The following is a 55420-nucleotide window of genomic DNA, read 5'->3' as shown; positions in this document are numbered from 1 at the left end:
ACCGACGGCACCACCCGGCTGGACCTGACGCTGGACGGCACCGAGACCTTCGACATCCTCGGCATCGCCGACGGGCTGAAGCCGCGGCAGCAGATGGTGCTGACCATCACCCGCGCCGACGGCAGCCGCCAGGACGTGCCCCTGCTCTGCCGCATCGATACGCTGGACGAGCTGGAGTACTTCAAGAACGGCGGCATCCTGCAGTATGTGCTGCGCAGCATGGTGAAGCAGGCGGCGTAAGCCGTTTCACTGCCTGACTCTTTGCGAAAGCCCGGCGCGAGCCGGGCTTTTCCGTTTCCGGGCCCCGCACGCCGGCAACAGCGACGATCCGGCGCACCTCCGCCAAAGGAGGGAACCGATAGGCCTCTCGATCCTTGATGGCGGTGGCGACGGCGCGGCCGGAATTCGTTTTCCGGCGGAATAGGCGTCGCCGCCCGGACGTCCTTGGAAGGTCACCGGATAGAGCAACAGCAACGAGGGGGCCGGATGCCCATCGATGAGATCGGCGCGGCGCTGGCGACGCCGAACCAGGTTCTCGAAGTCACTGCGGCGATCGTGGCCGCGCATCTGCGCGGGACCGAGACCAAGGCCGCGCATGTGCCGGAGATCATCCGGCAGGTCTATGACGCCCTGACCGAACTGGTCGAGGGCTCGGGGGCGGAGGAGGCGCCCCGTCCCGTGGTCGGTGCGGCGGCCCGGCGCCAGATCGCCGAACCGCCGGCGGACGCCGCGCTGCCCTGGCGCGAGACCACGGCCTTGCGCGGGCTGCGCGCCGGCACCCGGATCGGCGAGACCCCGCGCGAGCGCTTCCGTTCACGATACCGCTGACGCGGATCGCCGCGACGCTTCGAGCAAAAAGGGCGGCATCCCTCGGGGATGCCGCCCTTTTGATCTAGCCGTCGATGCGGACCGTCAGGAAACCTGCAGGTTCGCCGCCGACTCCCGGCCGTCGCGGCCTCGCGCCAGCTCGAACGTGACCTGCTGCCCCTCGTTGAGGGACCGCAGCCCGGCCGCTTCCACAGCCGAGATGTGCACGAACACGTCCTTGCCGCCGTTGTCCGGCTGAATAAACCCGAAGCCCTTGGTGGTGTTGAACCACTTCACGGTACCAGTCGCCATACGTCTTCACTCCATAGGCGGCCAAGGCCGCCGTCGTTCACGGCCGAATGAGGTCCCGGCCGGTCGGCCAAGTGAGCCGAAGCCAGTCACATAGGCAGCCTTTCGACCATCGCCTAGTCACCCGATGCGGATTCGACCGAAACTTGCGCGTGCGGGCCGCGCAACGGCGCAAGCCTTAACCGGCCGGAATATTCGGATATGGCCCGCAGACCCGCCATCGTTATATCTGATTGAATATATCGAGACATACCGCTAGCGTCCGGCGGCGGAAAGCGATGGAGGAAGGCCATGCGCCGGCTGGCGGCTGTTGTCATCGGATGTGCGCTGCTGGCGACGCCCGCCGCAGCGGCGGATCCGGCCCTGACCCTGTACGGCGCCGGCAGCCTGCGCGGCGCGATGCTGCGGATCACCGGGGCCTTCCGGCAGTCGGGCGGGGCGGAGGTGAACGCGCGCTTCGGCCCTTCCGGCGCGATGCGGGAGCGGATCGAGGCCGGCGACAAGGTCGACATCTTCACCTCGGCCGACACCGGCCATCCCGAGAGGCTCGCCAGGGAGGGCCTGGGCGGGCCGCTGGTCGTGTTCGCCCGCAACCGGCTCTGCGCCATTGCCGCGCCGAAGGTCGGGCTGACGGCGGACAACATGCTCGATCGCGCGCTCGACCCGGCGGTCAGGCTCGGCACCTCGACGCCCGGCAGCGACCCGTCCGGCGACTACACCTGGGCGATGTTCCGCAAGGCCGAGGCGATCCGCCCCGGCGCCTATGCGATGCTGGACGGAAAGGCGCTGCAGCTGGTCGGGGGCCCCGACAGCGCCCGGAAGCTGGGCCTGCCCGAGGACGCCAATGCCGCCGCCTGGCTGATCGGCCACGACAGGGCCGACATGTTCCTCGGCTATTGCACCAGCGGCAGGGCGGCGCAGGCGGAGCGGCCCGACCTCGTGGTCGTGCCGCTGCCCAAGGCACTTGCCGTCGGCGCCGCCTATGGCCTGACCGTGCTGAAGGACGCGCCGCCGGAGGCCTATCGCCTGGCGCTGTACATCCTGTCCCCGGCCGGCCAGGCAATCCTGACGGAAGCAGGTTTCGACGCGCCGACGACGCCCTGATCTTCCTTGCTCCAGCATCCGATTCTGATTTCGATTCGCCACCACAGATATCTGGCGATGCGGCCTGGGTTTCGAATGCGACCCGAATAGATTTCATGAAACCCATTTCAGATATCACATTCCGCAAACCGTTCCCGATTCGGATCTCCCGATGCCAGAGTTGCGGCCGAACACGGCGTTTTAAACAATTATTCGAAAAATAAATTGGGCATTGGCCAAAAGTTTCACGCCGAACTCTTCGTGTAGACACAAGGGAAATCTTGTGATGAGTCATGAAGCCGTCACGAATATGCGTATTATGCCTATGGGCATAAGGGCTTACATCATAGGGGAGTATTCGCCATGCCAAATCCGATCGTGGGAGGACTGGGCGACGACATCCTTGTCGGCGGCACAGGTGACGATCTGATCATCGATCCTTGGGGTCACGACCGTATCAACGGCGACCTCGGCAACGACACCATTCTGGCCGGGTGGGGCAACGACGTCGCCAAGGGCGGCGGCGGCGACGACAACATCGATGCCGGGTCGGGCAACGACACCGTCCGCGGTGACGACGGCAACGACACCCTCACGGGTAATCTCGGCGACGACACCGTCCGCGGCGGCGCCGGGGCCGACCACATCAACGGCGACCAGGGCAACGACACCGTCTATGGCGAGGACGGCGACGACTTCGTCTTCGGCGGCCAGAACATCGACCATGTCTATGGCGGCGCCGGCAACGACCACGTCTTCGGCAGCGAGGGCAACGACGCCGTCTATGGCGGCATCGGCAACGATGTCCTCGCCGGCGACAACGGCCGCGACACCGTTCGCACCGATGTCGGCGAAGGCAACGACAAGCTCTACGGTGACGCCGGCAACGACACCCTCATCAGCGGCGACGGCAGGGACTACCTCACCGGCGGCGCCGGCGACGACACCTTCCTGTTCCGCTTCCACGACCCGAAGTTCGGCTCGATCCAGGGCTTCACCACCGTCAGGGATTTCGACCCGAGCCATGACAGCTTCGCCTTCGACGCGGTCGGCGTCGGCCGCGACGGCGCGGGCGCGAACTTCGTCGACAACGGCGACGGCACCTCGGGCAGCGCGGTGACGAGCTTCTTCAGCGGGGCTGCCGCCGACGCCAATGGCGAGCACGCGGTCGTGATCACCGACCAGGGCTTCGCGTCGGCCAATGCCGCCGCCAAGGGGATCTCGGGCGAGACCGCCGGCGACATCATCGCCTATTACGACAGCGCGACCGGCAGCGCCAACCTGGCCTATGTCACCTCGGCCGACCACGCGGACACCTTCGTCCACCTGTCGAACGTCCACAGCGTGGCCGACCTGGCGGCGCTGGGCCTGACGGCGTCCGACTTCACCTACGTCTGATCGGGCCTCGCCCGGCAGAACCGCGCCCCGCCCTCGCGGCGGGGCGCGGCTTTCTTTACCCGCATTCACTTTGAATCTATTCAATCAAAAAACCAACTTTACGCGAATACTGAATTCGACGCTCGAAGAATCAATTTCATGAGCTTCATTACAACCGGGGAGGAAGTCCAAATAAACGAAAGGAGATGCAGTGAGCAAGATCATCATCGGGACCTCGGGCGATGACATCCTTGTCGGGACGTCGGAGGAGGATGCGATCAGCGGCCAGGATGGCAACGATCGCATCAATGGCGGCGACGGCAGCGACGCCCTCTATGGCGGCAACGGCAACGACCTCGTCAAGGGCGGCGCCCATGCCGACGCGATCGAAGGCGGCAGCGGCAACGATCTGCTGCAGGGGAACGACGGCAACGACGCCATCGACGGCGGCAGCGGCAACGACGTCCTCGAGGGCGGAGCCGGCCACGACGCCCTCTACGGCTACACCGGGGCCGACCGCCTCTACGGCGGCGACGGCAGCGACGCCCTCCATGGCGGCGACGGCACCGACAAGCTGTTCGGCGGCAACGGCAATGACGTGGTCGCCGGCGGCGCCGGCAACGACACCCTCTCAGGCGACGAAGGCCGGGACAATCCGCGCAACGTCAGCGGCGACGACCATCTCTATGGCGGCAGCGGCAACGATACGCTGATCAGTGGCGACGGCATCGATGCGCTGAGCGGCGGTGCCGGCAACGACACCTTCCTGTTCCGCTTCGACGACCCGAAGAGCGGCACCGGCGCGGGTCACGCCGAGATCGAGGGCTTCAGCCCGCTGAACGACACCTTCGCCTTCGATGCCGTCGGCCTCGGCCATGACGGGGTCGGCGCGAACTTCGTCGACCATGGCGACGGCACGGTCGGCGGCGTGGTGGACAGCTTCTACCGCGGTGCCGCGGCCGGCGCGAACGGCGAGAGCGTCGTCGTGGTCACCGACCAGAGCTTCGCCACCAATGCCCAGGCCCTCGCGGCCGTCGGCGGCGAAAGCGCCGGCGACATCGTCCTGTTCTACAGCTCGACCTTCCATGCCGGCCTCATCGCCAGCGTCCAGGAGGACGGCACCGCCTCGGCCTTCGCCCGCCTGACCGACATCAGCTTCGATGAGTTCCAGAAGCTGCACTTCACCGCGTCGGACTTCACCTTCGTGTAAGCCGGACGCCGGATGGAAACTGCGCCCCGCCGACCACGGCGGGGCGTTTTCTTTTCCAGCCTTACTTGCCGCGGGCCATGGCGCCGAGGCGCAGGCGCAGCGCGTTCAGCTTGATGAAGCCCTGGGCGTCGCGCTGGTCGTAGACCGAATCCTCCTCGAAGGTGACGTAGTCGAGGCGGTACAGGCTGTTCGGGCTCTTGCGGCCGGCGACGATGACGTTGCCCTTCCACAGCTTCAGCCGGACGGTGCCGTTGACCCGCTCCTGGGTCTTGTCGATCAGCGCCTGGATGGCCTCGCGCTCCGGCGAGTACCAGAAGCCGTTGTAGATCAGCTCGGCATAGCGCGGCATCGCCTCGTCCTTGAGGTGGGCGGCGCCGCGGTCGAGGGTGATCGACTCGATCGCCCGGTGGGCGGCCAGCAGCACGGTGCCGCCCGGGGTCTCGTAGACGCCGCGGCTCTTCATGCCGACGAAACGGTTCTCGACCAGGTCCAGCCGGCCGACGCCGTTCCGGCCGCCGAGCTCGTTCAACCTGGTCAGCAGCGCGGCGGGCGACAGGCGCTCACCGTCGACCGCGACGGCATCCCCCTTCTCGAACTCGATCTCGACATAGGTCGGCTCGTCCGGCGCCTGGGCCGGGTTGACCGAGCGGGTGTACATCGCCTCGTCCGGCTCGACCCAGGGGTCCTCCAGCGCCTTGCCCTCATAGGAGATGTGCAGGAGGTTGGCGTCGGTCGAATAGGGCGGCTCGCCGTACTTGTCCTTGGCGATCGGGATCTGCCGCTCCTCGGCATAGGCGAGCAGGCGGGTGCGGCTGGTCAGGTCCCACAGCCGCCACGGCGCGATCACCTTGATGTGCGGGTTCAGCGCGTAGGCCGACAGCTCGAACCGGACCTGGTCGTTGCCCTTGCCGGTGGCGCCATGGGCCACGGCGTCGGCCCCGACCTCGGCCGCGATCTCGACCAGGTGCCTGGAGATCAGCGGCCGGGCGATCGAGGTGCCGAGCAGGTAGACGCCCTCGTAGAGCGCGTTGGCGCGGAACATCGGGAACACGAAATCGCGCACGAACTCCTCGCGCACGTCGCGGATGAAGATGTTCTGCGGCTTGATGCCCAAGAGCTCGGCCTTCTTCCGCGCCGGCTCCAGCTCCTCGCCCTGGCCGAGATCGGCGGTGAAGGTCACGACCTCGCAGCGATAGGTCTCCTGCAGCCATTTCAGGATGACCGAGGTGTCGAGCCCGCCCGAATAGGCGAGAACCACCTTCTTGACCTGCTGCTGCCCCTCTTGCCCGCCAACCGCCGCCATGCCTGCCTCCACAAGGAAAAACCGCCGGACATTAGGAGCATCGCGGCGGCGGGGCAACACAGGAGCCATGCGGCCCGGTCAGGGCCCGGGCGCTCCGGGCCCTGACCAGCCTGCGGCGGTCAGCTCTGCGTCGCGAGCTTGTCCTGGGTCCGGGTCTCGAAGTCGCTCGCGTCGTGGCGCTCGTGCAGCTGTTCGGAGAGATCGCCGGTGAGGCGGTTGACGATGCGGCCGCGCTTCACCGCCGGCCGGGCGTCGATCGCCTTGGCCCAGCGCTGCACGTGCTTGTAGCTCTGCACGTCCAGGAACTCCGCCGCGCCATAGGCCCGGCCGAGGGCCAGGCCGCCGAACCAGGGCCAGTTCGCCATGTCGGCGATGGTGTACTCGCTGCCCGCGACGTACTCGCTCTCGGCCAGGCGGCGGTCGAGCACGTCGAGCAGGCGCTTGGCCTCCATGGCGTAGCGGTTGATCGCGTATTCGATCTTGGTCGGGGCATAGGCGTAGAAATGGCCGAAGCCGCCGCCGAGGAAGGGCGCGCTGCCCATCTGCCAGAACAGCCAGGACAGGGTCTCGGCGCGGGCCGGGCCGGAGGCCGGCAGGAAGGCGCCGAATTTCTCGGCGAGATGGACCAGGATGGCGCCGGATTCGAAGATCCGGACCGGGGTCGGGCCGCTGCGGTCCAGCAGCGCCGGGATCTTGGAGTTCGGGTTGATGTCGACGAAGCCGCTGCCGAACTGGTCGCCGTCGCCGATCCGGATCGGCCAGGCATCGTATTCGGCGCCGCGATGGCCTGCGGCCAGCAGCTCCTCGAACAGGATCGTGACCTTCTGGCCGTTCGGCGTCGCCAGCGAGTACAGCTGGAACGGATGGCGGCCGACCGGCAGCGCCTTGTCATGCGTCGGACCGGCGATCGGGCGGTTGATGTTGGCGAACTGGCCGCCGCTCGCCTTGTCCCAGGTCCAGACCTTCGGCGGCACGTAGTCGGAGGAATCACTCATGCTCTTGGCTCCCGGTGGGCGGAGAGGGAATGGCGGCGTTCGTTCAGGTGCTGACCCTAGACCGTGACGGTTTCAGAATGAAGCGTTTCCGTTGCCATCACGTTCATGGTCTGGGTTTGTTCCGTTCGCAGGGCGAGGCCGGCGCGTGATCGGCGGCGGTGTAGCGCAGCAGCAAACGCTGCAGCCGGCCGCGGCTGCCGTCGGCGGAGAAGTCGACCATGGTCAGCGCCACCTGGGCCGAGGGGAAGCGCCACAGCCGCGTCACCAGGCCGGACTGGACGACGCAGCTTTCGGCCGGCGGCCCCAGCCGGGCGTGCAGGTCGTTGACGAAGGATTGCAGCTCATCCGGGCCGGGGATCGGCGAGCGCCGCTCGAACAGGATCTGGGCCAGGCGGCCGTCCTTCCGCGCCAGCTCCGGCACCAGGTCGAAGGCGATGCCGCCGACCACGACGTCGCGCACCATGCGCTCGGCATAGAGCGGCCCGAAATCCCAGGGCGGCGACAGCGGCACGGCCTGCGGCAGGGCCGATTCGACCTGCGGTGCCGTCATGCCCCAGGTCAGGCCGTCCCAGCCGCGGATGTCGCTCTCCGCGGCAGACGCATGGGAGGTGAGGAGAAGCCAGGCCAGCGGCAGCGCCAGGCCGGGGCGCTTCATCCCCGGTGGACGACATGCGGCCGCGGCCCGTCGATGCGCGGCCAGCGGATGAAGGCGATGACCCACAGCACGATGACGTCGAGATAGGGCACCAGGAGCAGGATCGACCACAGCGGCGTCACTCGCGCCTTGACCAGGGCATAGGCGGCGAAGCTCATCAGCAGCACGATGTAGATGCCGATGACGAGGTTGGTGCCCCAATGCGGCAGGGACGCCATCCAGCCCGGGCCGTAGAGCGACGACAGGGTCTCGAGCACGCCGCTCATCGCTTCCCCTCCCCCGCCGACGCCACCACCGGCCAGCGCCGGAACAGCAGCACGGCGAAGACCAGCAGCACGCCGACATGCGGCACCAGGGCCAAGAGCGCCCAGCCGCGGGCCAGGCCGGCGCGGGCCAGCATGCGGGCCAGCGCCGGCATCGCCAGCAGGGCGAAGAGCAGCGCCCAGGCGCCGGGGGTCTGGAAGAATTCGGCGAGCGTCATGCGCGGCGGATCAGTGCGCGGCGGCCGCGGCCGGGGCGGCGGCGCGGGCCGAGGCGCGCTGGCGCACGCTGTCGGATTTCAGCTGGCCGCAGGCGGCGAGGATGTCGCTGCCGCGCGGCGTCCGGATCGGGCTGGCGTAGCCGGCCTCCATCAGGATGTCGGCGAAGCGCTCGATCGCCTCCGGCGTCGAGCATTCGAAGGGCGCGCCCGGCCAGGGGTTGAAGGGGATCAGGTTCATCTTTGCCGGGATGCCCTTGAGGATGCGCACCAGCTGGCGCGCATCGGCCGGGGTGTCGTTGACGTCCTTCAGCATCACGTATTCGAAGGTGATGCGGCGGGCGTTGTTGACGCCGGGATAGTCGCGGCAGGCGTCCAGCAGCTCCTTGACCGGGTACTTCTTGTTGATCGGCACGATCTGGTCGCGCAGCTCGTCGGTCACCGCATGCAGCGACACCGCCAGGTTGACGCCCAGCTCCTCGCCGCAGCGCTTCATCAGCGGCACCACGCCGGCGGTCGACAGCGTGATGCGGCGGCGCGACAGGGCGATGCCCTCCGGGTCCATCACCAGCTTCAGCGCGCGCTTCACGTTCTCGAAATTGTAGAGCGGCTCGCCCATCCCCATCATCACGATGTTGGTGAGCTGGCGGTCATCCCCTTCCCGCCCCCAATCCTCCAGGATGTCGCGAGCCAGCATGACCTGGCTGACGATCTCCGAGGCCTCGAGGTTGCGCACCAGGCGCTGGGTGCCGGTGTGGCAGAACTTGCAGGTCAGGGTGCAGCCGACCTGGGAGGAGACGCAGAGCGTGCCGCGCTCCTCCTCCGGGATGTGCACCGATTCGATCTCCTGCCCGTCTTCCATCCGGGCCAGCCACTTGCGGGTGCCGTCGAAGGATTGCTGCTGCCGCACCACCTGCAGCCGGTCGAGGGCGAAGCCGTCCGCCAGCTTGGCGCGCAGGCCCTTGGCCAGGTCGCTCATCGCCTGGAAATCGGTGGCGCCGCGCTTGTAGATCCAGCCGAACAGCTGGCGCGCGCGGAACGCCGGCTCGCCCAGGCCCGCCAGCGTCTCCGCCAGCTCGGCGCGGTCGAGCCCGACCAGGTTGATGCGGCCGTCGGCGCGGGGCGCGGGCGGCGCGAAGGTTGTGGCGTGCGTTTCGATACCCATGGGACCTCCGGAAGGCCCTGAAATGGCAACGGCCCCTCCCCAAGGGAAGGGGCCGAGCTGTTTTACATGAACGGATGCGGTGTGACGACTACCGCAACCAGAATGCCGCGGTCAGGCGCCGCAGGCTTTGTTGATCTCGCCCAGCGCCGCGGTGATGCCGGCGAGGGAGAAGGTGTAGCTGGTGCCGGTGCCGCGCGAGGAGGTGGCCTTGACCGTCAAGGTCGAGCCGCCCCTCATCGCCGCCACCAGCGCGTCGTCCGCCGCCGCATCGCGCGACCAGGCGGTGTTGCCGTCGGTGAACAGCTGGAAGTTCCTGCCGCCGATCGTGAGGGTGACGTCGGCGCCCTGCTTCAGCGTGTAGCCGACCTGCAGGCTGACCACGTTCTTCTGCTTCTCCGCCGGCCGGTTGGTGACCAGGATGAACACGTCGCCATGGCGGACATTGGCGGGTTCGGACTTGGTCGGCTTCGAGGCGATGTAGCAGGCCTTGCCGCCGTTCTCGGTGAACTGGAAGGCGTGCCAGTCGCGGCTGGAGGAGATGTACTGCACGTTCTGCGCCGAGGCCGTTCCCGGCACGGCGACGCCGGCCGCGACCGCAAGGCCGGCCAGGGCACCGAGGACAAAATTGCGAGGACGGGTTCTCAGCATAGCGCCACTCTGATTCGGGGTTGCAAGGCTGGACGACGCGGCCCGATGCGACCCCACGACATACATGGATTTGTGCGCGACGGGAACCACCCGAACGCATACCGCGTTGTTGATCCCGTCCTATCGGCGGACCCGGCGGCCGGGTTGAGCCATGAACATTGTGTTCACCGGCGGAGGCCCGGGACATCCGGTCGATCCGTCGGCGTGGAGAGGCGGCGGGCCGGGCGCATCCTGCCTCCGGCCCGCCTGGAGGCTAGAGCACGAAATCCGCCGCGGCCAGGGCGTGGCCGGAATAGACGGTGATGATCGCGTCCTGGATCCTGTCGCCGGTGGTCTCGAGATGGACGCCCTGGCGGCCGAAATCGACCACGCCCCCCTGCCCGGTCCTGGCGGTGAAGTTGCCGGTGCGAAAATGAAGATGGCGTCGCCATTGCCGGCGTTCGGGCTTTCGAGGCCCGGCAACTCGGCCCTGGCCAGACGACATGCGAGGCGGCAATCGATTGCCAGAATCGTGGCAACGTTACCCTGCTTTGCAACGGCTTTTTCCCGGGTCACTTTGGAATGGTTTTCGATCGACCATATGGGCCGCCGCCCCCGCCCGCGACGACCCGTCGTCACCGGGCGGCACGGCAGCGGCAGAGGCAGAAAGAATACGCAGCATTATGGGCAGGCGCCCGAGCAGTCGTGAGGGTTTCGGCCCCCTCATGCGCGATGTCGCGAGACTGGCCGGCGTCGCGACGTCGACGGTCAGCCGCGCCCTGGCCAATCCCGGCCGGGTCAACGAGACGACGCGGCGCCGGATCCTCGCCGCGGCCGAGCAGCTGGGCTACGTCCCCAACGCCGCGGCCCGGAGCCTGCGCGTCGGCGCGTCCAACATCGTCATGGCCGTGATGTCCGAGCCGGCCATCGCCAACGACGTCTCGCAGATCACCTCCGAAGTGCTGCAGAGCGCCGCCGCGACCCTCGCGAAGGCCGGCTTCAACCTCGTCATCGCCAGCCGCAGCCGGCCGGCGGCGGAGGCGCACATTCCCGACCTGGCGATCGGCGGCATCGTCCGCGGCGCGATCGTCTTCGGATCCTCGGAGCTGCCGTCCTACGGGCGCCGGTCGCTCGCCGGCGCCGGCATCCCGATCGTGTCGCTGCTGCACGACCGCAGCGCGGCCGGCATCCCGAGCGTGATCGCCAATGACCGCGAGGCCATGCGGGACGCGGCGCTGCACCTGATCGGCCTGGGCCACCGGTCGTTCTTCTACATCGCCGGGCCGGCCGACAACTATCACGAGGCGGAGCGGTTCGCCGGCCTCGCCGAGGCGGCGGCGGCGGCCGGCCTGCCCGATCGGGCCGTGATCCGCCACGGCGGCCTTCATTCGTTCCAGAACGGCTTTTCGTGCGGCATCGACGCGGCCCGGGCCTATCTGGCGCGGAAGCGGCGCCCGACCGCGGCCGTCAGCTGCTGGGACGACGCCGCGATCGCCTTCATGGGCACGGTCCGCGCGCATGGCGTGACCGTGCCCGACGACCTGTCCGTCATCGGCTTCGACGGCGCCCCCGTCGGGGTGTTCTGCGAGCCGCCCCTGACCACCATCCGACAGCCGACGGCGAGCCTCGGCGCCAAGACCGTGGAGATCCTGCTGCAGCTGCTGGACGGCGACGCCGCCGCCGTGCCGATGAAGATGATGCTGCCGAACCAGCTGCTGCTGCGGGCCAGCACCGCCGCGCCCCCGACCGCGCCCCCGCGCCCACGGGCGTAGCGATCCCGCTCAGATCGCCCCGGCGCCGCGCCAGCCGACCAGCGCGCCGTCGTCCTCCAGCAGGTGCAGGCGCTGGGCCGCGACCCGACCGAACTCCAGCACCAGCGCCTTGCGCCGGGGCGGCGGCAGGCGATGCTCCGGCGGCGGCCGCAGCAGCACGGCGTCGAAGCCGTCGGCGACGATCAGGCCGCAGTCCGGGCCGATCAGCTCCTGCGGGAAATCCTCCGGCACGGCGAAGCAGAAACGGTCGCAATAGGCGGCGTAGTTCGGCCATTTCCGGTCGCCGCGGAAATCGGCGATCGAGACCTTGACCTCGACCAGGGTGATGCCGCCCGCCCCGTCGACCGCGAAGATGTCGGCGCGGCGGCCGTCGGGCAGGCCGAACTCCGGCAGGCTGGCCTGGCCGGCGGCGGCGAACCAGCGCCGGACGCCGCGCGTGACCTGCGCCGTCTGCAGCCGCGCCAGAGAATCGATGTTGCTTCTTTGTTCCATGCGGAGCCATCCTAGCGCCCGTCCGGCCCCGCCGCCAAGGGGTCAAGAATCGGTCGCGAAACGGTCAGAATTTTGCCAAGCGAAGCGCAGAATCTGTCGAGACAATGGGTGTTCCCTGTGAGACAGTTACAAAGTTGGGAATGAATTATTCAAATACGGGTCCTTAGGGGGTTTCAGTTCGCTTTCCGGTAGCGGGGCGGTCTGCTTCTCGATCAGTATGCGGCGGTATATAAAGTCGGCTTCGGGTGCTGGCGCCTGGGGACGCCGACGAGGGGAAAAGACATTATGGCGAAGACCGAATCGACACCGCCGAGCGCCGCCCGCAGAGCCCTGCGATCGGTCAGGCCATGGTTCCTGGTGGCCGGCGGGTTCAGCTTCGTCATCAATCTCCTCGTGATGGTGTCGCCGCTCTACTCCTATCAGCTGTTCGACCGGGTGCTGGGCAGCGCCCATGTCGAGACGCTGGTGTTCCTGACCATCGTCGCCTGCTTCGCCTTCATCATCCTCGGCTGGATCGACGGGCTGCGCTCCGCTCTCCTGGCCCGGATCGGCACCCGGTTCGAGCGCCAGCTCGCCGGCACGCTGGTCGAGACCGGGGTGAACGGCGCCGTGCTGGGCGCGCCGGTGGGCGGCCAGGCGCTGCGCGACCTGTCGCAGATCCGCGCCTTCATCGGCGGCCCGGCGATCGGCCCGCTGTTCGACGCCCCCTGGGCGCCGGTCTTCATCGTCGTCATGTTCCTGCTGCACTGGGCGCTCGGCGTCACGGCGCTGATCTCCGCCCTGGTCCTGTTCGGGCTGGCGCTGGCCAACGAGAAGATGCTGCGCGGCCCGACCACCGACGCCAACAAGCTGCAGGTCACCGCCCAGCGCCAGGCCGAGGGCGCCATCCGCAGCGCCGAGACGGTGCGCGCCATGGGCATGCTGCCGGCGCTGCTGGGCCGCTGGCGGAAGGACCAGGAGGCGGCGCTGCAGGGCCAGGAGAAAGGCGCCGACCTGTCGTCGATCATCGGCGGCGCCTCGAAATTCGTCCGCATCTTCGTGCAGAGCCTGGTGATGGGCGTCGGCGCCTATCTGCTGCTGCACGGCGAGCTGACCTCGGGCGGCATGATCGCCGGGTCGATGATCCTGTCCCGCGCGCTGGCCCCGGTCGAGCAGGCGATCAGCTCCTGGCGCCAGTTCATCAGCGCCCGCCAGTCCTATGAATCGATCGAGAAGATCCTGACCGCCCTGCCCAAGCGCCGCGACGGCCTGACCCTGCCGGCGCCGAGCGGCAAGGTGCAGATCGACAAGCTGGTGTTCGTGGCGCCGCAGGCCAAGACCCCGATCATCAAGCGGGTCAGCTTCGAGATCGCGGCCGGCGAGGTGCTGGGCGTGGTCGGGCCCTCGGCCTCGGGCAAGAGCACGCTGTGCCGCCTCCTGTGCGGCATCTACCCGCCGACCGACGGCGCGGTCCGGCTCGACGGCGCCGATCTCGGGCAATGGTCGCCGGAGACGCTGGGCCCGTATCTCGGCTACCTGCCGCAGGCGGTCGACATCTTCCCCGGCACGGTGGCCGAGAACATCGCCCGCATGGGCGAGGTCGACTCCGACCAGGTGGTGGCGGCGGCGCAGCTGGCCGGCGTGCACGACATGATCGTGCGGCTGCCGCAGGGCTACGATACCCCGATCGGCGACGGCGGGGTGCCGCTGTCGGGCGGGCAGCGCCAGCGTGTCGGCCTGGCCCGCGCCGTGTTCGGCAACCCCAAGCTGGTGGTGCTGGACGAGCCCAACTCCAACCTCGACGCGGATGGCGAGGCGGCGCTGATGGGCACGATCGCCGGGCTGAAGACCCAGGGCGCGACCGTCGTCATCGTCGCCCACCGTCCGCAGATCCTGGCCGATGCCGACCGCCTCCTGGTGATGCGCGACGGCGAGATCGCGCTGCTCGGACCGCGGGCCGAGGTTCTGGCCCGCATCGCTGGACCACGCGCCGCAGAGACCACGCCGGCGCCAAAGGGAAGTTCGGAAAATGTCGCTTATCCCTCAGGAGCCTGGACAGCCACTGCCGCCGGCCGTCCGCAGCAGCCCCCGCCTGCCCGCTCCGCCGGATGAGACGGTCACGGCGCTCAAGCGCAACGCCTACGGCCTGAACCGTCTCAGCCTGATCGGCGGCGTCGTGATCGGCGTCTTCGTCTTCGGTTTCGGCGCCTGGGCCGCGGTGGCCCCGCTGGCCTCGGCCGCGATCGCCAACGGCGTGGTCAGCCCGGAAGGCAACAAGCGCACGGTGCAGCACCTGGAAGGCGGCATCATCCGCGAGCTGCTGGTGAAGGACGGCACCGAGGTCAGGGCCGGCGATCCGCTGCTGGTGCTGGATTCGACGCGCGACCTGGCGACCTATGATTCGGTGCGCATGCAGCGCCTGGCCGACATCGCGGCGCTGACCCGGCTCGACGCCGAGCAGGCCGGCGCGGCGTCGATCGCCATGCCGCAGGAGGTGCTGGACGAGGCGGCGAAGAACCCGGTCGCCGCGGCCCTGGTGCGGGCGCAGCAGCAGCAGTTCGTCTCCCGCCGCGAATCGATCCTGGGCCAGAAATCGGTGCTGGAGCAGCGCGTCGAGCAGAGCCGCGCCGACATCGAGGGCCTGCGCGCCCAGATCACCTCGTCGGACACCCAGCTCGACCTGATCCAGCAGGAGATCGACGGCGTCGCCCCGCTGGTGGCCAAGGGGCTGGAGCGCAGGACCCGCCTGCTGCAGTTGCAGCGCGCCCAGGCCCAGATCATCGGCCAGAAGGCCTCCGACACCTCCTCGATCGCCAAGGCCGAGCAGACCATCGGCGAGAGCCAGATGCGGATCCTGGCGCTGGACAGCGACTTCCGCGACAAGATCGCCGAGGAGCGTTCCAGCACGCAGAAGGAGCTGGCCCAGCTGGAGGAGAAGATGCGGTCCGCCGGCGACGTGGTCGGCCGCACCCGCATCCTGGCGCCGCTCGACGGCGTGGTGGTGAACCTGAAGTACCACACGCTCGGCGGCGTCATCCAGCCGGGCGCCGCGATCCTGGAGATCGTGCCGAAGAACGACAAGCTGGTGATCGACGTGCAGGTGCAGCCGAACGACATCGACACGGTGCGCGAGGGGCAGTCGGCGCTGGTCCGCTTCACCGCCTATCACCAGCGCAACATGCCGCGGATCGACGGCCGCGTGATCTATGTCGCCGCCGACAGCACCCAGGACGAGCAGACCCGGCGGTCCTACTTCCTGGCCAAGGTCGAGGTCGACCCAACCCTGCTGAAGCAGGTGGCGCCGCAGGTCAACCTGTCCGCCGGCATGCCGGCCGAGGCCTCGATCCAGACCGGCACCCGCACCGCCCTGCAATACGCGGTCGACCCGCTGGTGCACGCCTTCCAGCGCAGCTTCGTCGAGGATTGAGGCGGGCCGCGTCCGATTCCGTGCGACGAAGAGGCCACCCGGCGCGGGGTGGCCTCCTTCGCATCCGGCCTTCGCGCGTCGCAGCACCACGGCGGGGGTGTCATCGCCCCCGCAGGCTGCTATAAGGGCGCCCGGGTCCCCGTAGCTCAGCAGGATAGAGCGGCTGCGTCCTAAGCAGCGGGTCGGGAGTTCGAATCTCTCCGGGGACGCCATCCGCCCATTCGCTCGGTGAAAATCGGCCGGTCCCGCAGAAGCCCCTTTGCATCGCCTTGCACCGTGACGCGGGCCGCGCAGAGGTGCCTCCCATGATCGCGCGATTCGCCGTCTGCAGGGCGGCAGAAGGCGATGTAGCCTGCGTAAGAAGAAGGTCGTGCCGGCCTCACCGCCAGGGGTTCCAACTCGGGGGAGTTCCATGCGTTTCGTGCATCTGACAATCGCAGCATCGCTCCTGAGCGTCCCGGCCCAGGCCGAATGGCGGCGGCTCGACACCAAGGACCCGATCAACGACAAGATCACCACGTCGATCTACGTCGATTCGACCGGAGAAGCCGGCACCGAATCGAATGCGATGTTCGGCGTCACCTGCAATCCGATGAAGCAGCTGTTCTTCGTGGCGAGCTTCAGCAGGCGCCTCGATCCCGCGTCCGGCGACACCGTCTGGATGCTTTACAGGGTCGACGACAATCGAGCGATCGGGGGCAATTGGAGCGTCCGCGACGACCCTGTGGTGACGCTGCCCTATCGCAAGAACATCAAGATTGACTTCGCCGGCGGCACGAAGCTGGTCGTCCGCGCCACCGGCCAGAAACGCGGCCCGAGCGAACTGACGGCCCTGTTCGACATCAGCGGCATCGATCAGGCGTTTGCCGATATCGAGGCCGCCTGCGCCGGCAGCTGACCCTCGTGCCGGCATTCCTCGGGCGCCATTGGCTCAGACCGGGCGCTTCCCCGATCGGCAACCGGGCAGTCCCGGCAAGCGGAACGATGCGGAGCCGCACTGGATGATCATGAAGGCCGCGGCCGGCTAGCCTTCGGCGCGGGCCTTCCGGTACCAGTCGGCGATCTCGCTGCCGGTGGCCAGCCAGACGCCGTCATGCGCGGCGATGTGGGCCAGCGCCGCGGCGAAGTGCCGGGCCCGGTGCGGGTGGCCGATCAGGAACGGGTGCAGGGCGATGCCCATCACCCGGCCGGTCTTCGCCCCATCCTCGTAGAGCCCGTCGAACTGGTCGCGGATGGTCCGCGCGAACTGCTCGCCGGTCTGGCCCTGGAAGAGGAAGGCGTTGAAGTCGTTGATCTCGATCGAATAGGGCAGCGACAGCATCGATCCCGTCTTCACCCGCATCGGATAGGGCTGCTCGTCATTGACCCAGTTGGCGACGTAGTCGATGCCGGCTTCGGCCAGGAGGTCGAGCGTGCAGTGCGATTCCGTCAGCGCCGGGCTGAGCCAGCCGCGCGGCCGCCGGCCGGTGGCCTGCTCGATGGTCTCGACGACGCCGCGCACGATCTGCCGCTCCTCCTCCTCCGGCTGGGCGTGGATCAGCGTCGAGTTGGTCTCGCCATGGCCCATCCACTCCCAGCCCAGCGCCTGCCCGGCCTCGATGATGCGGGGATAGTGCCGGACGACGTCGGCGTTGAGCGCCACCGTGCCCTTGAAGCCATGCTTCTCCATCACCTCCGTCAGCCGCCAGATGCCGACCCGGACGCCGTAGTCGCGCCAGGAATAGTTCAGCACGTCGGGGACGAGGGCGGCGGTGTGCGGGTTGATCGAGCTCGACGGCCGGTCGAACAGGAAATGCTCGATGTTCGGGGTGACCCACACCGCCACCCGGGCGCCGTTCGGCCAGCGCAGCGGCGGGCGGTCGACGATGGCGGAATACGGGAACCGGTCGTGATGCTGCGGGGCGTCCATCTCTGCCTCCTCGTGTCGGGACTGTCATCCAGTGACTGGCGACAAGGTGAGGCCGCCGCGCATTCCGGAGAACTAGGCTATAGTTCCGGACACTTCAGACTTAAATGTCCGGAATGACGATGCGACACACCGACAGCCTCGGCGCGCTCGACGCCTTCGTCCGGGCGGCCGACGCCCGCAGCTTCACCGCGGCGGCACGGCAGCTCGGCGTCTCCTCCTCCGCCATCGGCAAGGCGGTGGCGCGGCTGGAGGAGCGGCTGGGCGTGCGCCTGCTGCACCGCTCGACCCGGTCGGTGACGCTGACGCCGGAAGGCGCGCTGTTCCTGGAGCGCTGCCGGCGGATCTTCAGCGAGATCGAGAGCGCCGAGACGGAGCTGGCGCAGACCCGCGGCGCGCCGCGCGGCCGGCTGCGGGTCAGCCTGCCGCTGGCCGGCATGCTGATGATGCCGACCCTGGGCGCCTTCATGCGCGCCTACCCGGAGATCGAGCTGGATCTCGACTTCACCGATCGGCTGGTCGACGTGATCGAGGAGGGCTTCGACGCCGTGATCCGTGCCGGCGAGGTGAGCGACTCCCGGCTGATGAGCCGCTTCCTGGGCGTGTTCCGGCTGCAGCTCGTGGCCTCGCCCTCCTACCTCCAACGGCGGGGCGTGCCGGGGAGTCCGGAGGAGCTGGCCGGCCATGCCTGCCTGCAGCACCGCTTCGCCACCAGCGGCAGGTTCGAGCCCTGGCCGCTGCGCCAGGAGATCGCGCTGCCGGCCACAGCGGTGGCGAACACGATCGAGCCGCTGATCGCCCTGGCCGAGCAGGGGCTGGGCATCGCCTGCCTGCCCGACTTCGCCATTCGCCGTCAGATCGAGGACGGCCGGCTGGCGGCGGTGCTGGCCGACCACACCGCGCATGAGGGCGTGTTCCGCCTGCTGTGGCCGTCCAGCCGCTATCCCTCGCCCAAGCTGCGGGCGTTCGTCGACTTCCTGGCGCGGAACCTGTTCCCGGCGTAGAGACTGGTCGCGATCCCGAACAGGCAAGAACCATGGCCGCAAGGGGCGGCTAGCGGAAGCCGTGTCCGCCCCGAGACGCGACCGTGTGGGTCTATCCACCCGTTTTCGGTTTGGTGGACTCAGTGCCGATCTTGCATCCGGAGTTCTGCGGCCAGTCACAAACCTTGAGTTCAGGATTGAAGAAAAGGCCATCGGGGCAATCCGTCCATACGGACTCCCCCCAGACGCAATAGCAGAAGGCGGTGCATGTCTCGGGATTGGGATACTCGCCATTCGGAAGATCGGTACAATCGAGCTTCGGACAATCTCTCTCCGCCATCGCTGGCCCGGCCGGTAGCGCGAGCACAAACAGACACAACCACATGACACGAAATCTCATGACCCGTCCCCCAGACCAGATCGGAAGATCGCTTATATGATATTATGCCAACGGGTGACCCGCAGAATAGAAGGGACCGTTGTCGCAGCGATTGCACACGCTCCATTAGACCGGCGGCGGTTCGGCATCAGCCCTGATAAAACGGTGACCGCAAAGGGTCGAATCCGGCCCGCCCCGCCGCCCCGCTACGACTTGCCGAACCAGCGCTGGCGCAGCTCCTCATAGCTGCCGTCCTGGCGCATCGACAGCAGGGCGGCATCGACGTCGCGGCGCAGGTCGCTGTCGTTGCGGAAGACGAAGCCGTAATCCTCCGGCTGGAAGATCGGGCCGACCAGGCCGGCGCGCCCGAGCCCCTGATGCGCGGCGATGTATTGCAGCACCGGCGCGTCGTAGACGACGGCGTCGACCTGGTCGTCGATCAGGGCCTGGTAGGCGTCCTCCGCACTCGCGAAGGTCACCGGCTGGATGTTGGCGGCGCCGAGATAGCGGGCCGAGGTGGTGCCGCCGACGGTGCCGACCGCCTTGCCCGGCAGGTCGCCGGGGCCGTTGATCTCCTGCCGGATCTGCTGCACCGTCAGGCTGGCCGTCAGCGTCGCCGTGTAGAAGGCGACGAAGACCACGCCGGTGAACATCCACAGCACCGCGACGCCACGGGACACCCAGTGGCGCGGCATCGCATCCGCCTGGGTGGCCAGGGTGCCGAGACCCCAGAAGAAGGCCTGGAAGATTCCGGGGAAGTAGCGCCTGGTGCCGATCATGCCATCCGGCTGGCCGCGTTCGACGAACCAGACGATATGCGCCGGGACGATCGTCAGCAGCCCGGCGATGCCGAGCCAGACCAGCACCGCGGGCGACAGCAGCAGGTGCAGCAGGCTGCCGAAGGCGGTGGCCTCGCGCCCCGGCCGCTCGCTGCGCGTCAGGATGCCGAGCCCGGCATTCAGGATCGGCTGCGAGAAATCGTAGTCGGTGATGCGGTCGGCGGTGATCGAGATCGCGCCGACGCCGGCATCGGCCTCGCGGCCGGATACGGCGGCGAGCTGGGCCTGGACGCTGGGCACCACCGTGAACTCGGTGGTCCAGTGGCGGCGGCTGGCGATCGCGTTCCAGAGATCGATGCTGAAGCCGCTGAGCTGGCCGTTGGTCTCCTCGACCATCGGCGGGATCACCCGCACCGCCACGGGCACCACCCGCTGCGGCGCCTGCGCCGCGGCCGGCAAGGCCAGCGCCGCCAGCGCGATCACCACCGTCATCACCACTCTTGCCGACACAGCACTCGCTCCCCGAGGCACCGAGGCTGCATCCTGGCGGCGCCGCGACCCTCGAGCCCAATGCCTTCGCGTCATGGCGCCAGATCACCGGGACATGACGGGGTCGGCCGCGACGCGAACCGAGACCGCCGATCATTCATAAGGCCGCCTGATAGGTCCATGCGCATTCCGCGGGCTAATCGCACCCCGCGGCGGCTTCCATATCAGCGCATGCTCTTCAACGTCCCGACAGGCGTGCCCCGATGAAGTCCCTTGCCGCCGCCATCGCCGCCCTGTCCCTGACGACCGCCCCGGCGGCGCAGGCGGAGTCGTCACAGGAGGATCTGCGCATGGTCGCCCCCGCCCTGGAGCGATACACGGAGGAGACGCTGCTGGGCGGCGTCTGGAAGCGGCCGGGCCTGTCGGCGCGGGACCGCAGCATCGTCACCCTCGCCGCCTTGATCGCGCGCAACCAGGCCGCGGCACTGCCCGTCTATCTCGGCCTCGCGCTCGACAGCGGCGTGACGCCACACGAGGTCTCCGAAATCATCACCCATCTCGCCTTCTATTCCGGCTGGGGCAATGCGATGGCGGCGGCGGCCGCCGCCAGGGATGTCTTCGCCGCGCGCGGGATCGGCGGCGACCAGCTGCCCGCAGCCTCGCCCGCGCTGCTGCCGCTGGACGAGACGGCAGAGGCGCGGCGCGCGGCGCGCGTCGGGGAGCAGTTCGGCTCGGTCGCCCCCGGGGTGGTGCGGTACACGACGGATGTGCTGTTCCGGGACCTGTGGCTGCGCCCCGACCTGGCGCCGCGCGACCGCAGCCTGGTGACGGTCGGCGCGCTGGTCGCATCCGGCCAGGTCGCCCAGATCCCCTATCACCTGAACCGGGCCATGGACAACGGCCTGACCCAGCCGCAGGCCGCGGAGGCGCTGACGCAGCTGGCCTTCTATGCCGGCTGGCCGAACGTCTTCTCGGCCCTGCCGGTGGCGAAGGACGTGTTCGAGAAGCGCCCGAAGCAGCAGCCATGAACGCCAGGACGGTTCTCGCCGCCTCGCTGCTCACGCTGTCGTCCGGCGGCGCGTCAGCCCAGCCGATGCAGCAGCCGTATGTCCGCCTGGCGGAGCTGGAGATCGATCCGGCCCGGGTTGCGGAATTCAGCGCCGCGATCCGGGAGGGGATCGAGACCGCCATTCGCGTCGAGCCAGGCGTCCTGGCCCTCCACGCCGTGTTCGAAAAGGACGATCCGGCCCGGGTCAGGGTCTTCGAGATCTATTCCGACGAGACCGCCTATCGGACCCATCTGCAGACCCCGCACTTCCAGAAATTCCGGGCCGAGACGGAGACCATGGTCCGGTCCCGCCGGCTGCTCGACGCCGTTCCCATTGTTCTCGGCGCGAAGGGGAAGTGAGGGCCGCAGCCCCGGCCTCAGCCCCGGTGGCGCAGCGCGTCCACCAGCAGGGCGAAGGCCGCGGAGGACTGGCGCCGGCTCGGATAGTAGAGGTGGTAGCCGGACCAGGGCGGGGACCAGCCTTCGAGCACCTGCTCGAGGCGCCCCCCGGCGAGGTGGGGTTGCGCCAGGTCTTCCGGCACATAGGCCAGGCCGAAGCCGGCCAGGGCGGCCTCCAGCACCTCGAAGATGCCGTTGAAAACCAGCTGGCCTTCCACCCGCACCTTCACCTCGCGCCCGTCCCTCTCGAACTCCCAGGCATAGAGCCCGCCATAAGTCGGCAGGCGCAGATTGATGCAGCGATGGGCGACCAGGTCCTGCGGTGTCTGCGGCCGCGGCCGCCCGGCGAGATAGAATGCCGCGCCGACCACGGCGAAGCGGATGTCCGGCCCGATGCGGACCGCGATCATGTCCCGGGCCACCTGCTCGCCCAGGCGCACGCCCGCGTCGTAGCGCTGGGCGACGATGTCGGTCAGCTCGTAGTCGATGGCGAGCTCGACCCTGATCTCGGGATAGCGCGGCAGGAACGTCTCCAGCTTCGGCCACAGGATCGACCGGATCGCATGGTCGCCGGCCGTGATCCGGATGGTGCCGGACGGCTTCTCCCCGAGCTCGCTGACGGCCGCCAGCTCGGCCTCGATCTCCTCCAGCCGCGGCGCCACGGTGCGCAGCAGGCGTTCGCCCGCCTCGGTCAGCCCGACGCTGCGCGTGGTCCGGGTCAGGAGCCGGATGCCGAGCCGGGTCTCGAGCTGGCGGATCGTCTGGCTGAGCGCCGATTGCGACACGGCCAGCTTCGCCGCCGCCTTGGTGAAGCTCCGCTCCCGGGCGACGGCCACCAGGGCCACGAGGTCGTCCAGGTTGCCGCGCTGCATTTATCATCCCTGCTTATAGGTTCATGCGGATTATAGCGACTGACCCCGGAAAATCGACGCCCTACATTCCAGGTCTCGACGGCAACCGCCGGGACATCGCAAGCGGGCACCGCCATGACATGGCCCACCGACGAGCTGCGCCGGATCGCGGCGGCCGACGACCTGCACATCGCGCCGTTCCGCGAGGATGGCCGGACCCCCGGCACCCCGACCTGGATCTGGTCCGTCGCGGTCGAGGACGATCTGTATGTCCGCGCCTACAACGGCCGGGCCTCTCGCTGGCACCAGGCGGCGCTGCGGCAGAAGGCCGGGCGGATCACCGCCGCCGGCCTGACCCGGGACGTCGCCTTCGAACCGGTCGACGGCCCGATCCAGGATCGGATCGACGACGCCTACCGGGCGAAATACGGCGGCAGCCCCTATCTCGCCGCGATGACCGGCGCCCGCGCCCGTTCGGCCACCGTCAGGATCGTGCCGCGCGAGGCCGGATCCTGAACCCTGTTTCGGCCGGCCGAGCTGTGAGGCCGGGCCGCCGGTTCAGTCGACCGAGCGGACCCGGTCGGAATCCAGGAGGCGGCGGGCGAAATCCGGCATGGCCAGCCCGCCGCGGACCGCGGCGTCGAGTGCCGCCTCGTTCTGCCGGATCGCGGCCAGGCGGTCGACCACCGCGGCCAGGCGCTCGCGCGGGATCACCACCACGCCGTCGAGGTCGCCGACCAGGACGTCCCCGGAATCGACCCGCACCCCGCCGATCACGACCGGCAGCCCGGCCGTGCCCGGCCCCTGCCGCGCCGGCGAGTTCGGGGTGACGCCGGCCGCGAACACCGGCAGCCCGACCTGGCGCAGCCCGGCCAGGTCGCGCACCAGCCCGTCGGTGACCACCGCGACGGCCCCCTTGTTCCGGGCCATGCCGGCGACCAGGTCGCCGATCACCGCCGTGCCCTCATAGCCGCCGGCGGCGCAGACCAGCACGTCGCCCGGCCCGGCGATGTCGAGCGCGGCGAACACCGCCAAGTTGTCGGCCGGGCCGCAGTCGCAGGTCACCGCGACGCCGACGAAGCCGGCGGGATCGACCGGCTTGATCCGGTGGTGTAGCGCGCCCGAGCCGTCCATGGCGTCGACGGCGAAGCCGGTCTGGATGCCCCGCAGGGCCTCGACCAGCGCCGGGTCCGGCCGGGCGAAGCGGTGGCGGATCGTCAGCAGCGGCGGATCGTCGATCATGGCGCACCCCTTTCGGCGACGGGTCCATCGACCCCGGCGAACGCTATACTGCCCGGCAAAGGCAAGGCAACAGCACGGGGAGGACATCATGCGGCTGATCGGGGCCGGGCCCCTGACGGGCGTCGTGGAGCGGATCTTCGCCGCCGGCGGCTGCGCCGCGGACGAGGCGGGGCGCATCGCCCGCCACCTCGTCGACAGCAATCTCTGCGGCCATGACTCGCACGGCGTGGTGCGCACCAGGCGCTATGTCGACTTCCTGCGCGCCGGCACGGTCTTCGCCGGCCGCAGCGCCGAGCTGGTGTTCGACGGCGGCAGCCTGCTGGTCGTCGACGGGCAGTCCGGCTTCGGCCAGAGCATCGGCGAGCAGGCGATGGACCTGCTGGCCGAGCGCGCCAGGGCACATGGCATCGCGCTGGCCACGATCCGCCGGTCCGGGCATCTCGGCCGGCTGGGCGACTGGGCGGAGCGGCTGGCCGGGCACGGCCTGGTCTCGCTGCACTTCCTCAACACCACCGGCCTCGGGCTGATGGTGACGCCGTTCGGCGGCAGCGATCGGCGGCTGTCGCCGAGCCCGATGGCGATCTGCGTGCCGGTGGAGGGCCGCGACCCGATCCTGCTCGACATCACCACCGCCATGACCGCCGAGGGCAAGCTGCTGGTGGCGAGGAACAAGGGCGAGGCGGTGGCGCCGGGCATCATCGTCGACAAGGCCGGGCGGCCGACCACCGATCCGGCCGATTTCTACGCCGGCGGCGCGATCCTGCCCTTCGGCGGGCACCGCGGCGCCGGCCTGAACATCCTGACCGACATCCTGTCCGGCGCGCTGTCGGGCGGCGGCTGCACCGCGCCCGGCGTCACGGTGCTGGAGAACACCATGACCAGCATCGCGATCGACGTGACCCGGCTGCCGGACCGGGCGGCCTATACGGCGGAGATCCTGCGGTTCTGCGGCTGGGTGAAGGGATCGCCGCCGGCCGACCCGGCGGCGCCGGTGCTGCTGCCGGGCGAGGTCGAGGCGGCGACCCGCCGGCGCCGCGCCGCCGAAGGGATCCCGGTCGACGACGCGACCTGGGGCGACATCCTCGCGGCCGCCCGATCCGTCGGCCTGTCGGATGCCGGGATCGAGGCGATGCTGCCGGCCTAGCCGGCCCGGACCGATGCGCCGGCCGCATCGATCGATACCCGTTTCGGCTTGGACGGCGGGGCGAGGCCGTAAGACCCTGCCGAGGGGGGAATAGAGGCACCGAGGTGCCCGTCGCCTTTCAGGGAGGGATCATGCACAGTGCGTTGCGGGTGCTGGCAGGAGTGTTCGTCATGGCGTCATCGCTCACTGGATTCGGGGCGGCGCCGGCGGCCGCCAGGAGCTTCGTCTACGTCTCCAATGCCGATGACGGGAACATCGACGGCTACGCCCTGGACCAGGCGACCGGCGCACTGACGCCGCTCGGCAAGACCCCGGCCGGGCCGAAGGTGATGCCGATGACGGTCAGCCCGGACAGGCGGCACCTCTATGCCGTGGTCCGGTCGGAGCCTTTCACGGTGCTGACCTACGCCATCGATCCCGCGACCGGCGCGCTGCGGCAGGAGGCGACCGCGCCGCTGCCCGACAGCATGGCCTATGTCTCGACCGACGCCACCGGCCGCGTCCTGTTCACCGCCTCCTATGGCGGCGACAAGGTGGCGGCGAGCCCGATCGATGCGGACGGGCTGGTGAAGGCGGAGGCGAGTCAGGTGATCCCGACCGGCAAGAACGCCCATGCGATCCGCGCCGACCGGACCAACCGCTTCGTCTACGCGACCAATCTCGGCAGCGACCAGATCGTCCAGTTCCGGTTCGACGCCACGACCGGCAAGCTGACGCCGAACGATCCGCCGGTCGTCAAGGTGGCGGCCGGCAACGGCCCGCGCCATCCGGTCCTCTCATCGGACGACAGGCATCTCTACGTGCTGTCCGAGCTGTCCGGCAACGTCCTGCATTTCGCGGTCGACCGGGACAAGGGAACCCTGACCCTGCTCGACAGCACCGGCACGGTGCCGCCGGAGGCCGGGCTGGTGCCGGGCCTCCCGCCGGGGACGCCGGCCGCCAATGACGGCAAGTCGAGGATCTGGGCCGCGGACCTCCAGCCCACGCCCGACGGCCGGTTCCTCTACGCCACCGAGCGGACGACCAGCCGGATCGCCCTGCTCTCGGTCGACCCCGCCACCGGCAAGCCCGCCTATGTCGGCAACACCCCGACGGAGACGCAGCCGCGCGGCGTCCGGATCGATGCCAGCGGAACCTGGCTCGTCGCGTCGGGGGAGAAGTCGGACCGGCTGTCGGTCTACCGGATCGACAAGGCGAGCGGCGCCCTGACGCCGGTGGGCCGGTACCCGGTGGGCCGCGACGCGAACTGGGTCGAGATCGTCGACCTGCCGTGAGGACAGACCACCGCACGCTGGGCCAAAAGCAACCTCGGGATGCTTCTTCCAACGGGCGGTTCGCGGCCATCGCACTTGCTCTCCAAAGCAAATACTATCTAACGCTAGACCTGACAGTCAGTTTGTCGGTGGGTAGCGTCATTCGGATTTCGGTAGCCGCGGACCGACAGCGACGCGCTTGGTGAGCGTCACGAAAACCATGCGTTTTGAGAATCGGACGCTCGCCGCGGGCTGGGCCTGCATTTCCCCAGGAACAATTTCACGTTCAAAGTACATTTCACCAGGAGATCTGAAAATGATCGTAAAACCCATCGACGAACTGGCCACCAACCCCTCTCCAGAGGTCAAGGCAGTTATTAAGCTGCTGCATATAGCCTCGCAGGATCAGCCTTATATTGACTTTATTAGCCAGAGATACGGGAAATTACAGAATTTCGAGAAACAAAGAGAAATTCTCGATCTTTGTCATTTCAATGGACAAGATTTCATGAATCTTGTTATGGCATGTAATGACAGCAAGGGCGGCACCGCCTTCAACATTGTCACTTCTCTTCTTCGAAAATTGATAGAATGGGGACTTGTCATTGATTCCAGCCTTTTACGCAGCGACAGCTTTATCTCATACCAATGGCATAAGAAGAGGATCGCCGGGTTCCTTACCTTTCGCATTTTAGATAACGTTCTCTTCGGACCGAGTTATGTGGCACAGAAATATCGCCGAAGTGTTCCTGCAGTGTTTGTGAAGAAAGGTGACGATCAACACACGGGAACTGGCTTCGTCACAACCCTGCCTGGCGGCAAAAAAAACGTTGTCATAACGGCAAAGCATAACGTTGACCCTTCTGACGGGGTCACGTTTCTGAATTTCAACGAACCTGAGGGCATGACATACAAGTCTTTGGCCGAAAGCTGGGTTCTTCACCCCACGTTAGACCTCGCTCTTTTGCCGGTTGAATGCAGCGAACCTCCTATCCCGATTTTCCTGATTGGTGCGCCAATCGTTTTGTCACGTACAATCACCCTGGGCTACCCGAGGATAGCGACCGCGGATGCGCCGTACATGCTTGCACACGGTGGGGAGGTAAACGCGGTGGTAAAGAACTATTACGGTGACGAGCACGTCATCATTTCGAACACGGTCGCACCCGGCAATAGTGGCGGACCCGTCCTCGATGAGGCTGGGCTGTGCCTTGGCCTTGTAGTGAAAGCATTAGAGACCGCGCACGAAGGAGGCGTGGACAAAACCTATGCAGCCATTCCGTCTGGTCCGATTCTTCACTTTGTGGCGCCTCATTGTTCATGAATCTACCTTGAAGTGGGCAGATTTTACAGCCACAGACGGAAACGGTCGAGCACCAGATACAGCACCGAGGCGATATAGAGGCCGTGGCCTTCGCTATCGGCCAGCCGGAGGAGGTCGATATCAACGAGATCCTGTTCCGCCCGACGGCGCAGGAGCTGTGAGGGCGGCGGTCACTCCGCTGCCCCCGGCGCCGGGCCGGCCAGGCGCGGGAACGCCCGGGCCCACCGGCCCCGCGCCCAGTGCCGGAAGCGGTCGAGCACCAGGTACAGCACCGGCGTGGTGTAGAGCGTCAGCACCTGGCTGACCACGAGGCCGCCGACGATGGCGATGCCGAGCGGCTGGCGCAGCTCGGCGCCGCTGCCGAAGCCGACCGCCAGCGGGACGGCGCCGAAGATCGCCGCCATCGTCGTCATCAGGATCGGCCGGAAGCGCAGCAGGCTGGCCTCAAGGATCGCCTCGCGCGGGGCCAGGCCGCGGCTGCGCTCCGCCTCCAGCGCGAAGTCGATCATCATGATCGCGTTCTTCTTGACGATGCCGATCAGGAGGATGACGCCGATCATCGCGATCAGGCTGAACTCGGTGTCGAACAGCATCAGCGCCAGCACCGCGCCCACCCCCGCCGAGGGCAGCGTCGAGAGGATGGTGACCGGGTGGATCGTGCTCTCGTACAGGATGCCGAGCACGATGTAGACCGCCGCCAGCGCCGCCAGGATCAGGATCGGCTCGTTGCTGAGCGAGCTCTGGAACACCTGGGCGGTGCCCTGGAAGCTGCCATGGATGGTGGCCGGCATGTGCAGCTCGACCATCGCCTGCTGCACCGCCGCCGCGGCGTCGCTGAGCGACCTGCCCGGCGCCAGGTTGAACGAGATCGTCGTCGCCGCGAACAGGCCCTGGTGGTTGACCGAGAGCGGCGTGTTGCCCGGGCCGACATGGCTGATCGCCGACAGCGGCACCATGGTCTCCTGCGCCGTGCTGACCGCGGCGCCGCTGGAGGTGCCCTTGCGGCCGGCATTGGCCAGGGCGTTGGTGTTGGCATTGGCGGCCGACTGCGCCGCCAGGCTGGCGGCGCCGGTGCCGGTGGCGCTGGCCGGCGCGTTGGTGCCGGCGGTGCCGCTGGCACTGCCGCCCGAGGTGCTGATGTAGAGGTCCTTCAGCGTCTCCGGGCTCTGCCAGTATCTCGGCGCCACCTCCATGACCACGTGATACTGGTTGATGGCGCTGTAGATGGTCGAGACCTGGCGCTGGCCGAAGGCGTCGTAGAGGGTGTTGTCGATCTGCTGCGGCGTGATGCCCAGGCGCGCCGCGGTGTCACGGTCGATGACGATGTCGGTCTCGATGCCCTTCTGCTGCTGGTCGGAGTTGACGTCGGCCAGCACCGGGCTGGCCTGCAGCGCCTGCAGCAGCTTCGGCCCCCATTCCTGCAGCTCCTGCGAGGAATCGGACTGCAGCGTGTACTGGTAGGCGGCGTTGCTCTGCCGCCCGCCGGCGCGGATGTCCTGGGCCGAGACCAGGAACAGCCGGCCGCCGGGCACCACCGCCAGCCTGTCGCGCAGCCGGGCGATGACGTCGTCGTCGCTGACGCCGCGCACGGACAGCGGCTTCAGCGTGACGAAGACCTGGCCGGTGTTGGTCTGCGACCGGCCGCCGCCCCCGCCGCCGGTGAAGCCGACCACGCTCTCCACCGCAGGGTCGGCGCGGACGATGTCCATCAGCTGCGCCAGCTTCTGCTGCATCGACTGGAACGAGATGCTCTGGTCCGCGACGATGCCGCCGATCAGCCGGCCGGTGCTCTGCTGCGGGAAGAAGCCCTTCGGGATGATCGCGAACAGCGCGATGTTGAGGCAGACCACGCCGAACAGCACCAGCAGCACGAAGCCGCTGTGGCGCAGGGCCCAGCCGAGCGTCCGCCCGTAGACCCGCATCACCCGGGCCAGCGGGCCGGGCCCGCTTTCGGGCCGGCGGGGCCGGCGGCGCAGCAGCAGGGCGCACAGCATCGGCGTGGTGGTCAGCGAGATCGCCATCGACACGCCGATCGCGATCGACAAGGTCAGCGCGAACTCCCGGAAGATGCGGCCGACCAGCCCGCCCATCAGCAGGATCGGCAGGAACACCGCGACCAGCGAGATGCTGATCGACAGCACGGTGAAGCCGACCTCGCGCGCGCCGCGCAAAGCCGCCTGGCGCCGCGGCATGCCGGATTCGACATGGCGGGAGATGTTCTCCAAGACCACGATGGCGTCGTCGACGACGAAGCCGGTGGCGATGGTCAGCGCCATCAGCGACAGGTTGTCGAGGCTGTAGCCGAGAAGGTACATCGCGCCGAAGGTGCCGATGATCGAGACCGGCACCGCCACCGCCGGGATGATCGCGGCGCGCGGGTCGCGCAGGAAGGCGAACACCACCAGCATCACCAGCAGGACCGAGATCACGAGGGTGAGCTGCGTGTCGTTCAACGAGGCGCGTATGGTGCCGGTGCGGTCGGCGGCCGGAGTGATCTCGATGTCCCGGGGCATCGCCGCACGCAGATGCGGCAGCTCGGCCTTCACCCGGTCGACCGTGTCGATGATGTTCGCCCCGGGCTCGCGGAACAGCAGCACCAGAACCGCCGGCTGGCCGTCGGCCAGGCCGGCGTTGCGCAGGTCCTCGACCGAATCCTGGACGTCGGCGATGTCGGACAGCCGCACGGTGGCGCCGTTGCGGGCGGCGATCACCAGCGGCTTGTAGTCCTCGGCCTTGCTGGCCTGGTCGTTGGCGTAGATCTGGAAGTGCCGGCCGGCCTCCTCGATCGACCCTTTCGGGCTGTTGGCGTTGGCGGCGGCGAGCGCGGCGCGGACATCCTCGAGCCCGATGCCGACTTTTGCCAGCGCCTGCGGGTTCAGCTCGACCCGCACCGCCGGCAGGGCGGCGCCGCCCAGGGTGACCTGGCCGATGCCCTCGATCTGCGACAGCCGCTGCTCCAGCACGTTGCTGGCGGCGTCGTAGATCTGGCCGCGGGTCAGGGTCGGCGAGGTCAGCGCCAGGATCAGCACCGGCGCGTCGGACGGGTTGACCTTGCGGTAGGTCGGGTTGCTGCGCAGGGCGGCCGGCAGGTCGGCCCGGGCCGCGTTGATCGCCGCCTGCACGTCCCGCGCTGCGCCGTCGATGTCGCGGTTCAGGCCGAATTGCAGGGTGATGCTGGCCTGCCCGACCGAGCTGCGCGAGGTCATCTGGGTGACGTCGGCGATGGCGCCGAGATGCCGCTCCAGCGGGCTCGCCACCGTGGCCGCCACCGTCTCCGGGCTCGCCCCGGGCAGCGAGGCGGAGACCGAGATGGTCGGGAAGTCGACCTGCGGCAGCGGCGAGACCGGCAGCTTCAGATAGGCGAAGAACCCGGCCAGGACGATGCCGAGGGTCAGCAGTGTGGTCGCCACCGGCCGGGCGATGAAGGGGGCGGAGAGGTTCACGCCCCCTCCTCCCCCGCGATGGCGCGGCGGCTGCCGCGGACCCGCGATGCCAGCCGGTCGAAGGCCAGATAGATCACCGGGGTGGTGAACAGGGTCAGCAGCTGGCTGACCACCAGCCCGCCGACGATGGCGACGCCGAGCGGCCGGCGCAGCTCCGACCCCATGCCGGTGCCGAGCATCAGCGGCAGGGCGCCCAAGAGCGCCGCCATGGTGGTCATCAGGATCGGCCGGAAGCGCAGCAGGCAGGCCTGGAAGATGGCCTCGCGCGGCGGCTTGCCCTCCTCGCGCTCCGCCTGCAGCGCGAAGTCGATCATCATGATCGCGTTCTTCTTGACGATGCCGATCAGGAGGATGATGCCGATGATCCCGATCACATCCAGCCCGTCGCCGGCCGCCATCAGCGCCAGCAGCGCGCCGAGCCCGGCCGACGGCAGGGTGGACAGGATCGTGATGGGATGGATGAAGCTCTCGTAGAGCACGCCCAGCACGATGTACATGGTCGCGATGGCCGCGAGGATCAGCAGCGCCTCGTTCGCCAGCGAGGACTGGAAGGCGGCGGCCGAGCCCTGGAAGGCGGTGACGAAGCTGTCGGGCAGGCCGACCTCGGTCTCGGCCTTCTGGATCGCGTCGACCGCGGCGCCGAGCGACGATCCCGGCGCCAGGTTGAACGAGATCAGCGTCGCCGGGAACTGGCCGAGATGGGTGATCTGCAGCGGCCCGGCCCGCTGCTCGATCGTGACGATGGCCGACAGCGGCACCTGCCCGGCCGAGGACAGCGAGGACGGCAGGTACAGTGCCCTGAGCCCGTCCAGCGACTGCTGCAGCGACGGGTCGGCCTCCAGGATCACGCGGTACTGGTTGGCCTGGGTGTAGATGGTCGAGACGATGCGCTGGCCGAAAGCGTCGTAGAGCGCGTTGTCGACCGTGGCCGGGGTGATGCCGAAGCGGGCGGCGGTGGCGCGGTCGATCACCAGGTCGACCGCGAGGCCCTGCTGCAGGTAGTCGCTGGCGACGTCGGCGATCTCCGGCACCTGCTGCAGCCGCTGCATCAGCTTCGGCACCCAGTCCCGAAACTGGTCGAGATCCGCGTTCTGCAGCACGAACTGGTACTGGGTGCGGCTGACGGTGGAATCGATCGTCAGGTCCTGCACCGGCTGCAGGTAGAGGGTGATGCCGGGCACCCCGGCGACGTCGCCGCGTAGCCGGTCGATCACCTCTCCCGCGGTCGCCTTGCGCTGGCCGAGCGGCTTCAGGGTGATCAGGAAGCGGCCGCTGTTCAGCGTGGTGTTGGTGCCGTCGACCCCGATGAAGGAGCTGAGGCCGGCGACGTCCGGGTCCTTCAGGATCGCCTCGGCCAGGGCCGACTGGTGCTTCGCCATCTCGACGGTGGAGACGGTCTGCGCCGCCTCGGAGATGCCCTGGATCATCCCGGTATCCTGCTCCGGGAAGAACCCCTTCGGGATGACGACGTAGAGCGCGATGGTCAGGCCCAGCGTTGCCGCCGCGACCAGCAGGGTCAGGGGCTGATGGTCCAGCACCCAGCCCAGAGCCCGCCCGTACCGGCCGATGACCCAGTCGAAGGCGCGCTCGGCGCCGCGGTCGAAGCGGCCGCGCTCGGCCTGCGGCCTATGGCGCAGCAGCTTGGCGCACAGCATCGGCACCAGGGTCAGCGACACCACCGCCGAGATCACGATGGTGACCGCCAGCGTGACCGCGAATTCGTGGAACAGCCGGCCCACCACCTCGCCCATGAACAGCAGCGGGATCAGCACCGCGATCAGCGACACGGTCAGCGAGATGATGGTGAAGCCGATCTGCTCGGCCCCCTTCAGCGCCGCCTGCAGCGGCGTCTCGCCCGCCTCGACGAAGCGGGCGATGTTCTCGATCATCACGATGGCGTCGTCGACGACGAAGCCGGTGGCGATGGTCAGCGCCATCAGCGACAGGTTGTCGAGGCTGAAGCCCAGCAGGTACATCGCCGCCAGGGTGCCGACCAGCGACAGCGGCACCGACAGGCTGGGGATGATGGTGGCCGCCGCGGTGCGCAGGAACAGGAAGATCACCATCACCACCAGGGCCACCGCCAGCATCAGCTCGAAGCCGACATCGGCGACCGAGGCGCGGATGGTGACGGTGCGGTCGCTGAGCACCGCGACCTCGGCCGCCGCGGGCAGGCCGGCCTCGAGCTGCGGCAGGATCGCCTTGATGCCGTCGACCACCTCGATCACGTTGGCGCCGGGCTGGCGCTGGATGTTGACGATGATCGCCGGAGTGGTGTCGGCCCAGGCGGCGAGCCTGCCGTTCTCCGGCCCGCTGACCACGGTGGCGACGTCGGACAGGCGGATCGGCGCGCCGTTGCGGTAGGCCACGACCACGTCGTTGTAGTCCTGCGCCCGGGTGATCTGGTCGTTGGCGTTGATCGTCGACGACCGCATCGGCCCGTCGAAATTGCCCTTCGGCGTGTTGACGTTGACGTTGCCGAGGGTGGTGCGGATGTCGTCGATGGCCAGGCCATAGGCGGCCAGCGCCTTCGGGTTCACCTGGATGCGCACGGCCGGCCGGGCGCCGCCGCTGAGGCTGACCAGGCCGACCCCGGGCTGCTGCGAGATCTTCTGCGCCAGCCGGGTGTCGACCAGGTTCTGCAGCTCGGTCAGCGGGATCGTCTTCGAGGTGACGGCCAGCGACAGGATCGGCGCGTCGGCCGGGTTGACCTTGGCGTAGATCGGCGGCGCCGGCAGGTCGCCGGGCAAGAGGTTGCCGGCGGCGTTGATCGCGGCCTGCACCTCCTGCTCGGCCACGTCGAGGCTGAGGTCGAGGTTGAACTGCAGGGTGACGACCGAGGCCCCGGCCGAGCTGGCCGAGGTCATCTGGTTCAGCCCCGGCATCTGGCCGAACTGCTTCTCCAGCGGCGCGGTGACGGAGGAGGTCATCACCTCGGGGCTCGCCCCCGGATAGAAGGTCTGCACCTGGATGGTCGGGTAGTCGACCTCCGGCAGGGCCGACAGCGGCAGGAAGCGATAGGCCACGGCGCCGACCAGCAGGATCGCCGCCATCAAGAGCGAGGTGCCGACCGGCCGCAGGATGAACGGACGCGACGGGTTCATGGCCGGGCTCCGGCCAGTCCCGAGAGCTGGCGGCGCAGTCTATCGAGTCCCCCCTCCCCTCGCGGGAGGGGGTTAGGGGGAGGGGGTTTTCTCAGCCAGGCACGGCGTGGATCGAGGCTGATCCGTCTGCCCGTCGCCTGTAACCTTTGTCCATTCGCGCGCGGACGCGCGCAGACCCCTCCCCCTACCCCCCTCCCGCAAGGGGAGGGGGGACGAAGAAGGAGCAGGCTTCCAACGATCGAGCCCGTCGGCGTGACCCACGACATGGGGGCGCTCATGGGTTCGCCGAGGGCTGCTGGGTCTGGTTGTCGCGGCGGCGGTGCTGGCCCTGGCCGCCTTCGTCCGTCCCTTGGCGGTGGCGCCGCTGGCCCGATCCGTCCGCCGGGGCGGCGGGAGCCACCTGCCCCGCCCCGTCGCCGCCGGCCACGGTGACATGGGCGCCGTCGCGCAGGCGGTCGGTGCCGTCGACCACCACCCGGTCGCCGGGCTGGAGACCGTCCTCGACCGCAACCATGCCGCCATCCGAGGCGCCGGTCCTGATCGGCCGCACCGCCACCGTGCCGTCGGCGCCGACCAGGTAGACGAAGGCGCCGGGCGCCCCGTGCTGGACCACGGCGGCAGGCACGGTGACGACGTTCTGCTGCGTGTCGACCAGCAGGCGGGCATTGACGAACTGGTTCGGGAACAGCGTCTCGTCGGCGTTGTCGAAGGCGGCGCGCAGCTTGACCGTGCCGGTGGTGGTGTCGATCTGGTTGTCGAGGGTCGACAGCGTGCCGGTCGCGATCTGGGTCGTGCCGGAGCGGTCGAAGGCGATCACCGGCAGGCCGGCGCCGGCGCGCAGCCGGGCCTGGATCTGCGGCAGATCGTCCTCCGGCAGCGAGAACACCACCGAGATCGGGTGCAGCTGGGTGACGATGACGAGCGTGTCCCCCACCTGCACGTAGTTGCCGGGATCGACCTGGCGCAGCCCGACCCGGCCGTCGACCGGCGAGACGATATGCGCGTAGGCGAGGTTCAGCTTCTGGGAATCGATCTGCGCCTGGTCGGACTGGATCGTGCCCTGGGTCTGCTGCACCAGGAAGGCCTGGTCGTCGACCTGCTGCCGCGAGATCGCATTCTGCTTCAGCATCTCCTGGTCGCGCGCCAGGGTGCTCTGCGCCTGGGCCAGCACCGCCTGATCATGCGCCAGCAGCCCCTGGTCCTGCTCCAGCGCCACCTGGTAGGGACGCGGATCGATCTGGGCCAGGAAATCGCCCTTCTTCACCGCCTGCCCCTCCTGGAAGCCGACCTCGGTCAGCTGGCCGGCGATCTGGGGCTTGATCGTGACGGTGGCGAGCGGCGTGACGGTGCCGAGCGCGTCGAGCGTGATGCGGATGTCGCCCTTGCCCACGGTGGCGACCCCGACCGGCTGCGGCCCGGCGTCGGCGAAGCGGCCGCCGCGGGCCGGCGGCGTGCTGGGCATGGTGACCACATGCCAGGTGGCGACGGCGATCAGCGCCGCAGCCGCGAGGCCGAGGGTCCCCCACACCAGCCGCCAACGGCTGCGCGCCGGCCTGTCCTTGTCCTCGACCGGCCGCTGTCGGTCCTCGACGCGAGCATCCATCGTCCGTCACCTTCGAGTCTGTGTCCGGCGGCCCCCCTTCGCCCTGCTACACGGCCGGACGGTGCGGGTCCGTCGGGCGGACGGATCCTGGCCCGGATGGGGCACAAAGACGCAGGTCGCGCGTTACTGTGCCTGTCGGAAGGTGGGGGACCGAATGCATCGGGAGTTGCTGGCGCCGCTGGTGCTGACGGGAAAGCTGTGGTGGCGCTTCTGGCCGCAGCTCAGCCTGCTGGTGCTGATCGGGATCGTGCTGAACGACCAGCTGCTGCTGTTGTCGGTCCATATCGGCTTCGCCGACAGCTCGCTCGGCTTCGCGGCACTGACGCTGGTGGTGCTGACCAAGCTGGTCGTCACCGTCCTCGGCTTCCTGATCTTGCGGCCGGCGCTGCCGGCTGTCGCCGCCGCCCAGGCCCTGTCGGCCGGAACGGCGGTGCCGATCACCGGGCCCGATCCCGATGCCGGCACCATCACGGCCCCGCCGGCGCCAACGCGCCGGCAGCGGCTGACCAGCTTCGCCACCACCCTGACCATCGCCCTGGTGCCGTTCTTCGCCTATTACGCCGCCTGGGGCTTCCTGAATGAGACCATCCGCGAATACTCGATGCTGTCGCTGAACCTCGCCCCCCTCGGCGAGAGCGGCAATCTGCTCGACGCCATCGGCGCCCGCTGGCTCGTGGTCTCCGTCGTCGGCACGTGGATCCTGCGCCGGGCGTTCGTGGCGCTGCGCGACCGCACCGACGCCCCGATCTGGAAGCTGCTGATCGTGCTGTGCGAGACCAACTGGGTCTTCATCGGCCTGTTCGTGCTGTCGCAATGGAAGGACGAGGCCCTTGCCTGGGTGGCCAGCGGCGCCGCCTGGGACTGGCTCAACCGGATCTGGCAGGCGGTGCTGACCCCGATCTCCACCGCCTTCGCCGCCGGGCCCATCGAGCAGGCGCCGCCCGACCTGACGACCGTTGCCACCGGCCTGTTCTTCTACGCCCTGCTGCCGCTGATCTGGCTGGTGATGGCGGCGCTGATCTACGGCCACGACCTGGGCGGCGATCCGGGCTGGATGCGGCACCGACGGCTGGAGCGCATCGGCAGCCGCTATGCCGCCCTGCCGAAATTCCTGCGCGACTTCATCGGCCATTTCATCGGCGGGTATCGCAGCCGCTACCTGCCGATCGCCAACAGCATCCGGCTGGTGCTGCACGCCGACCTCGTCCTGCTGCTGACCTTCATTCTCGGCTGGCGCGGACTGGAATGGGCAGCCGACTGGCTGTGGATCGGCGCGACGCATGTGATCGGGCCGCATCCGCTCGACCTCTGGCAGGTGCTGGGCGACGGCCTGGCACTGCTGCTCGGCAGCCCGTCCGGCACCACGCCCGGCATCCTGGTCGAGCCGCTGCGCATCTGCCTCATCGCCGCGGTGCTGGAGATCGCCTTCGCCCGGTCGCAGGCGCCGGCCGAACCGGAAGCCGATGAGGCTCCGGCGAAGGCGTAAGGCTCAGCCGCCGCGCCGGAAGCGCAGATAGGATGGCCGCTCGCCGTCCATGCTGACGGTCGGCTCGACCGTCGCGGCCGCGTCATGCGGGACGGTGAAGTCCTGCTCGATCCGCAGCACCGTACCGGGCGCCCGCGGCTCCAGCGTCGCGGCACCGCAGGTCATCGTGCCCTCGGTCGAGCGCGGGCCGCCGAAGCTGCCGGCCGACCAGCGTTGGTCCTGATCGTCCCGCAGCGACACCCGGCAGCGCCGCCACAGCACGTCGATGCCGGGGTCGCGCACGGTCACGGCGAAGCGGACCCGGACGGGTGTGCCCTGCCCCTGCCTGCGCGGCCATCCCGACTGCTTCAACGGCAGGACCTCGACCGTCTCCAGCCGCCAGTCGGCCCCGGCGAAGCGGGCCTCGGTGCCGGCGGAGACACCGCGCTCGAACAGCTCCTGGCCCTGCCACCATTCCTCCAGATCTCCTCTGGCGGAGAGCAGGAAGGTGACGGGCAGCGCCACCAGCAGCCCCCAGAGGCTGAGGCGGCGCCAGCGGCGCTCGCCGCTGTCGGTCGGGACGAGGGTGGCGTCCTCGCCCGGCTGCTCGGCCGCCGTCATTCGATCGCTCCCGGCGTGCGGTCGAGATCCAGGCTGTCGAGGATCGGCAGTGCGCCTTCGGCGCCGGCGCCGAGCCTGACCCGGACGATCGAATCGAGCGGGACGAGGCCGGCATTCGGGGCCACGAAGGTGGCGCCGCGGGCCTGGTCCTCGCGGATCTCGAAGATGAACCAGCCGCGCCGCGGCAGGCCGGGCTGGAGCAGGGCGTCGGTCAGCAGCGGCTTGACGCCGGACAGCCGGTTGCTGTGGGAATAGAGCAGCCCCGTCGGCCCTTCCCAATAGGCGTCGTTCACCAGGGTGGTCTCGGACCGCGCGGCCAGGGTCGCGGTGACGATCGCCCAGAGGCCGGAGGTGTCACGGACCTCCTCCTTGCCATAGGCCTCGAAGCGAAGCTGCCGGGCAAACCGGATCGTCTCGATCCGGACCGTGAACTTCCGGGCCGCGACCGTGTCGCCGATCTGCCCGTCGGACGGGATCGCCGCGATCATCTCGTCATACAGCGGCGTGGTCCACTGCATCGCCAGCAGCAGGATTGCGGCGACCAGCAGCGCCGCCAGTCGGCCGAGCCATCGCATCATGCCGGATCCGGCGCCAGGACGGGCATGTCGAGGGTGCCGAGTACATGCGGGTTGTACCAGCCGGAATGGCCCCAGAGGTTGTCGCGCCGCTTGTAGTCCGAGGTGTGGACCGCGAAGGTCAGCATCGGCGACACCGCTGCGCCCTGCGGCATCGTCCAGACCGCCGCCACCCGCTCCGTCATGTTCGGATGCACCTCCCACAGCAGGTCCTGGTCGCGCAGCAGCATGTAGGTCGGCCGGTCATCGGCGCCGACCGATGGATCCAGGGTCAGCAGGCGGGCGAAGCTGTTGCTGGAGGCGGCGGTGCGGTTGGTCAGCTCCATCTCCACCACCAGCGCCTTCTGCCCGTCCCGGACCTTCCGCCCGTCGGGGGTGGTGGTGGCGATCCGCGCGGAAAGCGGCACGAAACGCCACTCCCCGGCCTCGATCGGCGCGCCGAGCGCCAGCTTCGGCACCGGCTGGTCGGTGCGGTAGGAGGCGATGGTCATGACCAGGGCCACCCCAGCGGCCAGGAAGCCGCCGATGCCCGTGGTCAGCCAGACCACGGTCCTGCTCTTCAATCCGTCGAGCCCTTGTCCGAGCGACATGCCGATGCGCCGAGGCGCTCCCCCACCCACAGGACCGATCGAACGCATGAGGGCAGGATTTGGTTCCGGATTTGAGAGAAATCCGGGCCTACAGCTCCAGCACCACCCGGCCGCTGGCGGGCACGGCGCAGCAGACTAGCGCCTGGCCCGGTTCGGGCGCGCCGGCGGGCGGCTCGGCATAGGTCACCGTGCCCTCCGCCACCCGCGCGGCGCAGGTGCCGCACAGGCCGGTGCGGCAGCTCCATGGCGCCTCGATCCCGGCCGCTTCGGCGAGGTCGAGCAGCGAGCCTTTTGATGGATCCCAGGCGGCGCGGCGGCCGGAGGCGCGGAACTCGACCTCCGCCTCGGTCACCGCCGGCGGCAGCGCGGCCTGGGCCGCCGGAGCGGCCGAACCCGCCGCGAAGGCCTCGCTGCGGATCCGCTCCGGCCGTACGCCGAGGCCCGCCAGCACCTCGCGCATCGCCTGCATGAAGCCGGCTGGGCCGCAGAGATAGACGTCGTAGTCGTCGAGCGGCAGCAGCCGGCGCAGCAGCGCGGCGTCGATGCGGCCGGCATCGTCGTAGTCGCGGCCCTGGACGTCCTGCGGCCGCGGCCGGCTGTAGCGGACATGGACGGCCAGGGTCGGCGCCCGCGCCGCCAGGGCGCGGATATGGGCGGCGAAGGCATGCTCGGCCCCATCGCGCGCGGCGTGGACGAACCAGAGGCCGCGGCCGGGGTGGCGCAGCCGGTCCGGGTTGCGGCCGACGAGGTGGTTCAGCATGGCGATCATCGGGGTAACCCCGACCCCGGCCGAGAGCAGCAGCACCGGCCGGCGGCTGTCGGCGTCGAGCACGAAGTCGCCGCGCGGCGCCAGGGCCCGGATCGTATCGCCGACCCGGACATGATCGTGCAGCCAATGGCTGGCGAGGCCAGGCCCGTCGGGTCCCGCCTCACGCTTGACGCTGATCCGGTAGCTGCGCCCGTCCGCCGCGTCGGACAGGGTGTAGGTGCGCCGGACCGGCTGGTCGCGGCCCGGGATGTCGAGCGCGATCGGCAGGAACTGGCCGGGCCGGTGGGCGACGACGCTGCCGCGGTCCGCCGGCTCCAGGATGAAGGAGCGGATGGTCGCGCTCTCGTCCACGATCCGGGTCACGGTGAGGGGGCGCAGCGTGTTGCGCGAAGCCTCGGCCCTCGCCGCCCGGCCGGCCTCCTCCCAGGTGCCGGTGGCGGCGAGCTGCGGCGCCTGCTCTGGCGCCGACCAGCGCAGCGGCACCGCATCCTCGATCCACCGCCCCTCCTCCAGCCGGAACCGCAGCAGCCGCTCCGCCCCGGCGAAGGACGCGACCTCCGGCCCGTCCCACACCACCTCCGCGGTGCCGGTCAGCAGCAGCACGCCGCCGGTGTCGAAATCGACGAAGACCAAGGCGGCGCGCGGGTCGGCCTCGATGTTGCCGAAGGTGTTGAAGTAGAAGTTGCCGACGAAGTCCGGCGCGGTCAGAACCGTCTGCCCGCCCTCCTCCGCCACGCGGACGAAGCCGGGCCGGCCGCCGCGATGCGAGACGTCGACGCCCTCGGAGGGCGCCTCGCCTTCACCGGCGTCGGCAGAACGCGTGGCGATAAAGAAGGTGTCGGCCGCCACGACCAGCGCCGCCGCCCGCGGCGACAGCACCGGCCCCTCGGCGTGGACCGGCCGCGGCTCGCCCAGGCTGTCCGGCTCGGCGACGAAGCTCGGTCTGCGCGCCTGGATGTATTGCGGGCAGTTGCCGAAGCTCTGCCCGACCGTGACGGCGAAACGGCCGTCGGCCCATTCGGTGACGGTGCCGTTCATCCGGTTGCGCCGCCGCGTCTCGAGCTGGATGCCGAGCAGCGCGATGGGCGCTCCGGCAGCCAGGTTGTCGCCCAGCGGGTCGCCATAGGCCGGCCGGGCCGCCACAATGAGCGTCCGCGGATCGGGCGAGGAGAGGAAACCCGGCCGGCCGGACAGGACCGAGGCCCAGGGCCGGCCCTGCCGGTCGAGGCTGCCGACCACGATGAAGGGCAGCATGGCGAAGAAGTCGCGATGCTGGTCCGGCATGATGCCGCGGATCGCCCGACGGCCGGCCGGCGCCATCCGCTCGCGCACCCCGGCCCGGGCCTGGGCGGCCAGCTCGCCCGGGTGGAAGGGCGGCTCGTCATGAGGCCAGCCGGGCAGCGGCGCGGGGATGGTGACGGTATCGGGCATGATGCACCTGGATGCGGACGGCTTTCAGGCGGCCACGACGCTGCGCGGCATCGGCACGAAGCCGGGGAGCGCCTCGACCCGGGCGAGCCAGGCGCGGATGCTGGGATAGGGCTGCAGCGAGACTCCGCCTTCCGGCGCCACCGCGGTGTAGGTGTAGTTCGCGACGTCGGCGATGGTCGGCTGCGGCCCGGCCAGGAAGCCGCCCCGGGCCAGATGCGCCTCCATCACCCCGTAGAGGCGGGCGGCGATCGCCTTGGCGCGTTCATGGTCCAGCTGGGCCTTGAACACGGTGACCAAGCGCGCCGCCGCCGGGCCATAGGCAAGGAAGCCGGCGGCGACGGACAGCCAGCGCTGCACCTCCGCCGCGGCCAGCGGGTCGCGCGGCAGCCAACGCCCGGCCTCGTCATAGCGGCTGGCGAGGTAGACCAGGATGGCGTTGCTGTCGGCCAGGGCGACATCGCCGTCCTCGATCGCCGGCACCTGGCCGAACGGGCTGCGCGCCAGGAAGTCCGGAGTCTTGTGCTCGCCGCCCTTCAGGTCGACGTCGACCGCCTCGAAGGGCAGGCCCAGCAGCGACAGGAACAGCTCGACCCGGTGGGAATGGCCGGACAGGCCGAAGCGGTAGAGGCGGATGGGCTGGGCGGGGAGCGGCATGGCGGCGTCCTTTCGGATGGAGAGCTCGCCCACCAAGATGCCCATTCCTCCATTTGTGAAGAATACCCATGCTTGACAGATCACCGTTTCAATCTGCGGAATAATCCGATGGACCGGCTGGACAGCATGCGCATCTTCGTCGCCGTGGCCGAGGCCGGCGGCTTCGCCCCGGCGGCCCGGCGCCTGGCCCTGTCGCCGCCGGCCGTGACCCGCGCCGTGGCGGCGGTGGAGGAGCGGATCGGCGCCCGCCTGCTGCACCGGACCACCCGGATCGTGCGGCTGACCGAGGCCGGCACGCGCTTCCTGGAGGATTGCCGCCGCATCCTGGCCGAGGTCGAGGAGGCCGAGGCCGCGGCGGCCGGGCTGCATGCCGAGCCGCGCGGCCCGGTCGCGGTCACGGCCCCGGTGCTGTTCGGCCGGCTGCATGTGGCGCCGGTGCTGTTTGAGGTCGCCGGCCGCTATCCCGGGCTGGTGGTGCGCAGCTTCTTCATCGACCGCATCGTCCATCTGGCCGAGGAGGGCTACGACGTCGCCGTGCGCATCGCCGAGCTGCCCGATTCCGGCCTCAGCGCCATCCGCGTCGGCTCGGTGCGGCGGGTGGTCTGCGCCTCGCCCGCCTATATCGCGGCGCACGGCACGCCGCGCAGCCCGGCCGAGCTGGCGGAGCACGAGGCGATCCCGTTCTTACAAGGCTCGACGATGCGGGACTGGACCTTCCATCGCGGCCATCAGACCGAGACGATCACACCGGGGTCCCGGCTGATCGTCAACCAGGCCGATGTCGCGGTGGCGGCCGCGGTGGCCGGGCGCGGCCTGACCCGGGTGATGTCCTATCAGGCGGCGGCGGCCATCCGGGCCGGGGAGCTGGTGGTCCTGATGGAGGAGTTCGAGCCGCCGCCGATCCCGATCCATGTCGTGCACCAGGAGGGCCGCCGCGCCTCCGCCCGGGTGCGGGCTCTGGTCGACTTTCTGGCCGAGGGGCTGCGGGCCGACCCAACCCTCCGGAGCTAACCCCGCAGCACCAGGACGTTGCCGCAGAGGATCGCCGCGGCACCGAGCAGCAGGCCGGGGCCGAGGGCGAGGCCTTCGAAGCCGGCCGACAGCGCCAGCGCGACCACCGGCACCAGCGCCAGGGTATAGGCGGTGCGGGCCGGGCCGATGCGGCGGACCAGGTCGAAATACATCAGGAAGGTGATGCAGGAGGCGGCGACGGCGAGATAGGCCAGGCTGCCGAGATAGCGCGCCGATGTGTCGATCGCGAAGGCCGAGCCGGCAGCGGCCGACCAGGCGAAGGCGGCGGCAGCGCCGGTCAGGGCGCCCCAGCCCATCACCGCCTGGATCGGGATGCCGCGCTTCTGGTTGCGGGCGCCGAGGATGGTGCCGCCGGCCGTGGCCAGGGCCGCGAGCGCCGCCCAGGCGAATCCCGTCAAGCTGCGCCCGTCCGCCGCCACCGCGCCGAGATCGCCGCCGAAGACGATGGCGAGGCCGAGCACGCCGCAGCCGAGCCCGGCCCAGAGCTGCGGCGTCAGCGCCGTGCCGAGGAAGACGCGGCCGAGCAGCCCGGCGAAGACGGCGGAGAGCGACAGAACCAGCGCCGCCAGGCCGCTCGGGATCAGCCTTGTGGCCTGGTAGAAGGCGATGAAGGCGAGGCCGAAGAACAGCACGCCCTGCAGCAGCACCCAGGGCAGGTCGGCCCGGGCCAGCCGCAGCCGGGTGCCGGTGGCGGCGCCGAGGGCCAGCATCAACAGGCCGGCCGCGGCCATGCGGTAGCCGACCGAGACGGTGGCCGCCACCGGCCCGGCCTGCAGCGCGGTGGCGAGCGCGCCGCCACCCCAGAGGAGTGCGGTGGCCAGGAACAGGATCGCGGTCACGCTTCGGTCTCGCTGGGCGGGGCGCCGGCAGCCTCGGTCAGCAGCGCCCGCCAGCCGGCGCCCGCGATCTTGCCGCTGGCGGTGTCGAGCCGGTCAAGGGCGCGGTCCAGCGCCGCCCGCTCCTCCTCCGGCAGCGCCGCCAGCAGCCGGGCCTCGATCGCCCGCGCCAGGGCCGCGATCTCGGCGAAGGCGGCCTCGCCCTCCGGCGTCAGCGTCACCGAGGCGTAGCGCCGGTCCTGCTGCCCGGCTTCGCGCCGGGCGAAGCCGAGGGCGGCGAGCTGGGCGATGCCGCGGCTGACCGCGACCGCGTCGAGGCCGCAGGCCCGCGCGATCTCCCGGGCGCTGACGCCCGGCCGGTCGGCCACCACCGCCAGGATGCGCCAGGCCGGCAGCCCCAGGCCCCAGCGCGGGCCGTAGAAGCTCTCCAGCAGCTCCGCCACCCGCCCGGCGACCACGAACATCCGGTAGGGCAGCCAGCGGCCGAGCTCCAGGACGGGAACGGCGGAGGACGAGGTCATTGCGGATTCCGATCGCAAAATGATTTCATTATGAAATCATATCGGAAGTGACTGCGCTAGACCCCAATGCCGGCAGCCGGCTCAGCCGGCGCGGGCGATGATCTCGGTCGGCGCGATCAGGCCGTGCTCCAGGGCCGCCATGACATTGCCGATGCGCTCCCGCGTCGCCGGCCCCATCAGCAGGTGCAGGCCGAGCGGCGGGGCGCCCTCAATGGCCGCCCGTTCCCGCATCTCGCGGCCGAGCCGGAGCGCCAGGTCACGCCGGCTGTGCTCCGCCTCGATGGTGAAGCCGGTTTCGTCCAACAGCCGGCGATAGGTCTCCGGCGGCTCGACGAAGCTGGTGTCAGGCACCGCCGCCCAGGGCATCGGGTAGGGCAGCTCGCCCTCGCCCACCCGCATGATGTCGTAGACGCCGAAGCGCGCGCCGGGCTTCAGCACCCGCCGCACCTCGGCGAACAGCGCCGCCTTGTCGGCGATGTTCATGCCGACATGGATCAGGGTGGCGGCGTCGAATTCCGCGTCCGGGAAAGGCATGGCCAGCGCGCTGCCGTGGCGGAACGACACCAGGCCGGCCAAGCCGCAGCGCCGGGTCAGGGCCTCCGCCGCCTCGACGAACTCCGCCGTCAGGTCGATGCCGGTGACCCGGCAGCCATGGGCCGCGGCGAAATGCCGGGCCGGCCCGCCGATGCCGCAGCCGACCTCCAGCACATGCAGATCCGGCCCGAGGCCGAGATCCCGCGCCAGTTCCGCCGTCGCGGCGTGCCAGCCGAGATGGAACTCGTCGGCGCCGGACAGGTCGCCGGGCGCGAGACGCTCGACATCCTTGCCGCTGGCCCGCAGCGCCTCGAGGATCGCCTGCTCGATGCCGCTGCGGCCGTAATGACGTGCGACCTGTTGCTCGATCTCCATGGCGCCCTCCCGGATCATGGCTGCGGCCATCCTACCGCAAGCGGGAGGAACCGGCACCGCAGCCGTCCGGAGAGGTGCCTCAGAAGGTCTTCGCCACCGCCTCCGCCCAGATCTTCGCCTCGGCCCGGGCCCCGGTGTCCACCTCCGGTCCGAACAGCGTCTTCTCGACCGTGATCGCGGTGATGTCGGTGATGCCGATGAAGCGCAGCCACATCTCCATATAGGGCCTCTGGAAGTCGAAACCGGCGGCAGGGGTGAAGGCCGCGGGGCCGTAGTCGAGGCCGCGGGCGTAGATCACCGCCGCCTTGCGGCCCGGCAGCAGGCCGGAGAAGCCCTGTTCGGTGAAGGAGAACAGCACGTCCTTCTGCGACACGATGTCGATCAGGTGCTTCAGCCTGTACGGGATGCCGAAGTTCCACAGCGGCACGGCGAAGAGCAGCCGGTCGGCCGCGTGGAACGGCTGGGCCAGCTCGCGGATCCGGCGCCAGGCCGTTTCCTGCGCCTCGGTCAGGGGCGTGCCGCTGAGCCCGGCGTATTTCGCCTCCAGCGCCGCGCCGTCGAATTCCGGCAGGTCGGCGGCCCAGAGATCGAGCGTCTCGATCTCGTCGTCGGGATGGGCCGCCCGATAGGCGGCGAGGAAGGCGCGCGCGACCTCGATCGAGGCCGAGCGCTGCTTGCGGGGCGACGCTTCGACATAGAGCAGCCGTGCCATAGGGGTCTCCTGCTGGGATGGGGATCAGGCTAGCGGCTTGGCGTTCAGAGGATAAACGAATAGATCTCATGATATTGATGGCGATCTACGATATATTGACGCCATGTTCGAGACCGAGCTGCTGCGCAGCTTCGTGGCGGTGGCGGAGCTGCAGGGCTTCACCCGGGCCGCGGAGCACCTCCACCTCACCCAGTCGACGGTGAGCGCCCAGATCCGCCGCCTGGAGGACCAGGCCGGGCGGCCGTTGCTGCGGCGCAGCACCCGGTCGGTGGCACTGACCGAGGCCGGCGAGACCCTGCTGGGCTATGCCCGCAGCATCCTGCGCCTGAACCAGGACGCCCGGGCCAGCCTGTCGGCCTCGTCGCTGGCCGGAGGAATCCGGATCGGCGCGTCGGAGGATGTCGCCGGCTCCGGCCTGCCGGAGGTGCTGCGGCGCTTCGGGGCGCAGCATCCGGCGGTGCGGATCGAGGTCGAGGTCGGCATCGCCACCACGCTGTTCCAGGCGCTGGACACGGGCCGGCTGGACCTGATCCTGTGCAGCCGCTGCCATGGCGACGGCCGCGGCTGGACGCTTTGGCGCGAGCCGCTGGCCTGGGCCGCTGCCGTCGATATAGGCCCGCTGCCCGACCCGATCCCGCTGGCCTTCTTCCCGGAGCCCTGCCCGTACCGGGAGGCGGCTCTGGCGGGGCTGGCCGGAACCCGGCGGCCGTGGCGGATCGCCTATGTCAGCCCCAGCGTCGCCGGCGTCCGCGCCGCGGCCCTGGCCGGGCTGGCGGTGACGCCGCTGCCGCAGAGCGCGATCGGGCCGGGGCTGCGGATCGCCGGGCCGGAGGACGGGCTGCCGCCGCTGCCGGAGGTCGAGTTCGTGGTCTGCACCGCCGGCCCGTCCGAGCCGGCCCGGGCGCTGGCCGAGACGCTGCGACAGTCGGCCGGACAGCTGGGGCGCGCCTAGCACGGCGAATTCTCCGACCGATCGTTCGGTCAATCCCGGCTGCCGAGGACGGGCACGCGCAGGCCGCGCTGTACGGCGGGCCGGGCGGCGACGGCGTCGTACCAGCGGCGCAGGTTCGGGCTGGCCTCCAGGTCGAGGCCGATATGCACCAGCCCGGCATGGATCCATGGCCAGCTCATGATGTCGGCGATGCCGTAGGCCTCGCCGGCCAGGTGGCTGCGCCGGCCGAGCGTGCCGTCCAGCACCCGGAACACCCGCGCCGCCTCGGCCTCGAAACGGTCGATGACATACGGGATCTTCTCGGACGCGAAGATCTTGTAGTTCCACAGCTGGCCCAGCGTCGGGCCGAGATGGGCGGCCTGGAACAGCGTCCATTGCAGCGCCGTCAGCCGCTCCCCGGCATCGGCCGGCAGCAGCCTGCCGGAGCGCTCGGCGAGATAGGTCAGGATCGCGCCGCTCTCGAACACGGTGCGGCCGCGGTCCGGGTCGGTGATCACCGGGATCTTGTTGTTCGGGTTCAGCGCCAGGAAGGCCGGCTCGCGCTGCTCGCCGCGCTCGATGTCGACGGCGTGCACCTCATAGGGCAGGCCGGTCTCCTCGAGCATGATCGAGGCCTTGTGCCCGTTCGGCGTCTGCCAGGTGTAGAGCTGGATCGGCGTCATCTCTGTCTCTCCATCGGCGGGCCGGTCCCGCCGCTGGGGAGAAGATGAAGAGTGCACTGGCGCAGTGCGATCTGCGATACTGCAGCGATCATCTGCATAGATGCACAGGCCACGCCATGGATAACCGGATCGACTGGGAGGACCTGCAGACGGTGCTGGCGGTGGCCGAGGCCGGCTCGCTGGCCGGGGCGGCGCGGCGGCTCGGCGTCAACCACACCACGGTGCTGCGGCGGATCGGCGGCTTCGAGCAGCGGCTGGGCCTCAGGCTGTTCGACCGGCTGCCCGCCGGCTACGCCCTGACCGCGGGCGGCGAGGAGCTGGCGGCGGCGGCCCGCGGCATGGCCGCGACGGTCGAAGCGCTGGAGCGCCGCCTGGCCGGCCAGGACCTGCGCCTGGAAGGCACGCTGCGGGTGGCGACGGCCGATACGCTGACGGCGTCGGTTCTGCCGCCGCTGCTGGCCCAGTTCCGCGAGCTGCATCCCGGCATCGTGATCGAGGTCACGACTGCCAACCTGATGGCGAACCTGACCCGGCGCGACGCCGACGTCGCCATCCGGCCGGTGCTGGACCCGCCGGAGACGCTGGTCGGCCGCCGCGTCGCCGGCATCGCTTTCGCCGCCTATACCGCGACGAGCCACCCGGCGGCGCGGGCCGGGACGGTCGACCCGGCGGCGCATCCCTGGGTGGCGCCGGACGACAGCCTGGCCGGCACCTCGGTCGCCCGCTGGATGCGCCGGGCGCTACCTGAGGCGACGATCGCGCTGCGGGCGGATTCGCTGGTCGAGGTCTGCCGCGCGGCCCGCGCCGGAATCGGCCTGGCCGCCCTGCCCTGCTATCTCGGCGACGCCACCGAGGGGCTGGTTCGGATCGCCACCCCGACCGTGCCCGAGGACGCGGCGCTTTGGGTGCTGACGCATGAGGACCTGCGCCGCACCGCCCGGGTCAGCGCCTTCACCGAATTCATGGCCGCCGCCCTGGCCCGCCGGCGCGACCTGCTGGAAGGCCGGCGGCCGGCCGTGGCAGGATGAGGGCGGCGTCCAAGACCATCGGAGGAACCCCATGGCCGTGAAGCGGATCGTCACCAACATCGCCACCGGCGACGTCGCCCGGGCGCAGGCCTTCTACGGCGACCTGCTGGGGCTGAAACTGGCCATGGATATGGGCTGGATCCAGACCTTCACCGCCGACGCGACGATGACGCCGCAGCTCAGCGTGATGACCGAGGGCGGGTCCGGCACGCCGGTGCCGGACATCTCGATCGAGGTCGACGACGTCGATGCGGTGCACCGCAAGGCGGTGGCGATGGGCCTCGCGATCGAATACGGCCCGGCCGACGAGCCCTGGGGCGTACGCCGCTTCTACGTCCGCGACCCGTTCGGCCGGCTGGTCAACATCCTGACGCACTGAGCCCTCGGGCTCAGTTGATCCAGACCGCGAAGCTGACGAACTCGCCCTCGAAGGCCGCGGTCGCCTGCTCCCAGAAGGAGCGGTCGCTGACCGGGCCGTCCTCGAGATAGGGCACCATGGCGGTGCCGGTCAGCAGCAGCACCAGGTCGAAGGGCTGCGGCGACTCCAGCAGGCGGCGCAGGTTGAAGCCCTGGTCGAAGCGCCAATGCGGCAGCAGCTTCTCGCCGTTCAGGACCGCCTCGGATTCCGCCATCAGCGCCAGCCAGGAGTCGATGCGCTCGTCGGTCATGGCCATGCCGGGGATCAGGCTGGCCTGCCTGGCGTTCGGCAGCCATTCGCGGTCGTCATCGGTCTCGGCCCGTATCGACGCCCACATCTCCCGGCTGAGCTTCGCCGCGGCCAGCAGATGCTCGCGCGCCCGCGGCAGCCGGTCGGCCTCCGCCACCGGCCAGTTCAGCAGATGGATCCAGGCGATGCCGTCGGCGATCCGCCCGTCCTCCGCCCCGGTGAACATCCCCTGGGTGGGCAGGGACAGCGCCGCCGCCAGCGGCGAATCCGGCCGCGGGAACAGGAGGTGCGCGGCCGCGTCGAAGCTGCGGTGCCAGTCGCGCGCCAGCAGGAATTCGGCGCCCGCGCGCAGCACATGGGTGTAGGCCCGCAGCCACAGCACGTCGCCGGTGTCGAAGGCGATCACCAGCTTGCCGGCATTGGCGGGGTCGCCCTGTCCGCCCAGCAGCACGGCGCTGTACACATCGTACAGCGTGGCCTGGCCCCGGCCCTTGCCGGCGAGGTCGAGCTTCACCCGCCCCATGGCCATGGGCAGCTTCACCGGCCGGTCGTCCAGCGGCTGCAGCGTGCGGTCGACCGCGTCGAGATCGTCGACCAGCGCCTGCAGGATGGCGCGGGCGTCCTCGTAGCGGATCACCTCCGGCTCGGGGTTCGGCGGCACCGGCATGGTCAGCAGCGGCACCGTCATCATCGGGTCTTCCGGCGGCCGGAAGCCGTAGCGGTAGAGGGACTGGCTGAACCGCTCCGTCGCCTTGGCCAGACGGATCAGGCCGAGCCCGGCGATCGCCTCGGCATCGTCCGGCTTCTTCGCCAGGACCGCCGCCAGGGCTTTCTCGCCCTCGGCGATCGAGCCGGCATACAGATGCTTCTGCGTCAGCTCCGCCGGCGTCGCGGCCGAAGCCGGCGCGGCCGCGAGATGCAGGGCCAGGGCAGCGGCCGCCAGCAAGGCCAGACCCTTCGGCCGGATCGAGGAAGTCCTCCTGCTGAAAAGTGAATCGGATTCACTTCGACGAAGCGTAATCAAGCCAGTCGCCTTTCAATATTCACAGCAACCGGACCAGACGATCCTCCAGCTTCATGTCACAATTCAGGCAGTGCAGCAGGTTCGGATCAGATCCCGCCCTCGGCGTCCGGCGCCACCAGCGATGTGCTGGCATAGCCCAGATCGCGCAGCTGGCGCGGGATGCCGTCGCGGACATGGCCGCTGCCGGCCAGCACCACGACCAGCGGCGTCCCGGCGGCCCGCGCCTCGGCGATGCGCGCCGCCATCGCCCGGTCCCACAGCAGTTGCACCTCGACGAAGCGGCGGAAGCCGCGGTTGAGGGCGTCGCCCTCCGCCGCGCGGCCATGCCCGGCGAAGGCGGCGGCGAGATATCGGTTGTAGTCCGAAGACGGCGGCACCGGCCGGCCGAGATCGAGCTCCGGCCGGGCCTGCAGCGCCGACCAGCCATCCTTTCCGACGGCACGCGCCACATCGCGGTCGACATTCAGCGCGATCAGCGGGATGCGGTTCATCCGGGCGAAGGCGAAGATCGGCCGGTACAGGGCGAAATCGAAGCCCCAGGACCGGTCCCAGTCGACCTCGCGCAGGAAGGCGGCCTCGTCGAGCCGGCCTTCGGTCCAGGCGTCGAGCGCGGCCTGGCGCCTGCGCGGCACCATCTCCAGCCCGATGGCGAGGCCCGGCTCGTCCTCCCGCAGCGCCGCGATCCGCTGCAGCTGCCAGTGATGGTCGGCCACGCGGTCATGGGTCTCGCCGAGCAGCACGACGCCGCCGTCAGGCCGGACCGGGGCCGGCCGCACCGGGGCGGGCGTCGCGGCGCATCCGGCCACGGACCAGCCGAGCAGCCCGGCCAGCGCCAGGGCCACAATCCTCCCCCTCATCGCCATTCTTCCGCTCCATCCGACACCAGTCTCATGTGGCAGTCTTCGCCGCCGACGGCAACCGCTTCGCCGCGACGACCGGCAGGGTTGCGCCGAGCCGCGGAAATCGCGAGCTATGACACCGGTTCGAGGATGACGGAGTCGCGATGACGGCAGGACGGACAACGGCATGACCGACATCGCGCAGGCGGTCATCGAATTCATCGGCCAGCATCCGCATTGGGCCGGCCTCCTGATCTTCCTGATCGCCCTGACCGAATCGGTGGCGGTGGTCGGGCTGTTCATCCCCGGCTCGCCGATCCTGATCGGCGTCGGCGCCGTGGTCGGGCTCGGCCACCTGCCGCTGGGACCGATGCTGGTCTGGGCCACCGCCGGCGCGATCCTCGGCGACGGCGTGTCCTACGAGCTCGGGCGGCGCTACCGCGGCACCATCCTGAGCGCCTGGCCGATGAGCCGCTATCCGGGGCTGGTCGCCCGCGGCGAGGCCTTCTTCCGCCGGCACGGCGGCAAGAGCATCGCGCTGGGCCGCTTCCTGCCGATGCTGCGGCCGATGATCCCGATGGTGGCCGGCGCGCTGGGCCTGCGGCCGGGGCTGTTCTATGCCGTCAACATCGCCTCGGCGATCGTCTGGGCGCCGGCCCATATCCTGGGCGGCGCACTGCTGGGCGCCTCGCTGGGCGCGCTCGGCGCCGTCAGCGGCCGGCTGGTGGCGCTGCTGGCGGTGCTGGCCCTGACGCTGTGGCTGCTGGTCGTCGCCACCCGCTGGATCTGGCGCCGGCTGGTGCCGCTGCTGGGCTGGACGCAGCACGCCGTCCACCGCTGGGCGTCGGCCCGCGGCCGCCCTGCCCGCCTGCTGGCGCGGCTGGCCGATCCGGAGGAGTCGGACCTGCGCGTCATGGCGGCGCTGGGTGCCGTGGTGCTGGTGCTGGTCGCCGGCTTCGTCAACCTGCTGCGGCTGGTGGCCCATGGCGGGCTGGCCACAGCGGACGGCGCGATCAGCGCCTTCGTCCAGGGGCTGCGCACCCCCTGGGGCGACACGGCCCTGACCATCGTGACCATGCTGGGCGACGGCCGCACCGTCACGGCCCTGGTGGTCGCGGCGATCGGCTGGCTGCTGCTGCACCGGGCCTGGCACCGGGCCGGCGGCGTCGCCATCGCCGTCGCCGTCACCGCCGGCTTCGTGCCGCTCGTGAAGGGGCGGCTGCAGATCGCCCGGCCGACCGACCTCTACAGCGGCGCCGACGCCTTCAGCTTCCCGAGCGGCCACGCCGCCTTCTCCGCCGTGCTGTACGGCATCCTGGGCTGGCTGGTTGCCCGCGGCCTGCCCGGGCGCTGGCAGCTGGTGCCGCTGACGGTCGCCGCCGCGCTGATCGGGCTGATCTGCGCCTCGCGCGTCTATCTGGCGGCGCATTGGCCGTCCGACGTCGCCGCCGGGCTGCTTTTCGGCCTGGGCATGACCATCGCCTTCGCCATGGCCTTCCGCCTGGCCGATCCGCAGCGGATCCGGCCGCGCCGGTTCGCCGTGGCGCTGCTGCTGGCCCTGGCGGTCGCCGGAGGCGTCCATGTCGCCACCGGCTACCGCGGCGCCGCGGCGATGTACGTGCCGCGCGAGACCCTCGTCGCGATCCCGGCCGCGGAGTGGCGGGCGGAGGGCTGGCGCCGCCTGCCACAGCGCCGCATCGACCTGGAGGGCGAGGCCGAGCAGCCCTTCCTGCTGCAATGGGCCGGGCCGCCGGAGGCGCTGGCCGCCGCCCTCGCCGCCTCCGGCTGGACCGCCCCGTCCGGCTGGACCTTGGCCAACGCCCTCCGCTTCCTCGACGACGCGGCCGATGCCCGGACCCTGCCGGTGCCCCCCGTGCTGCAGGACGGGCGGATGCCGGTGCTGACCCTGATCCGGCCCGACGCCGGCGGCACGAGCCGCCAGGTGCTGCGGCTGTGGCGCTCGGGATTTGTGCTGGAGGGCGGCCCGCCGATCCTGCTGGCGGCCCCGGGGGTCGAGACGATCCACCATCCGCTCGGCCTGGTCAGCGCCATCGACGCCGAGGACGAGGCGCCGCTGCCGAAGTTGCCCGAGCTGGCGCGCCTGCCGAACGCCGCCTCTGCCACGCCCGGCCTGATCTTAGCCCAACCATAATCGAGTGGCGTAGGTTGGGTTCGCTTGCGAACCCAACACTGGCTCGGACGGCACGATGTTGGGTTCGCGCGCCGCGAACCCAACCTACACGGGGTGCGGGATGCGGCATGGGGTAGCGGCAGCCATGCCTCCCCTGCCCTGGACGGATGCGGCGACGCACCGCATGATGCGATCGCGATCCGTTCTCAAGGATCGATCTCTTCAAACCAGGTGCAGCCATGTCCACGGCCCCGACGGACGAGCCGAAGACCTTGATCCTGACCGGCGCCAGCCGCGGCATCGGCCATGCCACGGTGAAGCGCTTCAGCGCCGCCGGCTGGCGGGTGATCACCGTCTCGCGCCAGGCCTTCTCCAAGGAATGCCCCTGGCATGCGGGCGAGGAGAACCACGTCCAGCTCGACCTCGCCGAGCTGGACGGGATTGAGCAGGGCCTGTCCGCGCTGCGGTCACGGCTGCCGCACGGGCGGCTGGACGCGCTGGTCAACAATGCCGGCATCTCGCCCAAGCTGCCCGGCGGCAAGCGCATGGGCGTGCTGACCACCGACTACGCGACCTGGACCCATGTGTTCAACGTCAACCTGTTCGCCACCGCGCTGCTGGCCCGCGGGCTGTTCGAGCCGCTGCGGGCGGCGAAGGGGACGATCATCAACGTCACCTCGATCGCCGGCGGCCGGGTGCACCCCTTCGCCGGCCCGGCCTATGCCACCTCGAAGGCGGCGCTGGCGGCGCTGACCCGCGAGATGGCGCACGAGTTCGGCGCCCATGGCGTGCGGGTGAACGCGATCGCGCCGGGCGAGATCGACACCTCGATCCTGTCGCCGGGCACCGAGGCGATGGTCGACAGCGAGATCCCGATGAAGCGGCTGGGCAAGCCGGAGGAGGTCGCCGCAACGATCATGTTCCTCTGCACCTCCGGTTCGTCCTACATTACCGGCGCCGAGGTCCACATCAACGGCGGCCAGCACGTCTGACGCCCGTCCGATACGGCTACTGGCGTGGCCGTCTGGCGGCGGTTTCTCCGCTTCCGGTGCTCACGGACTCAAACGTCCGCTGCGCGCCGGTTCTCGAAACCACCACCAGCCGACTCACGCCAGCGCCGTCTCGAACAGGCGTCAAACCGGCTCCAGGCCGCAAAAAAACAGGGAGTCTCCGTCATGATCCGTTTCACCCGCCTCCTGCCCGCGGCAGTGCTGGCGGCCGGCATCGCCGCGCCCGCCATGGCCCGCGACCTGACCGTCGTGTCCTGGGGCGGCGCCTATCAGGACGCGCAGCGCGAGATCTATTTCGAGCCGTTCAAGGCCACCGGCACCCCGATGCATGACGAGAGCTGGGACGGCGGCATCGGCGTGCTGCGCGCCAAGGTCGAGGGCGGCGATTCGAGCTGGGACGTGGTCCAGGTCGAATCCGAGGAGCTGGCGCTGGGCTGCGAGGAAGGGCTGTTCGAGCCCTTGAACTGGGATGCGATCGGCGGCCGCGACGCCTATCTGCCGGCGGCGGTGAACGATTGCGGCGTCGGCACCATCGTCTACAACAACGTCGTCGCCTATGACGGCGCCAAGTTTGCCGACGGGCCGAAGAGCTGGGCCGATTTCTGGGACGTCAAGAAGTTCCCGGGCAAGCGGGCGATGCGCCAGGGGCCGAAGATCAACCTGGAGGCCGCGCTGATGGCCGACGGCGTGGCCCCGGCCGATGTCTACAAGGTGCTGGCGACGCCGGAGGGCGTGGACCGCGCCTTCCGCAAGCTGGACGAGCTGAAGCCGAACCTGATCTGGTGGACCGCCGGCGCCCAGCCGCCGCAGATGCTGGCGGCCGGCGAGGTGGCGATGACCACCGCCTATAACGGCCGCATCGCCGCCGCCAATGTCGCCGACAAGAAGGATTTCCGCGTCGTCTGGAACGGCAGCCTGTTCACCATCGACAGCTGGGTGATCCTGAAGGGGTCGCCCAATGTCGACGCCGCCACCAAGTTCCTGGCCTTCGTCGGCAAGCCGGAGAACCAGGCCAAGCTGCCGACCAAGATCGCCTATGGCGTGACCAGCAAGGCGGCGACGCCGCTGATCCCGGCGGAATACCTGCCGGGCCTGCCGACCAACCCGGACAACATGTCCCAGGCGGTCGAGCTGAACGCCGAGTTCTGGCTGGAGAACATCGACAGCCTGACCGAGCGCTTCAACACCTGGGCGGCGAAGTAGCCCCGCCTGGCTCGATGGCTCACGCACCGATCCTGATGAGTCCCCCCTCCCCTCGCGGGAGGGGGCCAGGGGGAGGGGGTTCGCGCCGCCGGAGCGGACGATCCTGCTCGCTCCCCACTCTTCGATCGACAGCCCCCTCCCCCTACCCCCCTCCCGCGGGGGG

At 69.8% G+C, this 55420-nt stretch carries 53 protein-coding genes and 1 tRNA gene (1 of these 54 cut by a window edge); 25 read left to right on the top strand and 29 right to left on the bottom strand.

Going from position 1 to position 55420, the window contains the following annotated elements:
* Together acnA and ACFW16_RS24575 are read left to right on the top strand one after the other, a co-directional pair.
* Positions 1–240, top strand: the 3' portion of a protein-coding gene (gene acnA / locus ACFW16_RS24580; RefSeq protein ID WP_380309985.1) for an aconitate hydratase AcnA. 2502 nt of this gene lie to the left of the window's left edge; 240 of the gene's 2742 nt are visible here — the last part of the coding sequence; its start codon lies off the left edge, out of view; its stop codon occupies positions 238–240.
* A 246-nt stretch (positions 241–486) separates the two neighbouring features.
* On the top strand, positions 487–828 hold the full coding sequence (locus ACFW16_RS24575) for a MucR family transcriptional regulator (protein ID WP_380309983.1): 342 nt from the start codon (positions 487–489) through the stop codon (positions 826–828).
* Between the two features lie 84 nt (positions 829–912).
* On the opposite strand, the gene ACFW16_RS24570 is transcribed toward ACFW16_RS24575, so the two are convergent.
* Positions 913–1119 (bottom strand): cold-shock protein, encoded by a 207-nt coding sequence (locus tag ACFW16_RS24570; protein WP_138887178.1) that lies wholly within the window; start codon positions 1117–1119, stop codon positions 913–915.
* Positions 1120–1407: 288 nt separating this feature from the next.
* On the opposite strand from ACFW16_RS24570, the gene ACFW16_RS24565 reads away from it, so the two are divergent.
* From ACFW16_RS24565 to ACFW16_RS24555, 3 genes are all read left to right on the top strand, one after another.
* Positions 1408–2220 carry a molybdate ABC transporter substrate-binding protein gene (locus ACFW16_RS24565; protein WP_380309981.1) on the top strand — a complete coding sequence of 271 codons (813 nt, stop codon included), beginning with the start codon at positions 1408–1410 and terminating at the stop codon, positions 2218–2220.
* A gap of 342 nt (positions 2221–2562) precedes the next feature.
* Positions 2563–3597, top strand: coding sequence for a calcium-binding protein (locus tag ACFW16_RS24560; RefSeq protein WP_380309979.1), 1035 nt, complete (start codon positions 2563–2565; stop codon positions 3595–3597).
* Positions 3598–3787: 190 nt separating this feature from the next.
* Positions 3788–4786 carry a calcium-binding protein gene (locus ACFW16_RS24555; RefSeq protein WP_380309977.1) on the top strand — a complete coding sequence of 333 codons (999 nt, stop codon included), beginning with the start codon at positions 3788–3790 and terminating at the stop codon, positions 4784–4786.
* 61 nt (positions 4787–4847) lie between these two features.
* Here ACFW16_RS24555 and ACFW16_RS24550 read toward each other — a convergent pair whose 3' ends face one another.
* The 7 genes from ACFW16_RS24550 to ACFW16_RS24520 form a co-directional block, all read right to left on the bottom strand.
* Positions 4848–6089 carry an argininosuccinate synthase gene (locus ACFW16_RS24550; RefSeq protein ID WP_380309975.1) on the bottom strand — a complete coding sequence of 414 codons (1242 nt, stop codon included), beginning with the start codon at positions 6087–6089 and terminating at the stop codon, positions 4848–4850.
* A 119-nt stretch (positions 6090–6208) separates the two neighbouring features.
* Positions 6209–7084 carry a glutathione-dependent disulfide-bond oxidoreductase gene (yghU, locus tag ACFW16_RS24545; protein WP_380309973.1) on the bottom strand — a complete coding sequence of 292 codons (876 nt, stop codon included), beginning with the start codon at positions 7082–7084 and terminating at the stop codon, positions 6209–6211.
* A 103-nt stretch (positions 7085–7187) separates the two neighbouring features.
* Positions 7188–7739, bottom strand: coding sequence for a hypothetical protein (locus ACFW16_RS24540; RefSeq protein WP_380309971.1), 552 nt, complete (start codon positions 7737–7739; stop codon positions 7188–7190).
* On the bottom strand, positions 7736–8005 hold the full coding sequence (locus ACFW16_RS24535; protein ID WP_380309969.1) for a hypothetical protein: 270 nt from the start codon (positions 8003–8005) through the stop codon (positions 7736–7738). Before ACFW16_RS24535 ends, ACFW16_RS24540 begins: the two co-directional genes overlap by 4 nt.
* Entirely contained in the window at positions 8002–8220 is a 219-nt protein-coding gene (locus tag ACFW16_RS24530) for a hypothetical protein (protein ID WP_380309967.1), read from the bottom strand. Before ACFW16_RS24530 ends, ACFW16_RS24535 begins: the two co-directional genes overlap by 4 nt.
* A gap of 10 nt (positions 8221–8230) precedes the next feature.
* Positions 8231–9382, bottom strand: coding sequence for a 23S rRNA (adenine(2503)-C(2))-methyltransferase RlmN (rlmN, locus tag ACFW16_RS24525; RefSeq protein WP_380309965.1), 1152 nt, complete (start codon positions 9380–9382; stop codon positions 8231–8233).
* A gap of 111 nt (positions 9383–9493) precedes the next feature.
* Positions 9494–10030 (bottom strand): invasion associated locus B family protein, encoded by a 537-nt coding sequence (locus ACFW16_RS24520; protein ID WP_380309963.1) that lies wholly within the window; start codon positions 10028–10030, stop codon positions 9494–9496.
* A gap of 704 nt (positions 10031–10734) precedes the next feature.
* Here ACFW16_RS24520 and ACFW16_RS24515 point away from each other — a divergent pair.
* Entirely contained in the window at positions 10735–11781 is a 1047-nt protein-coding gene (locus ACFW16_RS24515; protein WP_380309961.1) for a LacI family DNA-binding transcriptional regulator, read from the top strand.
* Positions 11782–11790: 9 nt separating this feature from the next.
* On the opposite strand, the gene ACFW16_RS24510 is transcribed toward ACFW16_RS24515, so the two are convergent.
* On the bottom strand, positions 11791–12273 hold the full coding sequence (locus ACFW16_RS24510) for an MmcB family DNA repair protein (protein WP_380309959.1): 483 nt from the start codon (positions 12271–12273) through the stop codon (positions 11791–11793).
* A 285-nt stretch (positions 12274–12558) separates the two neighbouring features.
* Here ACFW16_RS24510 and ACFW16_RS24505 point away from each other — a divergent pair, with 285 nt between their 5' ends.
* From ACFW16_RS24505 to ACFW16_RS24490, 4 genes are all read left to right on the top strand, one after another.
* Positions 12559–14364, top strand: a complete 1806-nt coding sequence (locus tag ACFW16_RS24505; RefSeq protein ID WP_380309957.1) for a type I secretion system permease/ATPase — start codon at positions 12559–12561, stop codon at positions 14362–14364.
* Positions 14282–15679: an HlyD family type I secretion periplasmic adaptor subunit gene (locus ACFW16_RS24500; protein WP_380309955.1), complete on the top strand. Its 1398-nt coding sequence runs from the start codon at positions 14282–14284 to the stop codon at positions 15677–15679. Before ACFW16_RS24505 ends, ACFW16_RS24500 begins: the two co-directional genes overlap by 83 nt.
* A 135-nt stretch (positions 15680–15814) precedes the next feature.
* Positions 15815–15891 (top strand) — tRNA-Arg (locus ACFW16_RS24495).
* A gap of 200 nt (positions 15892–16091) precedes the next feature.
* Positions 16092–16577, top strand: a complete 486-nt coding sequence (locus ACFW16_RS24490) for a hypothetical protein (RefSeq protein ID WP_380309954.1) — start codon at positions 16092–16094, stop codon at positions 16575–16577.
* A gap of 126 nt (positions 16578–16703) precedes the next feature.
* Here the strand turns inward: ACFW16_RS24490 and ACFW16_RS24485 are convergent, their stop codons facing one another.
* On the bottom strand, positions 16704–17588 hold the full coding sequence (locus ACFW16_RS24485; RefSeq protein ID WP_380309953.1) for a polysaccharide deacetylase family protein: 885 nt from the start codon (positions 17586–17588) through the stop codon (positions 16704–16706).
* 119 nt (positions 17589–17707) lie between these two features.
* On the opposite strand from ACFW16_RS24485, the gene ACFW16_RS24480 reads away from it, so the two are divergent.
* Positions 17708–18589, top strand: a complete 882-nt coding sequence (locus tag ACFW16_RS24480; RefSeq protein WP_380309952.1) for a LysR family transcriptional regulator — start codon at positions 17708–17710, stop codon at positions 18587–18589.
* Positions 18590–18680: 91 nt separating this feature from the next.
* Here ACFW16_RS24480 and ACFW16_RS24475 read toward each other — a convergent pair whose 3' ends face one another.
* Positions 18681–18908 carry a carbohydrate-binding module family 14 protein gene (locus tag ACFW16_RS24475; protein WP_380310019.1) on the bottom strand — a complete coding sequence of 76 codons (228 nt, stop codon included), beginning with the start codon at positions 18906–18908 and terminating at the stop codon, positions 18681–18683.
* Positions 18909–19153: 245 nt separating this feature from the next.
* Positions 19154–20236 (bottom strand): transporter substrate-binding domain-containing protein, encoded by a 1083-nt coding sequence (locus tag ACFW16_RS24470; protein WP_380309950.1) that lies wholly within the window; start codon positions 20234–20236, stop codon positions 19154–19156.
* 242 nt (positions 20237–20478) lie between these two features.
* On the opposite strand from ACFW16_RS24470, the gene ACFW16_RS24465 reads away from it, so the two are divergent.
* Together ACFW16_RS24465 and ACFW16_RS24460 are read left to right on the top strand one after the other, a co-directional pair.
* On the top strand, positions 20479–21243 hold the full coding sequence (locus ACFW16_RS24465; protein ID WP_380309948.1) for a carboxymuconolactone decarboxylase family protein: 765 nt from the start codon (positions 20479–20481) through the stop codon (positions 21241–21243).
* Complete coding sequence (locus ACFW16_RS24460; RefSeq protein ID WP_380309946.1) at positions 21240–21623, top strand: putative quinol monooxygenase; 384 nt, start codon at positions 21240–21242, stop codon at positions 21621–21623. Before ACFW16_RS24465 ends, ACFW16_RS24460 begins: the two co-directional genes overlap by 4 nt.
* Positions 21624–21640: 17 nt before the next feature.
* Here ACFW16_RS24460 and ACFW16_RS24455 read toward each other — a convergent pair whose 3' ends face one another.
* Positions 21641–22534, bottom strand: a complete 894-nt coding sequence (locus ACFW16_RS24455) for a LysR family transcriptional regulator (protein WP_380309944.1) — start codon at positions 22532–22534, stop codon at positions 21641–21643.
* A 114-nt stretch (positions 22535–22648) separates the two neighbouring features.
* On the opposite strand from ACFW16_RS24455, the gene ACFW16_RS24450 reads away from it, so the two are divergent.
* Positions 22649–23029, top strand: coding sequence for a DUF2255 family protein (locus ACFW16_RS24450; RefSeq protein WP_380309942.1), 381 nt, complete (start codon positions 22649–22651; stop codon positions 23027–23029).
* Positions 23030–23071: 42 nt separating this feature from the next.
* Here the strand turns inward: ACFW16_RS24450 and ACFW16_RS24445 are convergent, their stop codons facing one another.
* On the bottom strand, positions 23072–23755 hold the full coding sequence (locus ACFW16_RS24445) for an RraA family protein (protein WP_380309940.1): 684 nt from the start codon (positions 23753–23755) through the stop codon (positions 23072–23074).
* A gap of 88 nt (positions 23756–23843) precedes the next feature.
* On the opposite strand from ACFW16_RS24445, the gene ACFW16_RS24440 reads away from it, so the two are divergent.
* The 3 genes from ACFW16_RS24440 (at position 23844) to ACFW16_RS24430 (ending at position 27476) form a co-directional block, all read left to right on the top strand.
* On the top strand, positions 23844–24899 hold the full coding sequence (locus ACFW16_RS24440; protein ID WP_380309938.1) for an Ldh family oxidoreductase: 1056 nt from the start codon (positions 23844–23846) through the stop codon (positions 24897–24899).
* Between the two features lie 131 nt (positions 24900–25030).
* Positions 25031–26173, top strand: a complete 1143-nt coding sequence (locus ACFW16_RS24435) for a lactonase family protein (protein ID WP_380309936.1) — start codon at positions 25031–25033, stop codon at positions 26171–26173.
* A gap of 181 nt (positions 26174–26354) precedes the next feature.
* Positions 26355–27476 (top strand): serine protease, encoded by a 1122-nt coding sequence (locus ACFW16_RS24430; protein WP_380309934.1) that lies wholly within the window; start codon positions 26355–26357, stop codon positions 27474–27476.
* A 170-nt stretch (positions 27477–27646) separates the two neighbouring features.
* Here ACFW16_RS24430 and ACFW16_RS24425 read toward each other — a convergent pair whose 3' ends face one another.
* The 3 genes from ACFW16_RS24425 to ACFW16_RS24415 all read right to left on the bottom strand — a co-directional run bounded on the left by ACFW16_RS24425 (position 27647) and on the right by ACFW16_RS24415 (position 35626).
* The gene (locus ACFW16_RS24425; RefSeq protein WP_380309932.1) at positions 27647–30919 is read right to left on the bottom strand and encodes an efflux RND transporter permease subunit; all 3273 of its coding nucleotides are present in this window, start codon (positions 30917–30919) and stop codon (positions 27647–27649) included.
* Positions 30916–34023 carry an MdtB/MuxB family multidrug efflux RND transporter permease subunit gene (locus ACFW16_RS24420; protein WP_380309930.1) on the bottom strand — a complete coding sequence of 1036 codons (3108 nt, stop codon included), beginning with the start codon at positions 34021–34023 and terminating at the stop codon, positions 30916–30918. Before ACFW16_RS24420 ends, ACFW16_RS24425 begins: the two co-directional genes overlap by 4 nt.
* A 274-nt stretch (positions 34024–34297) precedes the next feature.
* Positions 34298–35626 carry an efflux RND transporter periplasmic adaptor subunit gene (locus ACFW16_RS24415; RefSeq protein ID WP_380309928.1) on the bottom strand — a complete coding sequence of 443 codons (1329 nt, stop codon included), beginning with the start codon at positions 35624–35626 and terminating at the stop codon, positions 34298–34300.
* Positions 35627–35780: 154 nt separating this feature from the next.
* On the opposite strand from ACFW16_RS24415, the gene ACFW16_RS24410 reads away from it, so the two are divergent.
* Positions 35781–37112: a hypothetical protein gene (locus ACFW16_RS24410; protein ID WP_380309926.1), complete on the top strand. Its 1332-nt coding sequence runs from the start codon at positions 35781–35783 to the stop codon at positions 37110–37112.
* Between the two features lie 3 nt (positions 37113–37115).
* On the opposite strand, the gene ACFW16_RS24405 is transcribed toward ACFW16_RS24410, so the two are convergent.
* From ACFW16_RS24405 to ACFW16_RS24385, 5 genes are all read right to left on the bottom strand, one after another.
* On the bottom strand, positions 37116–37712 hold the full coding sequence (locus ACFW16_RS24405; protein WP_380309924.1) for a hypothetical protein: 597 nt from the start codon (positions 37710–37712) through the stop codon (positions 37116–37118).
* Positions 37709–38290, bottom strand: a complete 582-nt coding sequence (locus ACFW16_RS24400; RefSeq protein ID WP_380309922.1) for a hypothetical protein — start codon at positions 38288–38290, stop codon at positions 37709–37711. Before ACFW16_RS24400 ends, ACFW16_RS24405 begins: the two co-directional genes overlap by 4 nt.
* The gene (locus ACFW16_RS24395; RefSeq protein WP_380309920.1) at positions 38287–38877 is read right to left on the bottom strand and encodes a hypothetical protein; all 591 of its coding nucleotides are present in this window, start codon (positions 38875–38877) and stop codon (positions 38287–38289) included. Before ACFW16_RS24395 ends, ACFW16_RS24400 begins: the two co-directional genes overlap by 4 nt.
* 88 nt (positions 38878–38965) lie before the next feature.
* Positions 38966–41077 carry a pyridoxamine 5'-phosphate oxidase family protein gene (locus ACFW16_RS24390; RefSeq protein ID WP_380309918.1) on the bottom strand — a complete coding sequence of 704 codons (2112 nt, stop codon included), beginning with the start codon at positions 41075–41077 and terminating at the stop codon, positions 38966–38968.
* 24 nt (positions 41078–41101) lie between these two features.
* A complete protein-coding gene (locus tag ACFW16_RS24385) occupies positions 41102–41731 on the bottom strand; it encodes a glutathione S-transferase family protein (RefSeq protein ID WP_380309916.1) in 630 nt (209 codons plus the stop codon).
* 108 nt (positions 41732–41839) lie between these two features.
* Between ACFW16_RS24385 and ACFW16_RS24380 the strand changes: the two genes are divergently transcribed.
* On the top strand, positions 41840–42742 hold the full coding sequence (locus ACFW16_RS24380) for a LysR family transcriptional regulator (protein WP_380309914.1): 903 nt from the start codon (positions 41840–41842) through the stop codon (positions 42740–42742).
* Here the strand turns inward: ACFW16_RS24380 and ACFW16_RS24375 are convergent.
* From ACFW16_RS24375 to ACFW16_RS24360, 4 genes are all read right to left on the bottom strand, one after another.
* Positions 42739–43602, bottom strand: coding sequence for a DMT family transporter (locus ACFW16_RS24375; RefSeq protein WP_380309912.1), 864 nt, complete (start codon positions 43600–43602; stop codon positions 42739–42741). The genes ACFW16_RS24380 and ACFW16_RS24375 overlap by 4 nt on opposite strands.
* Positions 43599–44120: a MarR family winged helix-turn-helix transcriptional regulator gene (locus tag ACFW16_RS24370; protein WP_380309911.1), complete on the bottom strand. Its 522-nt coding sequence runs from the start codon at positions 44118–44120 to the stop codon at positions 43599–43601. The genes ACFW16_RS24375 and ACFW16_RS24370 overlap by 4 nt, the downstream gene beginning before the upstream one ends.
* 81 nt (positions 44121–44201) lie before the next feature.
* Complete coding sequence (locus ACFW16_RS24365) at positions 44202–45029, bottom strand: class I SAM-dependent methyltransferase (protein ID WP_380309909.1); 828 nt, start codon at positions 45027–45029, stop codon at positions 44202–44204.
* A 79-nt stretch (positions 45030–45108) separates the two neighbouring features.
* Positions 45109–45741, bottom strand: a complete 633-nt coding sequence (locus tag ACFW16_RS24360; RefSeq protein WP_380309906.1) for an FMN-dependent NADH-azoreductase — start codon at positions 45739–45741, stop codon at positions 45109–45111.
* 103 nt (positions 45742–45844) lie between these two features.
* Between ACFW16_RS24360 and ACFW16_RS24355 the strand changes: the two genes are divergently transcribed.
* Complete coding sequence (locus ACFW16_RS24355; RefSeq protein WP_380309904.1) at positions 45845–46693, top strand: LysR substrate-binding domain-containing protein; 849 nt, start codon at positions 45845–45847, stop codon at positions 46691–46693.
* A gap of 29 nt (positions 46694–46722) precedes the next feature.
* On the opposite strand, the gene ACFW16_RS24350 is transcribed toward ACFW16_RS24355, so the two are convergent.
* A complete protein-coding gene (locus tag ACFW16_RS24350) occupies positions 46723–47355 on the bottom strand; it encodes a glutathione S-transferase family protein (RefSeq protein ID WP_380309902.1) in 633 nt (210 codons plus the stop codon).
* A 116-nt stretch (positions 47356–47471) separates the two neighbouring features.
* Here ACFW16_RS24350 and ACFW16_RS24345 point away from each other — a divergent pair, with 116 nt between their 5' ends.
* Both ACFW16_RS24345 and ACFW16_RS24340 read left to right on the top strand, forming a co-directional pair.
* A complete protein-coding gene (locus ACFW16_RS24345) occupies positions 47472–48383 on the top strand; it encodes a LysR family transcriptional regulator (RefSeq protein ID WP_380309900.1) in 912 nt (303 codons plus the stop codon).
* A gap of 31 nt (positions 48384–48414) precedes the next feature.
* Positions 48415–48762 (top strand): VOC family protein, encoded by a 348-nt coding sequence (locus ACFW16_RS24340; RefSeq protein ID WP_380309898.1) that lies wholly within the window; start codon positions 48415–48417, stop codon positions 48760–48762.
* A 10-nt stretch (positions 48763–48772) separates the two neighbouring features.
* Here ACFW16_RS24340 and ACFW16_RS24335 read toward each other — a convergent pair whose 3' ends face one another.
* Complete coding sequence (locus ACFW16_RS24335; RefSeq protein WP_380309896.1) at positions 48773–49996, bottom strand: hypothetical protein; 1224 nt, start codon at positions 49994–49996, stop codon at positions 48773–48775.
* Between the two features lie 164 nt (positions 49997–50160).
* A complete protein-coding gene (locus tag ACFW16_RS24330; protein ID WP_380309894.1) occupies positions 50161–50931 on the bottom strand; it encodes a ChaN family lipoprotein in 771 nt (256 codons plus the stop codon).
* Between the two features lie 169 nt (positions 50932–51100).
* Between ACFW16_RS24330 and ACFW16_RS24325 the strand changes: the two genes are divergently transcribed.
* The 3 genes from ACFW16_RS24325 to ACFW16_RS24315 all read left to right on the top strand — a co-directional run bounded on the left by ACFW16_RS24325 (position 51101) and on the right by ACFW16_RS24315 (position 55257).
* A complete protein-coding gene (locus tag ACFW16_RS24325; RefSeq protein ID WP_380309892.1) occupies positions 51101–53065 on the top strand; it encodes a VTT domain-containing protein in 1965 nt (654 codons plus the stop codon).
* Between the two features lie 218 nt (positions 53066–53283).
* Entirely contained in the window at positions 53284–54036 is a 753-nt protein-coding gene (locus tag ACFW16_RS24320; protein WP_380309890.1) for an SDR family NAD(P)-dependent oxidoreductase, read from the top strand.
* Positions 54037–54219: 183 nt separating this feature from the next.
* Positions 54220–55257, top strand: coding sequence for an ABC transporter substrate-binding protein (locus ACFW16_RS24315; protein ID WP_380309888.1), 1038 nt, complete (start codon positions 54220–54222; stop codon positions 55255–55257).
* The last annotated feature ends 163 nt before the right edge of the window (positions 55258–55420 follow it).

It is taken from the genome of Inquilinus sp. NPDC058860, assembly GCF_042743185.1.
Classification (GTDB): domain Bacteria; phylum Pseudomonadota; class Alphaproteobacteria; order DSM-16000; family Inquilinaceae; genus Inquilinus.
Note: the sequence above shows the minus strand (reverse complement) of the source record. Positions and strands in the feature narration are given on the sequence as shown.

Excerpts from the sequence above, each read along its gene's own strand:
- ACFW16_RS24460 (WP_380309946.1), top strand. The coding sequence starts at position 21,240 with ATGAACGCCAGGACGGTTCTCGCCGCCTCGCTGCTCACGCTGTCGTCC.
- ACFW16_RS24405 (WP_380309924.1), bottom strand. The coding sequence starts at position 37,712 with ATGACGGCGGCCGAGCAGCCGGGCGAGGACGCCACCCTCGTCCCGACC.
- ACFW16_RS24435 (WP_380309936.1), top strand. The coding sequence starts at position 25,031 with ATGCACAGTGCGTTGCGGGTGCTGGCAGGAGTGTTCGTCATGGCGTCA.
- rlmN (WP_380309965.1), bottom strand. The coding sequence starts at position 9,382 with ATGGGTATCGAAACGCACGCCACAACCTTCGCGCCGCCCGCGCCCCGC.
- ACFW16_RS24535 (WP_380309969.1), bottom strand. The coding sequence starts at position 8,005 with ATGAGCGGCGTGCTCGAGACCCTGTCGTCGCTCTACGGCCCGGGCTGG.
- ACFW16_RS24400 (WP_380309922.1), bottom strand. The coding sequence starts at position 38,290 with ATGATGCGATGGCTCGGCCGACTGGCGGCGCTGCTGGTCGCCGCAATC.
- ACFW16_RS24390 (WP_380309918.1), bottom strand. The coding sequence starts at position 41,077 with ATGCCCGATACCGTCACCATCCCCGCGCCGCTGCCCGGCTGGCCTCAT.
- ACFW16_RS24560 (WP_380309979.1), top strand. The coding sequence starts at position 2,563 with ATGCCAAATCCGATCGTGGGAGGACTGGGCGACGACATCCTTGTCGGC.
- ACFW16_RS24365 (WP_380309909.1), bottom strand. The coding sequence starts at position 45,029 with ATGGAGATCGAGCAACAGGTCGCACGTCATTACGGCCGCAGCGGCATC.
- ACFW16_RS24360 (WP_380309906.1), bottom strand. The coding sequence starts at position 45,741 with ATGGCACGGCTGCTCTATGTCGAAGCGTCGCCCCGCAAGCAGCGCTCG.
- ACFW16_RS24520 (WP_380309963.1), bottom strand. The coding sequence starts at position 10,030 with ATGCTGAGAACCCGTCCTCGCAATTTTGTCCTCGGTGCCCTGGCCGGC.
- ACFW16_RS24320 (WP_380309890.1), top strand. The coding sequence starts at position 53,284 with ATGTCCACGGCCCCGACGGACGAGCCGAAGACCTTGATCCTGACCGGC.
- ACFW16_RS24465 (WP_380309948.1), top strand. The coding sequence starts at position 20,479 with ATGAAGTCCCTTGCCGCCGCCATCGCCGCCCTGTCCCTGACGACCGCC.
- ACFW16_RS24450 (WP_380309942.1), top strand. The coding sequence starts at position 22,649 with ATGACATGGCCCACCGACGAGCTGCGCCGGATCGCGGCGGCCGACGAC.
- ACFW16_RS24540 (WP_380309971.1), bottom strand. The coding sequence starts at position 7,739 with ATGAAGCGCCCCGGCCTGGCGCTGCCGCTGGCCTGGCTTCTCCTCACC.
- ACFW16_RS24395 (WP_380309920.1), bottom strand. The coding sequence starts at position 38,877 with ATGTCGCTCGGACAAGGGCTCGACGGATTGAAGAGCAGGACCGTGGTC.
- ACFW16_RS24530 (WP_380309967.1), bottom strand. The coding sequence starts at position 8,220 with ATGACGCTCGCCGAATTCTTCCAGACCCCCGGCGCCTGGGCGCTGCTC.
- ACFW16_RS24370 (WP_380309911.1), bottom strand. The coding sequence starts at position 44,120 with ATGACCTCGTCCTCCGCCGTTCCCGTCCTGGAGCTCGGCCGCTGGCTG.
- ACFW16_RS24385 (WP_380309916.1), bottom strand. The coding sequence starts at position 41,731 with ATGCCGCTCCCCGCCCAGCCCATCCGCCTCTACCGCTTCGGCCTGTCC.
- ACFW16_RS24550 (WP_380309975.1), bottom strand. The coding sequence starts at position 6,089 with ATGGCGGCGGTTGGCGGGCAAGAGGGGCAGCAGCAGGTCAAGAAGGTG.
- ACFW16_RS24505 (WP_380309957.1), top strand. The coding sequence starts at position 12,559 with ATGGCGAAGACCGAATCGACACCGCCGAGCGCCGCCCGCAGAGCCCTG.
- ACFW16_RS24440 (WP_380309938.1), top strand. The coding sequence starts at position 23,844 with ATGCGGCTGATCGGGGCCGGGCCCCTGACGGGCGTCGTGGAGCGGATC.
- ACFW16_RS24410 (WP_380309926.1), top strand. The coding sequence starts at position 35,781 with ATGCATCGGGAGTTGCTGGCGCCGCTGGTGCTGACGGGAAAGCTGTGG.
- ACFW16_RS24445 (WP_380309940.1), bottom strand. The coding sequence starts at position 23,755 with ATGATCGACGATCCGCCGCTGCTGACGATCCGCCACCGCTTCGCCCGG.
- ACFW16_RS24565 (WP_380309981.1), top strand. The coding sequence starts at position 1,408 with ATGCGCCGGCTGGCGGCTGTTGTCATCGGATGTGCGCTGCTGGCGACG.
- ACFW16_RS24515 (WP_380309961.1), top strand. The coding sequence starts at position 10,735 with ATGCGCGATGTCGCGAGACTGGCCGGCGTCGCGACGTCGACGGTCAGC.
- ACFW16_RS24350 (WP_380309902.1), bottom strand. The coding sequence starts at position 47,355 with ATGACGCCGATCCAGCTCTACACCTGGCAGACGCCGAACGGGCACAAG.
- ACFW16_RS24355 (WP_380309904.1), top strand. The coding sequence starts at position 45,845 with ATGTTCGAGACCGAGCTGCTGCGCAGCTTCGTGGCGGTGGCGGAGCTG.
- ACFW16_RS24500 (WP_380309955.1), top strand. The coding sequence starts at position 14,282 with ATGTCGCTTATCCCTCAGGAGCCTGGACAGCCACTGCCGCCGGCCGTC.
- ACFW16_RS24415 (WP_380309928.1), bottom strand. The coding sequence starts at position 35,626 with ATGGATGCTCGCGTCGAGGACCGACAGCGGCCGGTCGAGGACAAGGAC.
- ACFW16_RS24420 (WP_380309930.1), bottom strand. The coding sequence starts at position 34,023 with ATGAACCCGTCGCGTCCGTTCATCCTGCGGCCGGTCGGCACCTCGCTC.
- ACFW16_RS24340 (WP_380309898.1), top strand. The coding sequence starts at position 48,415 with ATGGCCGTGAAGCGGATCGTCACCAACATCGCCACCGGCGACGTCGCC.
- ACFW16_RS24485 (WP_380309953.1), bottom strand. The coding sequence starts at position 17,588 with ATGGACGCCCCGCAGCATCACGACCGGTTCCCGTATTCCGCCATCGTC.
- ACFW16_RS24575 (WP_380309983.1), top strand. The coding sequence starts at position 487 with ATGCCCATCGATGAGATCGGCGCGGCGCTGGCGACGCCGAACCAGGTT.
- ACFW16_RS24325 (WP_380309892.1), top strand. The coding sequence starts at position 51,101 with ATGACCGACATCGCGCAGGCGGTCATCGAATTCATCGGCCAGCATCCG.
- ACFW16_RS24315 (WP_380309888.1), top strand. The coding sequence starts at position 54,220 with ATGATCCGTTTCACCCGCCTCCTGCCCGCGGCAGTGCTGGCGGCCGGC.
- yghU (WP_380309973.1), bottom strand. The coding sequence starts at position 7,084 with ATGAGTGATTCCTCCGACTACGTGCCGCCGAAGGTCTGGACCTGGGAC.
- ACFW16_RS24570 (WP_138887178.1), bottom strand. The coding sequence starts at position 1,119 with ATGGCGACTGGTACCGTGAAGTGGTTCAACACCACCAAGGGCTTCGGG.
- ACFW16_RS24380 (WP_380309914.1), top strand. The coding sequence starts at position 41,840 with ATGGACCGGCTGGACAGCATGCGCATCTTCGTCGCCGTGGCCGAGGCC.
- ACFW16_RS24455 (WP_380309944.1), bottom strand. The coding sequence starts at position 22,534 with ATGCAGCGCGGCAACCTGGACGACCTCGTGGCCCTGGTGGCCGTCGCC.
- ACFW16_RS24475 (WP_380310019.1), bottom strand. The coding sequence starts at position 18,908 with ATGGCGGAGAGAGATTGTCCGAAGCTCGATTGTACCGATCTTCCGAAT.
- ACFW16_RS24480 (WP_380309952.1), top strand. The coding sequence starts at position 17,708 with ATGCGACACACCGACAGCCTCGGCGCGCTCGACGCCTTCGTCCGGGCG.
- ACFW16_RS24330 (WP_380309894.1), bottom strand. The coding sequence starts at position 50,931 with ATGAGGGGGAGGATTGTGGCCCTGGCGCTGGCCGGGCTGCTCGGCTGG.
- ACFW16_RS24510 (WP_380309959.1), bottom strand. The coding sequence starts at position 12,273 with ATGGAACAAAGAAGCAACATCGATTCTCTGGCGCGGCTGCAGACGGCG.
- ACFW16_RS24490 (WP_380309954.1), top strand. The coding sequence starts at position 16,092 with ATGCGTTTCGTGCATCTGACAATCGCAGCATCGCTCCTGAGCGTCCCG.
- ACFW16_RS24345 (WP_380309900.1), top strand. The coding sequence starts at position 47,472 with ATGGATAACCGGATCGACTGGGAGGACCTGCAGACGGTGCTGGCGGTG.